The organism is Halorussus litoreus, assembly GCF_003382685.1.
Lineage (GTDB): Archaea > Halobacteriota > Halobacteria > Halobacteriales > Haladaptataceae > Halorussus > Halorussus litoreus.
Window position 1 is genome coordinate 1 of the sequence record NZ_QLVG01000041.1, and the last position, 57,230, is coordinate 57,230.

General features: G+C 64.1%; 45 protein-coding genes, 2 tRNA genes and 3 rRNA genes (1 of these 50 running past the window's edge). 23 read left to right on the forward strand and 27 right to left on the reverse strand.

Annotation, left to right across the window (positions count from 1 at the left end):
• Positions 1–114 precede the first annotated feature (114 nt).
• Together DPQ64_RS12995 and hsp14 are read right to left on the reverse strand one after the other, a co-directional pair.
• Complete coding sequence (locus tag DPQ64_RS12995; protein WP_115864756.1) at positions 115–567, reverse strand: peroxiredoxin; 453 nt, start codon at positions 565–567, stop codon at positions 115–117.
• 106 nt (positions 568–673) lie between these two features.
• Positions 674–1,120 (reverse strand): archaeal heat shock protein Hsp14, encoded by a 447-nt coding sequence (hsp14, locus tag DPQ64_RS13000; protein WP_115864757.1) that lies wholly within the window; start codon positions 1,118–1,120, stop codon positions 674–676.
• A gap of 166 nt (positions 1,121–1,286) precedes the next feature.
• On the opposite strand from hsp14, the gene DPQ64_RS13005 reads away from it, so the two are divergent.
• Entirely contained in the window at positions 1,287–1,784 is a 498-nt protein-coding gene (locus DPQ64_RS13005) for a hypothetical protein (RefSeq protein ID WP_115864758.1), read from the forward strand.
• 21 nt (positions 1,785–1,805) lie between these two features.
• On the opposite strand, the gene pheA is transcribed toward DPQ64_RS13005, so the two are convergent.
• Entirely contained in the window at positions 1,806–2,615 is an 810-nt protein-coding gene (gene pheA / locus DPQ64_RS13010) for a prephenate dehydratase (protein ID WP_115864759.1), read from the reverse strand.
• 137 nt (positions 2,616–2,752) lie between these two features.
• On the opposite strand from pheA, the gene DPQ64_RS18855 reads away from it, so the two are divergent.
• Entirely contained in the window at positions 2,753–3,655 is a 903-nt protein-coding gene (locus DPQ64_RS18855) for a hypothetical protein (RefSeq protein ID WP_232820574.1), read from the forward strand.
• 514 nt (positions 3,656–4,169) lie between these two features.
• The gene (locus DPQ64_RS19935; protein ID WP_115864760.1) at positions 4,170–4,460 is read left to right on the forward strand and encodes a helix-turn-helix domain-containing protein; all 291 of its coding nucleotides are present in this window, start codon (positions 4,170–4,172) and stop codon (positions 4,458–4,460) included.
• Positions 4,461–4,529: 69 nt separating this feature from the next.
• Here DPQ64_RS19935 and lpdA read toward each other — a convergent pair whose 3' ends face one another.
• Complete coding sequence (lpdA, locus tag DPQ64_RS13020; protein ID WP_115864761.1) at positions 4,530–5,954, reverse strand: dihydrolipoyl dehydrogenase; 1,425 nt, start codon at positions 5,952–5,954, stop codon at positions 4,530–4,532.
• Positions 5,955–6,105: 151 nt separating this feature from the next.
• Between lpdA and DPQ64_RS18860 the strand changes: the two genes are divergently transcribed.
• Entirely contained in the window at positions 6,106–6,840 is a 735-nt protein-coding gene (locus DPQ64_RS18860; RefSeq protein WP_157971702.1) for a hypothetical protein, read from the forward strand.
• Between the two features lie 15 nt (positions 6,841–6,855).
• On the opposite strand, the gene DPQ64_RS13025 is transcribed toward DPQ64_RS18860, so the two are convergent.
• The 4 genes from DPQ64_RS13025 to DPQ64_RS13040 form a co-directional block, all read right to left on the reverse strand.
• Positions 6,856–8,964, reverse strand: coding sequence for an outer membrane protein assembly factor BamB family protein (locus DPQ64_RS13025; protein WP_115864762.1), 2,109 nt, complete (start codon positions 8,962–8,964; stop codon positions 6,856–6,858).
• A gap of 254 nt (positions 8,965–9,218) precedes the next feature.
• On the reverse strand, positions 9,219–9,875 hold the full coding sequence (locus DPQ64_RS13030; RefSeq protein WP_115864802.1) for a lactate utilization protein: 657 nt from the start codon (positions 9,873–9,875) through the stop codon (positions 9,219–9,221).
• 177 nt (positions 9,876–10,052) lie between these two features.
• Positions 10,053–11,270: a threonine ammonia-lyase gene (ilvA, locus tag DPQ64_RS13035; RefSeq protein ID WP_115864763.1), complete on the reverse strand. Its 1,218-nt coding sequence runs from the start codon at positions 11,268–11,270 to the stop codon at positions 10,053–10,055.
• A 52-nt stretch (positions 11,271–11,322) separates the two neighbouring features.
• Positions 11,323–11,805: an Lrp/AsnC family transcriptional regulator gene (locus DPQ64_RS13040; RefSeq protein ID WP_115864764.1), complete on the reverse strand. Its 483-nt coding sequence runs from the start codon at positions 11,803–11,805 to the stop codon at positions 11,323–11,325.
• 156 nt (positions 11,806–11,961) lie between these two features.
• Here DPQ64_RS13040 and DPQ64_RS13045 point away from each other — a divergent pair, with 156 nt between their 5' ends.
• A complete protein-coding gene (locus DPQ64_RS13045) occupies positions 11,962–12,912 on the forward strand; it encodes a DMT family transporter (protein ID WP_115864765.1) in 951 nt (316 codons plus the stop codon).
• A 73-nt stretch (positions 12,913–12,985) separates the two neighbouring features.
• Here the strand turns inward: DPQ64_RS13045 and DPQ64_RS13050 are convergent, their stop codons facing one another.
• From DPQ64_RS13050 to lipA, 4 genes are all read right to left on the reverse strand, one after another.
• Positions 12,986–14,611: a dihydrolipoamide acetyltransferase family protein gene (locus tag DPQ64_RS13050; protein WP_115864766.1), complete on the reverse strand. Its 1,626-nt coding sequence runs from the start codon at positions 14,609–14,611 to the stop codon at positions 12,986–12,988.
• A 1-nt stretch (position 14,612) separates the two neighbouring features.
• On the reverse strand, positions 14,613–15,617 hold the full coding sequence (locus DPQ64_RS13055) for an alpha-ketoacid dehydrogenase subunit beta (protein ID WP_115864767.1): 1,005 nt from the start codon (positions 15,615–15,617) through the stop codon (positions 14,613–14,615).
• A gap of 3 nt (positions 15,618–15,620) precedes the next feature.
• Positions 15,621–16,730 carry a pyruvate dehydrogenase (acetyl-transferring) E1 component subunit alpha gene (gene pdhA, locus DPQ64_RS13060; RefSeq protein ID WP_115864803.1) on the reverse strand — a complete coding sequence of 370 codons (1,110 nt, stop codon included), beginning with the start codon at positions 16,728–16,730 and terminating at the stop codon, positions 15,621–15,623.
• Positions 16,731–17,134: 404 nt separating this feature from the next.
• Positions 17,135–18,082 carry a lipoyl synthase gene (gene lipA / locus DPQ64_RS13065; protein WP_115864768.1) on the reverse strand — a complete coding sequence of 316 codons (948 nt, stop codon included), beginning with the start codon at positions 18,080–18,082 and terminating at the stop codon, positions 17,135–17,137.
• A 483-nt stretch (positions 18,083–18,565) separates the two neighbouring features.
• Between lipA and DPQ64_RS13070 the strand changes: the two genes are divergently transcribed.
• Positions 18,566–18,898, forward strand: a complete 333-nt coding sequence (locus tag DPQ64_RS13070) for a DUF378 domain-containing protein (RefSeq protein WP_157971703.1) — start codon at positions 18,566–18,568, stop codon at positions 18,896–18,898.
• Positions 18,899–19,262: 364 nt separating this feature from the next.
• Here DPQ64_RS13070 and DPQ64_RS13075 read toward each other — a convergent pair whose 3' ends face one another.
• Complete coding sequence (locus DPQ64_RS13075; protein WP_115864770.1) at positions 19,263–19,898, reverse strand: class II aldolase/adducin family protein; 636 nt, start codon at positions 19,896–19,898, stop codon at positions 19,263–19,265.
• Positions 19,899–20,059: 161 nt separating this feature from the next.
• Between DPQ64_RS13075 and DPQ64_RS13080 the strand changes: the two genes are divergently transcribed.
• Positions 20,060–21,460: an MATE family efflux transporter gene (locus DPQ64_RS13080; protein ID WP_115864771.1), complete on the forward strand. Its 1,401-nt coding sequence runs from the start codon at positions 20,060–20,062 to the stop codon at positions 21,458–21,460.
• A 37-nt stretch (positions 21,461–21,497) separates the two neighbouring features.
• On the opposite strand, the gene DPQ64_RS13085 is transcribed toward DPQ64_RS13080, so the two are convergent.
• Entirely contained in the window at positions 21,498–23,858 is a 2,361-nt protein-coding gene (locus tag DPQ64_RS13085) for a DEAD/DEAH box helicase (protein WP_115864772.1), read from the reverse strand.
• A 444-nt stretch (positions 23,859–24,302) separates the two neighbouring features.
• Between DPQ64_RS13085 and DPQ64_RS13090 the strand changes: the two genes are divergently transcribed.
• Positions 24,303–25,211 carry a GIY-YIG nuclease family protein gene (locus DPQ64_RS13090; RefSeq protein ID WP_115864773.1) on the forward strand — a complete coding sequence of 303 codons (909 nt, stop codon included), beginning with the start codon at positions 24,303–24,305 and terminating at the stop codon, positions 25,209–25,211.
• A gap of 35 nt (positions 25,212–25,246) precedes the next feature.
• On the opposite strand, the gene DPQ64_RS13095 is transcribed toward DPQ64_RS13090, so the two are convergent.
• On the reverse strand, positions 25,247–25,888 hold the full coding sequence (locus DPQ64_RS13095; protein WP_232820576.1) for an HAD family hydrolase: 642 nt from the start codon (positions 25,886–25,888) through the stop codon (positions 25,247–25,249).
• Positions 25,889–26,006: 118 nt separating this feature from the next.
• On the opposite strand from DPQ64_RS13095, the gene DPQ64_RS13100 reads away from it, so the two are divergent.
• From DPQ64_RS13100 to DPQ64_RS13115, 4 genes are all read left to right on the forward strand, one after another.
• The gene (locus tag DPQ64_RS13100) at positions 26,007–26,813 is read left to right on the forward strand and encodes a topoisomerase DNA-binding C4 zinc finger domain-containing protein (RefSeq protein ID WP_115864774.1); all 807 of its coding nucleotides are present in this window, start codon (positions 26,007–26,009) and stop codon (positions 26,811–26,813) included.
• A 23-nt stretch (positions 26,814–26,836) separates the two neighbouring features.
• Positions 26,837–27,955 carry a tRNA-intron lyase gene (endA, locus tag DPQ64_RS13105; protein ID WP_115864775.1) on the forward strand — a complete coding sequence of 373 codons (1,119 nt, stop codon included), beginning with the start codon at positions 26,837–26,839 and terminating at the stop codon, positions 27,953–27,955.
• Positions 27,956–28,041: 86 nt separating this feature from the next.
• The gene (locus tag DPQ64_RS13110) at positions 28,042–29,697 is read left to right on the forward strand and encodes a tryptophan--tRNA ligase (RefSeq protein ID WP_115864776.1); all 1,656 of its coding nucleotides are present in this window, start codon (positions 28,042–28,044) and stop codon (positions 29,695–29,697) included.
• Between the two features lie 81 nt (positions 29,698–29,778).
• On the forward strand, positions 29,779–29,979 hold the full coding sequence (locus DPQ64_RS13115; protein WP_115864777.1) for a hypothetical protein: 201 nt from the start codon (positions 29,779–29,781) through the stop codon (positions 29,977–29,979).
• Between the two features lie 91 nt (positions 29,980–30,070).
• Here the strand turns inward: DPQ64_RS13115 and DPQ64_RS13120 are convergent, their stop codons facing one another.
• Positions 30,071–30,880: a hypothetical protein gene (locus DPQ64_RS13120; protein ID WP_115864778.1), complete on the reverse strand. Its 810-nt coding sequence runs from the start codon at positions 30,878–30,880 to the stop codon at positions 30,071–30,073.
• Between the two features lie 146 nt (positions 30,881–31,026).
• Here DPQ64_RS13120 and DPQ64_RS13125 point away from each other — a divergent pair, with 146 nt between their 5' ends.
• Together DPQ64_RS13125 and DPQ64_RS13130 are read left to right on the forward strand one after the other, a co-directional pair.
• Positions 31,027–32,049 carry a Gfo/Idh/MocA family protein gene (locus DPQ64_RS13125; protein WP_115864779.1) on the forward strand — a complete coding sequence of 341 codons (1,023 nt, stop codon included), beginning with the start codon at positions 31,027–31,029 and terminating at the stop codon, positions 32,047–32,049.
• A gap of 18 nt (positions 32,050–32,067) precedes the next feature.
• Entirely contained in the window at positions 32,068–32,820 is a 753-nt protein-coding gene (locus tag DPQ64_RS13130; protein WP_115864805.1) for a 5-formyltetrahydrofolate cyclo-ligase, read from the forward strand.
• Positions 32,821–32,932: 112 nt separating this feature from the next.
• Here DPQ64_RS13130 and DPQ64_RS13135 read toward each other — a convergent pair.
• The 6 genes from DPQ64_RS13135 to DPQ64_RS13160 all read right to left on the reverse strand — a co-directional run bounded on the left by DPQ64_RS13135 (position 32,933) and on the right by DPQ64_RS13160 (position 39,577).
• Positions 32,933–33,008 (reverse strand) — tRNA-Cys (locus DPQ64_RS13135).
• Between the two features lie 132 nt (positions 33,009–33,140).
• Positions 33,141–33,262 (reverse strand): 5S ribosomal RNA (gene rrf / locus DPQ64_RS13140).
• A 131-nt stretch (positions 33,263–33,393) separates the two neighbouring features.
• A 23S ribosomal RNA gene (locus DPQ64_RS13145) occupies positions 33,394–36,311 on the reverse strand.
• 210 nt (positions 36,312–36,521) lie between these two features.
• Positions 36,522–36,593, reverse strand: a tRNA-Ala gene (locus tag DPQ64_RS13150).
• A gap of 150 nt (positions 36,594–36,743) precedes the next feature.
• Positions 36,744–38,215: ribosomal RNA gene (locus tag DPQ64_RS13155) — 16S ribosomal RNA — on the reverse strand.
• The 16S, 23S and 5S rRNA genes sit together here with 2 tRNA genes alongside, the layout of an rRNA operon.
• A gap of 1,053 nt (positions 38,216–39,268) precedes the next feature.
• Complete coding sequence (locus tag DPQ64_RS13160) at positions 39,269–39,577, reverse strand: non-histone chromosomal MC1 family protein (protein ID WP_115864806.1); 309 nt, start codon at positions 39,575–39,577, stop codon at positions 39,269–39,271.
• 235 nt (positions 39,578–39,812) lie between these two features.
• On the opposite strand from DPQ64_RS13160, the gene DPQ64_RS13165 reads away from it, so the two are divergent.
• Positions 39,813–40,010, forward strand: a complete 198-nt coding sequence (locus DPQ64_RS13165) for a hypothetical protein (RefSeq protein ID WP_115798291.1) — start codon at positions 39,813–39,815, stop codon at positions 40,008–40,010.
• A 34-nt stretch (positions 40,011–40,044) separates the two neighbouring features.
• Positions 40,045–41,133, forward strand: coding sequence for a quinone-dependent dihydroorotate dehydrogenase (locus DPQ64_RS13170; protein ID WP_115864780.1), 1,089 nt, complete (start codon positions 40,045–40,047; stop codon positions 41,131–41,133).
• Between the two features lie 294 nt (positions 41,134–41,427).
• Here DPQ64_RS13170 and pheT read toward each other — a convergent pair whose 3' ends face one another.
• The gene (gene pheT, locus DPQ64_RS13175; RefSeq protein WP_115864781.1) at positions 41,428–43,155 is read right to left on the reverse strand and encodes a phenylalanine--tRNA ligase subunit beta; all 1,728 of its coding nucleotides are present in this window, start codon (positions 43,153–43,155) and stop codon (positions 41,428–41,430) included.
• The gene (gene pheS, locus DPQ64_RS13180) at positions 43,155–44,762 is read right to left on the reverse strand and encodes a phenylalanine--tRNA ligase subunit alpha (RefSeq protein ID WP_115864782.1); all 1,608 of its coding nucleotides are present in this window, start codon (positions 44,760–44,762) and stop codon (positions 43,155–43,157) included. Before pheS ends, pheT begins: the two co-directional genes overlap by 1 nt.
• A 394-nt stretch (positions 44,763–45,156) precedes the next feature.
• Here pheS and DPQ64_RS13185 point away from each other — a divergent pair, with 394 nt between their 5' ends.
• Complete coding sequence (locus DPQ64_RS13185) at positions 45,157–45,528, forward strand: STAS/SEC14 domain-containing protein (protein WP_115864783.1); 372 nt, start codon at positions 45,157–45,159, stop codon at positions 45,526–45,528.
• Between the two features lie 262 nt (positions 45,529–45,790).
• Here the strand turns inward: DPQ64_RS13185 and DPQ64_RS13190 are convergent, their stop codons facing one another.
• Positions 45,791–46,969: an aspartate kinase gene (locus tag DPQ64_RS13190; RefSeq protein ID WP_115864784.1), complete on the reverse strand. Its 1,179-nt coding sequence runs from the start codon at positions 46,967–46,969 to the stop codon at positions 45,791–45,793.
• Between the two features lie 259 nt (positions 46,970–47,228).
• Here DPQ64_RS13190 and DPQ64_RS13195 point away from each other — a divergent pair, with 259 nt between their 5' ends.
• Positions 47,229–47,639 (forward strand): GNAT family N-acetyltransferase, encoded by a 411-nt coding sequence (locus DPQ64_RS13195; RefSeq protein ID WP_115864785.1) that lies wholly within the window; start codon positions 47,229–47,231, stop codon positions 47,637–47,639.
• A gap of 101 nt (positions 47,640–47,740) precedes the next feature.
• Here DPQ64_RS13195 and DPQ64_RS13200 read toward each other — a convergent pair whose 3' ends face one another.
• Positions 47,741–49,411, reverse strand: a complete 1,671-nt coding sequence (locus DPQ64_RS13200) for a DNA-directed DNA polymerase II small subunit (protein WP_115864786.1) — start codon at positions 49,409–49,411, stop codon at positions 47,741–47,743.
• A gap of 125 nt (positions 49,412–49,536) precedes the next feature.
• Between DPQ64_RS13200 and DPQ64_RS13205 the strand changes: the two genes are divergently transcribed.
• Positions 49,537–50,424 carry a S24/S26 family peptidase gene (locus DPQ64_RS13205; protein ID WP_115864787.1) on the forward strand — a complete coding sequence of 296 codons (888 nt, stop codon included), beginning with the start codon at positions 49,537–49,539 and terminating at the stop codon, positions 50,422–50,424.
• Positions 50,425–50,693: 269 nt separating this feature from the next.
• Here the strand turns inward: DPQ64_RS13205 and DPQ64_RS13210 are convergent, their stop codons facing one another.
• Positions 50,694–52,235 (reverse strand): Cdc6/Cdc18 family protein, encoded by a 1,542-nt coding sequence (locus DPQ64_RS13210; RefSeq protein WP_115864788.1) that lies wholly within the window; start codon positions 52,233–52,235, stop codon positions 50,694–50,696.
• A gap of 1,741 nt (positions 52,236–53,976) precedes the next feature.
• On the opposite strand from DPQ64_RS13210, the gene DPQ64_RS13215 reads away from it, so the two are divergent.
• From DPQ64_RS13215 to DPQ64_RS13230, 4 genes are all read left to right on the forward strand, one after another.
• Positions 53,977–54,618 (forward strand): Era-like GTP-binding protein, encoded by a 642-nt coding sequence (locus DPQ64_RS13215; RefSeq protein ID WP_115864789.1) that lies wholly within the window; start codon positions 53,977–53,979, stop codon positions 54,616–54,618.
• Positions 54,619–54,622: 4 nt separating this feature from the next.
• The gene (locus tag DPQ64_RS13220; RefSeq protein WP_115864790.1) at positions 54,623–55,048 is read left to right on the forward strand and encodes a DUF2073 domain-containing protein; all 426 of its coding nucleotides are present in this window, start codon (positions 54,623–54,625) and stop codon (positions 55,046–55,048) included.
• A gap of 34 nt (positions 55,049–55,082) precedes the next feature.
• The gene (locus DPQ64_RS13225; RefSeq protein WP_115864791.1) at positions 55,083–55,931 is read left to right on the forward strand and encodes an OapC/ArvC family zinc-ribbon domain-containing protein; all 849 of its coding nucleotides are present in this window, start codon (positions 55,083–55,085) and stop codon (positions 55,929–55,931) included.
• Between the two features lie 185 nt (positions 55,932–56,116).
• Positions 56,117–57,230, forward strand: partial view of an MATE family efflux transporter gene (locus DPQ64_RS13230; RefSeq protein ID WP_115864792.1) — the 5' portion only. Its footprint extends 365 nt past the window's final position; only the first 1,114 of its 1,479 coding nucleotides appear in the window; the start codon lies at positions 56,117–56,119; the stop codon falls past the right edge of the window.

A 57,230-nucleotide genomic window follows, 5' to 3' on the forward strand; every position in this document is an offset into this window, starting at 1 on the left:
GCACCGCATCGCGTCGACGCGATGCGGTGCGGGCGCGCCGGTAGCGTCCCGTTTCAGAAGGATCGGAGTCGCGTTTCGGGGGAACGTCGTCCCGTTTCAGACGGCCGTCCCGCGTCAGTCGAGCGCCACGAGCCCGTCGTCGAGCATGTCACCGAGCACGTCCCGAGCGTGGCCGTCGGGGTCGACGCCCTCGTAGGCGGCCGTCACCTCGCCGTCCGCGAGGACGAACGTCGTGCGCGCGGCCGCGCCTCGGGAGGTGTCGACACCGAAGGCGTCGGCGATCTCGCCCTCGGGGTCGGCGAGCAGGTCGAAGTCGAGGTCGTACTCGTCGGCGAACGCCTCGTGGCTCTCGACGTCGTCGGTCGAGACGCCGTACACCGCGACGCCCGCGTCGCGGTAGCTCTCCAACTCCCGGTCGAACTGCTCGGCCTCGGTGGTGCAGCCGGGCGTGTCGTCACGCGGGTAGAAGTACAGCACCGTCGGCTCCGAGAAGTCGGGCGTCACTACCTCGGCGCGCTGGTTCTTGGCCTCGACCGCGGGCACGGGGTCGCCGGGTTCGAGCGTCATGGCCGAGGATTGCGGACCGAACGGGAAGGCGTTTGCGCTTGCCCGAGGTGGCTCGCGTGCTAACTGAGGCCGCTCGCGTGCTACCGGCGGTCGAGATAGTGACGATTTAGCTGATGTCGATCCGATGGGAGTCGTCGTCCTCGTCGCGTCGCTTCGGAAGCGTGACGGTCAGCACGCCGTTCTGGAACTCCGCGGTGACCCCGTCCTCGTCAACCTCCTCGGGGAGGACCACCGACCGGCTCACCGACTGGTGGCGCCGCTCCTTCCGAAGGTAGTGGCCGTCCTCGTCGTCGCTCTCCTCGGACTCCTCTTCCCGCTCGGCGCTGATCCGGAGTTCGTCGCCCCGGAGCGTCAGGTCGATCTGCTCGCGTTGGAAGCCGGGCAGGTCGGCGGTGACCACCAGTTCGCCGTCGTGGTCGGCCACGTCGACGGCCGCGCTTCCCCCGCCGGTCAGTTCGCCGAGTTGCGAGCCGCCCATCGACTCCTCGAACTGGCGGCTCATGCGGTTCATCATCTCCTCGATCTCCCGGAACGGATTTCTGCGTCCTGTCATTGTGTCCCCCGGGCGGTCGGTCGCCCGTTCGAGGTTCGACCCGCGCGTGCTTAAGAATTAGCGCTGGCCCGTCCTCCGAGTGGCGTCGGCGACGGGACGGACGGTGCGACCTCGCCAGCGAGACGACACAAAACCTATCGTCGTTCGACCGACAGCTGTAGGCACGATGTCGGCCCTGACCCGCCGCAGAGCCCTCCAACTCTGTAGCGTCGCGCTGGCAGGTGGTACTGCCGGATGCGCAACGAGCAGTCGGAATTCGTCGGTCGACCCGACGCTGAGCGAACTCGACGCGAACAACTACGACTTCCGTTCGTACACCGTCTCGGTCCTCGTCCTCGACGGCGACGAACCCGTGTACTCGGCGGAGAAGGAGATCGGGCCTGCTGAACCGGAGGAGTCCGATTCCTCAGAGGTCGCGCGGACCGGTGGGGCAAGGTTCGAGGGGTTTCCGACCGACGTCGGCGACTACGTGCTGTACGCGTGGCGGGACGACCAGCCGACCTCGGAGTGGGCGGCGTTCGACTTCCGCGAGTGGGACACCCCCTGTCTCGGACTCAATATCCAGATCGGCGACGTGACCGGCTCGCAGACCGGCGAGGTGTCCATCTGGTACACGAAAGATCCCGATCGGTGTCCGGCCGAGACCACGACGGCGTCCGAGTGACTACGTCGAGAAGCCGACCGGCTACACCACGTGCTCGGTGTCGTACGACCCAAGCCGCCGGACCCAGCCGTTCGACGCGAGCTCCTCGACTTCGGCGATGGCCGCCTGCGTGCGCTCCTCGTACAGTCCGGCCGCGAAGTCGACGTGGAACACGTAGTCGCCGAGTCGCTCGCCGCTCGGCCGGGACTCCACGCGAGTCAGGTTGATGTCGCGCTCGGCGAACGGTTCGAGCAGTTCGAGCAGGAGACCGGGGTAGTTGGCGTTCGGGTAGACGACCAGTGAGGACTTCCCACCAGCGTCCGAGCGCGCCTCGGGCGGCGCGACGACGAAGAAGCGCGTCGCGTTCGAGGTCCGGTCCTGGATGTCCCCGGCCACGACCTGCAGTGCCGGGTCGCCGTCGGCGTTCGCGGGGTGGCCGATGCCCGCCACGTCCGCGTTCTCGCGGGCGTACTCCACGCCACGAGCCGTGCTGGCGACCGCTTCGAGGTCGGCGTCGGGATAGTTGGATTCGAGGTAGCTCCGACACTGTGCGAGCGCCTGCGAGTGGCTCGCGACCACCGAGAACTCCTCGCCCTGTGCGAGCAGCGCGTGGCGAATCGGGGTGACGATCTCCCGGACAGCGGCGACCTCGTGGTCGGTCAGCGCGTCGAGCGTCTCGGTGACGCTGCCCTCGATGCTGTTCTCGATGGGGACCACGCCGCGCTCGTACTCCCCGTCGGCGACCGCCTCCACGATGGCGGTGACCGATTCGCGGAACGCCACCTCGTCGGCGACGGAACTGGCGGCCCGATGGGAGTAGGTCCCCTCCGGACCGAGCGTGACTGCTTCCATGTGGGGTCATTCTCGGTCGGGGACAAAAGGGCGTCGGGTGTAACAGAGCAACCTATTGTGAGGCAAATAAGAGTTATTCGCCGGGAAATAGAATACATGCAATTAAATGGGTGCATCAACCATGTGATAAACGTTCGATGTCGTCGTCGCTCCGCCCTGTACTGATTAAGGATGAGACCGGAAATTCAACTCGTGCGAACCATGTAGTTGGGGTAGATGAATCTGGGAATGACGCGTCTACAGGAGGTGTCTGCGTTACAGTAGCGGTTCGAACTCATCGCCGAAACGACTCGGTGCTTGTTCGAGCACTCATCGAGTCTGGACTAAAGCCGTTCAAATTCAAGTCTTCAACACTTGTGCGATACGGAGAAGTCAATATACAAGAACGGGAGAGGAACGTTGCCTCGTTTATTAACTCCCTTCAGGAAACTCCGATTACATGGACTGCAATTGTCTGTAAGGGTTCGTTCACACAACACGAACAGGCTACAGCCACAAGCATGGCCGCAAAGAAGGCGATTACTAGTGCTATTGGGCAAGCCGTCAACCCGGACAAAAATGAACCAGCCACGCTACTTCACGATGGGGCAATTGATAACTACAGGGAATACGAAAAACGACTAAGAGAGCAAGTAGCTGAGGACTTTGGGTCAAGCTTTCGACATGGTGTGTGTCCAGTCCATTTGACATTCCTACAAAACGCAGACAGAACATACCCACAGTCGAATGCAGCAGACTATATTGCAGGATATATTCGCTCAAAGCTTGAATCAACAGAGACGATCGGAACAATCGGACATAATAATATCAAAGAACTTGATCCTTCATGGGTACGTAACTCAGGAGAAACTTCAACAGTATACAAGCTCGCTGAATTAAAACCAATTCGGGAGATGGACACGCGTTCACGGGCGCTCAGTTGGCTAATGGGAAAGGGAATTCCTGTCAATCCAACACCGACCACACAAGACCCGTTCCGTGACCTTGTCTCTGAAATACCTGACAAAACTGTACGTGACTACCTACTTACAGAGATATGAAATCAGACCGGATGTCATTAGGCTGTGAGCTATTACCTCACTGCCCTCACCGATGCGGCGGCGCGTTACGCTAACCGCCAACATCGCATCCTCAACTATACCTAAGAACTTCACTTCACATAAACGCTTCCCTTAGGGGTTTGCCTTAACGTTATTTTGTTATGCGTAAGTGGAATAGTATTGTGGACATATGGGATTTTCATTTTCAAGGATGTCAATACTTGAAACACCTCAAAGTATATTTACGCCTGCCCTCCAGCCAAATTAACACCTATGGAAATAGTAATACCATAGGCCATAATCGTGATGACGTGCTGGAATCTTACATTTCATATATGGAAAAGAGGAGAACGACCCCGATAATGTTATAATACCCGAATGAAAATAAACAACTGTGTCAGAAAGCGAACGGCTCCGGATCGGTAGCGATACCCAGCTACAAGTATCTCCAGCGAACTTTTCGTCAGAGGACATTGATCGTTTGGAGAATATAGGGATTGTGCAGGATATAAGTATGCGAGGACAACGCGGCCCAGCAGGACGTCGAGTAGAAAGAGTAGAATTTGATCTCCAAGCAGTACGAGAGTTGGCATACGAGTACCAACTCCTATCACAAGTGGCAAGCCGAGTTGAAACGCAGATTCTTGAATGCTTCCGTTCATCTACGGAAACAACATTAACTACTTCGGAGATTGCAGAACAAATTGAGCGTCCTAAAACGAGTGTCAGCCGATCACTAGGTAGATTAGTTGAGAAGGAACAGTTGTCAAAAGTCCAGAGTGGGGTATATAGAAGAAAAGATTAGTGTTTCACATTCGCCATATATCGGTTTTATATCCGCCCCCTACATGTTTTACACTATAGGTTAGGAGTATTACCGATTCAGCGTGTGAATCGCGTGGCCCAGCGCATTCTCGGCGGCCTCCATCACGGCCTCGCCGAGCGTCGGGTGGGTGTGGACCGTCGAGGCCACGTCCTCCAGCGTCGCGCCCATCTCGATGGCGACCCCGAGTTCCGCGATCAACTCGGAGGCCTCCGGGCCGACGATCTGCGCGCCGAGCAGGAACCCGCTCGGCTCGTCCGCGACCACGCGGACGAAGCCGTCGGCGTGGTTCGTCGTGAGTGCGCGACCGCTGGCGCGGAAGGGGAACTGGCCGACCGCGGGCTCGAACCCCTCGTCCTCGGCCTCGGCTTCGGTCATCCCCACGGTGGCGATCTCGGGGTCGGTGAACACCGCGGCCGGGATGGCCTGGTGGTCCAGCGCCGAGGGCTCGCCCGCGATGACCTCCGCGGCGACCTGCCCCTCCGAGCTGGCCTTGTGCGCGAGCATGGGTTCGCCCGCCACGTCGCCGATGGCGAAGATGTGCTCGACCGCCGTGCGGGCGCGGTCGTCCGTCTCGATAAAGCCGTCCTCGTTCGGCTCGATGCCGGCGTTCTCCAGCCCGAGCGTGTCGGTGACCGGCTGTCGGCCGACCGCGACGAGGACCTTCTCCGCGCCGAACTCCGAGATCTCGCCGTCCTCGTCCTCGGTGCGGACCGTGATGCCGTCGCCCGACTCCTCCCACTCGCTGGCGGCCTCGCCGAAATGGAAGTCGATGCCGAGGTCCTCGGCGCGCTGCTTGACCGGGCGCGCGAGGTCGTCCTCGTAGCCCGGCAGGATGGAGTCGAGCATCTCCACGACGGTCACGTCGGTGCCGAGCTTCGCGAACACGCCCGCCAGTTCCATGCCGATGTAGCCCGCGCCCACGATGACGAGGCTCTCGGGCACCTCCTCCATGGCGAGCGCCTGCCGGGAGTCGAGTACGGGGTCGTCGTCGAACTCGAAGCCCGGCACCTCGATGGGTCGGCTTCCAGTCGAAACGATGGCGTGCTCGAACTCGACGGTCTCCGAACCCTGGCCCTCGCCGCCGTGGACGACCCGGGCCTTCTTCTCGCCGGCGAACTCCGCGCGGCCCTCCATCAGCTCGACGCCGTTGGCCTTGCAGAGCTTCTCGACCCCGCCCGTGAGCTGGTCGACCACGCCGTCCTTCCAGTCGACCATCTCGGGCATCTCGATCTCGGGGTCGGCGTAGATGCCCATCTCCTCGGCGTCGCCCGCCTCGTGGGCGAGGTCCGAGGCCGTAATCATCGCCTTCGACGGGATGCAGCCGTAGTTGAGGCAGGTCCCGCCGTAGGCGTCCTTCTCGACCAGCGTTACGTCGAGGTCGAGCTGGCCCGCGCGGATGGCGGCGACGTAGCCGCCCGGTCCTGCGCCGATTACTAACACGTCCGTCCCAGTCGAGATGTCTCCGACGACCATATGTTCGGGAAGTCGGCGGACAGGGTGAAAAATCAGGTGGATTCCGGAACGCGGACAGTACGTCGTGAAGCGCGTGTCGGAAGATGGGGACATTATCAGATATTAGAATAACAAAATTTATATTTATATAAACGTGTTTATTATTATTATTATGGAAGCCACGGACGAAGACACTTTAGTCGACGACGAGCGCGTGAACACGACCCGAAAGAGCCTGCTCGCGGAACTCGGACAAAAGTCCGACCGACGCGGGTTTCTAAAGCGCGCCTTCGGCGGCCTCGGAGTTACACTCGCATCGACGTTCGGAATTTCCGGAACTGCAGTCGGCCACGGTGTCGAGAAGAGAGACGAGCGGATGGCAGCCGCGAGTTCGTATCACGATACTGAGCGAGTTCGTCAGGCCCTCGAAACGAGCGCATTCGACACGCTTACACAGTTGTCGAACCGAGACTATCTTGACTCGGCGTCCGTCTCCGAGCTGCCCGTCGATGAGTTATACGAATCGGTCGAAGAGTTCGGGAGTGCATCCGAGGGCACGATGGTGTTTGGAGTACTCCGAGACGGAGATTCAACCGTCCGAATCGAGGTTAAAAGACGGGTCTCGCCGGGAGAATTAAAGGTGGTCGTTCTTCCCGAGCGAAACCGTAGTTTCGCGGTCGTTTCGGAAGAAGAGGTCGAATCGCCGTTTGACTCTATGAAGCGCAAAGAGACAATATCTACGTCGTCGGACTGCCTGTGTGGTGCCTGTTATCCGAATGACTACTGTGGAATCTCCTGTAGTCCAACCTCGTGTGGGTGCCTCGTGCATCACGTCCCGAGCGAATGTTGTAACGACTGCTGTTATACTGGTGACCCTTGCAACGGGTGTGCCGAGAGTTACTGCTAACACGAGGCAATGTAGCTACCCGTCGTGAACGAAGAATACCCATCGAAGCTCGTCTCGGTACGCTAACGGCGTTTCGTGGCGTTTGCTCGGGTTACTCGCCAGAGCTTTGGCGAGAACGTCGTCCACACGCTCCGGGAGGTCCGGGGAACGATCACTCGGTGGTACGAATGAGTGCTCGGTCGCACACTCACTGTCACCTTCGAAAGGGGGTTCGCCGGTAACGAGTCGGTAGGTGATTGCACCGAGCCGATACACGTCAGTTGACGCGCAAAGGGCGTCCGTTTCCGACGTGCGTTGTTCGGGGGCAACGTACGGGGACGTATCGTCGCCACAGAGTTGCCGGAATGGAACCACATCTACGAATGCATTTTCGGGGTTCGTGTCGGGAAGCAGAATATGATCGGGCGTAATACGTGTATGGACGATCCCATTCTGGTGTGCATGGTGAAGTGCCTCGCTCGCGGTCGAAAGTATCTCGATTCCCGTTTCGATACCAATCGCGTCGACTCTGTCGGCGAGACTTTCTCGGGTACTGTGGTTTAACACGATCCACGGCTCGGGAGCGGTTCCCCAACAACGGACGGATGCGATAGTATCGTGGTCGACGTTCGCCCATCTTTGGACGGTCTGCTCGAACTGCTCATCGAAATGAGGCGGTGGCGTCGTTCGCAAGCGCTTCAGCGTGACGGAGGTCTGTCCGTCCCCGGATCGTGGATACGCTTCGAACGTTTCGTGATGTTCTTCGGAGCGTATCCGCTCACCCAACTCGAAGTCGTCGGCACGTCTTTTCGGGGACGACTCTTCATCGTTCCCGGAGCTCTGTAACTGTCGATACGCGACCGTAGCACCCCCAGAACCGAGTAACAAGCCGCCCAGAACCAGTGTACCGGTACCAATATCCGTACTGATAATGTCGTTCGGAGGCGACACAAGAAACACAGTTCCGCGTGTCGTTCCGAAACAGACCGCAGTGTCGTCGATCAACCGGGGCGGCCACGCCACCGTCCCGTCGAAATCATACGTCCAGCGTCGACTCCCGTCCGAAGTCGAGAGGACGTGTACTCTCTCCTCGCCCCCAACTGCGATTCTGCCGCCAATACCCGTTCCGAGACGGGGAAACGACCCGGTTTCGGTTCGCCACTGCATCGTACCGTCGGCCGCAGAAACGGCATAAACGGTCCCGGTCGTCGTCGCCAGATAGATGTCCCCGTTAGCTCGCCGAACCGAACTCGTCAGCGCATCGTCCGCCACAAATTGCCACCGTTCCGTCCCGTCGGCCGGGGAGAGGCCGTAAACTCGTTTCCCGTCGTTGACCGCGACTAAATGCGGTGTAACTAACCCGGGGAACTGATTGCGCGTTCGAGACGTATGAAAGTGCCATCTCTCTGTACCATCGTCAGCCGAGAGCGCGAAGATACCGCTTTCGTCCCCACTGGTCGCCCACACGTAGAGCGTTCGGGATCGGTCCGACGACGGGACGACGTCAACGAGGTTCATCTTCGTGAACGAAGATTCGAATCCCGTTGGACTGCGGAACCGCCAACGCTCGGTACCGTCCGCCGGTGAAACCGCACGAACGGTACCCCGGTCGGTCGCGACGAACAACGTGTCCGAATCGGACAGTACATCCGAGTGGGACTGCGCGTCAAATGTGGATTGCCACTCTCCGGTCCCGGTCGTCGAGTGTGCCAAAAGAGTACCGCGATCTGCATCAGCGACGTACGTGGCCTCGTCAGATACCGCCAGAGCGTCTCCCCCGTTGAACGTCCAGCGGCGGGTTCCAGTGCGGAGATCGACCGCAGAGACGTTCTGCGTGGAATCGACGTAGAGCGTGTTTTCCCCGAGATTCTTCGCCCCGACGAACGGGTTTTCAGCGCTAATCCTCCACTGTTCGCTTCCGTCCTGAATCGAAAGGGCGGAGAGGCTCCGCTCGGTCGAGACGTAGACGTGTTCGTCGGTGACGACTAGCGGAGCCGCAAAGGAATCGTGCGCTGCCGTAACGCTCCACCGGACTTCCGGCGACGTGAACAACGCAGGGTCGAAACCCGTCGTTAGCCCAGACGGGAGGAGACTGCCGACAAAAGCTCTCCGGGAGAGTGTAGGAACAGAATCACTTCTACCCATGCGTAATCCCTCTTAGTATAACACGTAGTATCTTTTGGTTCACCACATGGGTCAATCGGGGGGTCGCCACCTCACGTCGCGTCTCGAAAGCAACGACAGGTGAACGAGTGTCGGAGAAACGTCGGCGAAGTGTGAACCAGGGTGAATCGAAAACGGAGTCAGTCCTCCGAGCCACCGTCAGAAAACGTCCGATTCGCGGCCAGCGTTCGATTCCGCAACCAGCTTCGCGAGAGGGACGGTCCGCGCGGTCCCGCTCAGAAACCGAGCCTCTCGCGGACGAGGACGACCGTCGTGCGACCCTCGTCGTTCTCGTACCGGTAGATGAGCTGTTTCGCAATCACGCTTCCCGCACCGTAGACCTCCTGAGCGCGGGCGTCTTCGAGCGGGTACGCCACGTTCTCGACGCGGTCGAGCGCGGCGTCGAGGTCGTCCACTATCTTGTTCGTCCCGCTGACGAGTAGCAGGTTCTCGGCCGCGAAGGGGTACGCGCCGACCCGACTCCCGGAGGCGTCGGCGGCGACGAGTTCGCCCGACTGCGCGATGGCGTTGATCCCGCCGAGGAAGTAGTCGGCGGTCTGGGCCTCACGTCTGGCGGTCGCGCGCGCTGCGTCGTCGTCGATAGCGAACACCTCGGCGTGGAGGTTCTCCCAGTCGTGGTCGCCCTCCGAGAGGTACTCGGCGAAGCCGATCTCCTCGAGCGTGGTCGAGTGGCCGTTCATCACCGACGAGCCCGCCGGAATCCGGGACTGCAGCGCTTCAAGCGCCTCGTCGGCCGAGTCGACGACCACGACCTCGAAGCCGCGGTCTTCGAGGTTCTCGACTGTCTCGTCGAGTTGGTCGTCGGTGAGGGATTCGTCCAGCGATTCGTCGTACGATACCTCGTCAGCGAAGGCTGCCTTGTCGTGTGTCATGAATATCACGAGCGACGAGTCGGCGGCGTCCGTTCGTGGGACCACCGACGCGCGCCGCTCTCGTCCGATAGAAATCGCCAGAGGGGCATAAGTACTCGCGGACACTCGCGTCACCCGATGACGCCGACGTTTGCAGGTGACGCGAGTGTGACCGGGGCGGCTGACAGGACCGGCGGGTCATACCACCCGTTCGACCTCGTACCCCGCGTCCCTGACCTTCCCGATGATGTTCTCGGCGTGGGCGGTCCCGCTCGTGACCACCTGAAACACGAGGTACGCCTCGCCGACGCGCAGGTCGTCCACGGCGCGGTCGTGGCGCACCGTCCGGATGTTCGCGCCCGTGTCGGCGATGATGCCCGAGAGCGTCGTCATCTCGCCGGGTTCGTCCTCGATGCGGACCCGGAGCCGGAGGAGCTGGCTGCGCTCGGTCAGCGCCTGCGTGAGCACGGTCTGGAGCATCGAGATGTCGATGTTTCCACCCGAAAGCACGGGCACCACGGTCTCGCCCGATACGTCGAGGTCCGCCGAAAGTAGCGCCGCGATAGCGGACGCGCCCGCCGCCTCCACGAGCTGCTTGGCGCGTTCGAGCAGGAGGAGCTCCGCGCGGGCGATCTCGTCGTCCGAGACGGTCACGACCTCGTCGACGTGGGCCTCGATGAGGTCGAGGGTCAGCTCCGAGATGCCGCCCGTGGCGATGCCATCCGCGATGGTCTTCGGCGAGTCGATGGAGGCCGGGATACCCTTGTCGAGGCTCTCGGGCACGGTCGCGGCCTGCTCGGCCTGCACGCCGACCACGCGAACGTCGGGCGCGAGTTCCGCCAGCGCGGCGCTGACGCCGCCGATCAGCCCGCCGCCGCCGATGGGGACGACCACGGTGTCGGCGTCGGGGACCTGCTCGTGAATCTCCACGCCGATGGTGCCCTGTCCCGCGACGATGGCCGGGTCGTCGTAGGCGTGGACGAACGCAGTCGCCTCGTCCTCGGTCAGCGACTGGGCGTACGCCATCGCGGACTGGAAGTCCTCGCCACGAAGCTCCACGTCCGCGCCGTACTCGCGGGTGGCCTCGACCTTGGCCTGCGGCGCGTTCTCGGGCATCACGATGGTCGAGTCGATGCCGGTCTTGGTCGCGGCGAGCGCGACCCCCTGCGCGTGGTTGCCCGCGCTCGCGGCCACGACGCGCTCGATGCCGCCGCGCTCGGCGACCTGCTGGAGCTTGTTGTACGCGCCGCGGGTCTTGAACGAGCCCGTGCGCTGGAGATGCTCCATCTTGAGGTGGACGTCCGCGTCGGTCATCTCGCTCAGCGACCGACTCCGGTCGACGCCCGTCTGCTGGACGACCGTCTCGTCGAATCGTTCGCGCGCCGCCTCGACGTCGTCGAGGGTGACTTCGGCCATGGTTGACAGTGTGTGAGGGAGTTTATATGAGTTTATCAGTGGGGTGGATCGGCTACTCGGCGAACGTCTCGACGAGCGACTCCTCGGAGTAGTTCTGGAGCGGGTGGTGACTGTCGAGTTCGCGTTCGATGATGAACGTGGAGTCGGTCCGAGCGACCGCGTCGAGTTCCTCGAAGTCGGAAACGAGCCGTTCGACGCTATCGCTGTCGGGAAGGCGTGCGAGCGCGATGAAGTCCGTTTCACCCATGGTGAAAAAGACCTTCGTCACGCCCTCGATCTCCGTGATAGCCCGACCGCTCTCGGTGTGGTACCGGTCGTCCTTCGTGAATATCTCTACCAGAATCGTCACCCCGAGTCCGAACTCGTCGAGATCGATGTCGAGGCGCTCGTTGTCGATGACGCCGGCCTCTCGAAGGCTGTTGACGCGATAGTGAACCGTCGAGAGAGGGATACCGGTCGCCTCGCTGACCGACTCCGTACTGGTCGTTTCGAGGTCTGCCAGCGACTTCAGGATCCGAATATCTTTCTCGTCCATGACGCGTGATACGCCAGTGACCTCGTAACTACTTCGAAATAGCTGGAGAATCCCGTTCTGATTCGGAACTATTTCATAGATATCGAAATCGAATCGAGTGATTGCCGAGAGAGTTCGATTATTCTCCATCCGGCGAGTAGCTGTGCGTGACACGAGATGTTCGAGGCGATCCGTACCAGACTCTACGTCCCCGCCAGTCTCGCTATCGTCGCTCTCGGCTTCCTCTGGGGAGCGGGATTCCCGGCGATAGACGTCATCGTCGCGCAGTTTCCGCCGCTCGGTGCCGCGGGCATTCGCTACGGCGTCTCGGGCTGTATCGTCCTCGCGTACGCAACGTTCGAGACGGACCGCCTGCTGCCGCAAACCCGGCGCGAACTCCTCAGCATCCTCGTCGTCGGCGGGTTCATGTTTGGCGGATATCAGGCTGGACTGTATCTGGGAATACAGTACGTCTCCGGCGCGGTCGCCTCCGTCGTGATAACGATGTCACCGGTCGTGGCCGCGTTGGTCGCCGTCCCGATACTCGGCGAGTCCCGCGGTTCCCTCGACGTTGCCGGGTTCTGTCTCGGGCTTATCGGGGTCCTCGTCCTCTCCAAACCCACGCCGGGTACGACCGCACTCTCGGCCACGGCGGCCGGGGTCGGACTCGTGTTCCTCGGAACGACGCTGTTCGCTGTCGGGTCGGTCGCAGTCCAGGTATTCGACGGCGGCCTGCCGACGGAGTCACTACAGGGATGGGCGATGCTCGTGGGAGCGGCGACGTTGTTCTCCGGAGGCGCACTCCGCGGGGAGTCGCTGCCACCACTGGGGAGCATATCGCCGGTCGTGCTCGGGTCGCTGCTGTACGTCACCCTGATCGGCGGGGCGGCCGGGTACCTCCTGTACTTTCGCCTCGTGCATCGCGTCGGCGCCACCGAGACGACGCTCGTGGCGTATCTCGAACCGGTCGCCGCGGCGGTGGTGTCGGTGCTGTTGCTCGGACGCGGCGTAGAGATCACCACGGTCGTCGGCTTCGTGGCGGTGGCTAGCGGGTTTACGCTCGTCAGTCGGCGGACCCTGCGACGGTCGGTCTCGAAGTTCCGGACCGCGGACGGTCGAGGACCCTGACGGTCGCCCGGTCGAAAACCGACCGGTCGAACGGCCCGGGCGAGCGAGAACGAGTCGGAAAGAGGGAGCCGGGCTACTCCAGCAGGAGCAGTTCCGGATTCTCCACGTACTCCATGAACGTGTTGGCGAACGCCGCGGCGTCGGCGCCGTCCACGATGCGGTGGTCGATGGTCAGCGAGATGGGCAGGGTGTGCTTCGCGACGACCTCGCCGTCCTCCACGACCGGCCGCTGTTTCAGCTCGCCGATACCAAGAATCCCGACTTCGGGGTAGTTGAGGATCGGCGTGGCGTACTCGCCGCCGATAGCGCCGAAGTTCGTGACCGTGAACGTCGAGCCCTGCAACTCGTCGCGGGTGATCGAGCGGTCACGGGCCTTCTGGACGACCTCGTTGACCTCGCTGGAGATCTGGAGCAGGCCCTTCTCGTCGACGCCGTCGACGACCGGCACCATGAGTCCGGCGTCGGTCGCAGTCGCCACGCCGACGTTGTAGTAGTTCTTGCGCAGGATCTCGCCGGCCTCCTCGTCGAGTTCGGCGTTTAGCTTCGGATGCTGCTTGAGCGCCGCGACGACCGCCTTCATGACGAACGGCATGTAGGTCAGCCGGATACCCTGGTCCTCGGACTTCGGCTTCAGGCGCTCGCGGGTCGCCACGAGGTCGTCGACTACCGCGGTGTCGTGGTGGGTGACGTGCGGTGCCGTGAACTTCGACTCGGACATCGCGTCGCCGATGGTCTTGCGGACGCCCTTGTACTGGATGCGCTCGACCGCGCTCGCCCCGGACGCGTCGGTCGCGGCCGCCTGCTCGGCCTGCGCGCGCTGGGCCTGCTGCTGGGCCTCGGCGTACTGCTGGACCGCCTCCTCGGTGACGAACGCCTCGCCGTCGCGCTCCTCCACTGCGGGTACGGCGTCGATGTCCACGCCCTGCTCGTCGGCGACACGGCGGGTCGCGGGCGCGGCCAGCGTGCGCTCGCGGTCGGCCGCCTCCATCGACGGACCGCCAGAGCCACCCGCCGCCGTCGTGGGCGACGGACCGCTCGTGCCACCAGCGCCGGAGCCGCCGGACGGCTCGGCAGCCGCCGACTCCGAGTCGGGGCCACCAGAATCGCCCGACCCCGAACCGAGGTCCGCGTCGTCGGCCGACTCGCCGTCGGTCGAGTCGTCGCCCTCCGCGGCGGCGCGCACGTCCCGCTCGGTCACGCGACCGCTCGGTCCCGAACCCTCGACCGCCGCGATCTCGATGCCCAACTCGCGGGCGAGGCGGCGCGCGCTCGGCGCGGCGAAGACGCGGCCTTCGCCGGTCGAGACCTCATCGGCACTGGCCTCGGAGACCGTCTCCTCGGTCGCCTCGCCCTGCGTCGTCGCCTGCTCGGATTCGGCCGCTGCTCCGGATTCGGCGCCGCTTTCGCCGGACTCGGCGGCCCGCTGGGCTTCGCCCTCCGTCTGTTCTTCGACCGGTTCGCCCTCCACGTCGAAGGTGATGATGACCGAGCCGACCTTCACCATCTCGCCCTCGTCGGGGATTATCTCGCGGACCGTCCCGTCGACGGGCGCGGGCACCTCCACGATGGCCTTGTCGGTCTCGACTTCCGCGACCGGCTGGTCCTCGGTGACTGCGTCACCCTCCTCGACCAGCCAGGTGACAATCTCGCCCTCGTTGATGCCCTCGCCGACGTCGGGCAGCTTGAACTCTCGGACCATGTTAGAAGTCCACCGCGTCCCGGATGCCCTCCTTGATGCGGGCGGGTTCGGGCAGGTAGTAGTCCTCGAGCGCGTACAGCGGGAACGGGGTGTCGAACCCGGTGATGCGCTCGACCGGTGCCTCCTGATACAGCAGCGCCTCCTCCTGGATGGTGGCGGCGATCTCGCCGGCGAGACCGCCCGACTTCGGGGCCTCGTGGACCACGGCGGCCCGACCCGTCTTCTCGAACGACTCGACGATGGTCTCCTCGTCGAGCGGCGAGACGGTCCGAAGGTCGACGACCTCCACGTCGATCTCGCCCTCCAGCTGCTCGGCGGCTTCGAGCGTCGGGCGGGTCATCGCGCCCCACGTGAACACCGAGATGTCCGACCCTTCCGTCCGGACCGCCGCCTCGCCGAGCGGCACCTCGTAGGAGTCGGTCGGCACGTCGCCGCGGAACGCCCGGTAGATGAGCTTGGGTTCGAGGAACATCACCGGGTCGGGGTCACGGATGGCCGAGATGAGCAGCCCCTTCGTGTCGTAGGGCGTGCTGGGGATGACGACCTTCAGGCCCGGCTGGTGGGCGAAGAACGCCTCCGTGGACTCGGAGTGGTGCTCGGGCGCGCGGATACCGCCGCCGTACGGCGCGCGAATGACCATCGGGCAGGTGAACCGGCCGCGACTCCGCGTTCGCAGGCGTGCGGCGTGGCTCACGATCTGATCGAACGCCGGATAGATGAACCCGAGGAACTGGATCTCGGGCACCGGCTTCAGGCCGTAGGCCGCCATCCCGATGGCGGTGCCGACGATACCGGACTCGGCAAGCGGCGTGTCGATGACCCGGTCCTCGCCGAACTCCTCGTAGAGGCCATCGGTCGCGCGGAACACGCCGCCGTTCTTGCCGACGTCCTCGCCCATCACGAGCACGTCGTCGTCCTGCTGCATCTCGGTGGCCAGTCCGTCACGCACCGCTTGAACCAGCGTGAGGTTCTCGGTCTCTTGGTCTTGGGTTGCCTGTTGACTCATAGATTAGTCCTCCAGAAGTGCGTCGTCACCGTGCTCGTCTCGGATGCGCTCGAACCGGTCGTACTGCTCGCGGAGCCGGCGCGGCATGTCTGCGTACACGTGCGCGAATATCTCCTCGGGATCGGGGCGCTCGACCTCCTCCGCGGCGTCGATGGCGTCCGCGACCGACGCCTCGATCTCGTCTTCGATCTCCGCGACAGTCTCCTCGTCGAGGACGCCGCGGTCGCGCAGGAACGCCTCCAGCCGCGGGATGGGGTCTTTCTGCTTCCACTTCTCGACCTCGTCGTCTGTCCGGTAGACCGACGGGTCGTCGGCCGTGGTGTGGGCCCCGAAGCGGTACTGGACCGCCTCGACGAGCGTCGGCCGGAGTTCGTCCTCGCCGGGATTCTTGGCCTTCTCGACGGCGTCCTTCGTCACCTTGTACACCGCGAGGGGGTCCATCCCGTCGACCTGCACGCCCTCGAAGCCGTACGCCTGGGCCTTCTGGGCGATCGTCTCACTGGCGGTCTGGCGCTCGCGCGGGACCGAGATGGCCCACTGGTTGTTGTTACAGAAGAACACCGCGGGGGCGTCGAACACGCCCGCGAAGTTCATCCCCTCGTGGAAGTCGCCCTCGCTGGTCGCGCCGTCGCCGAAGTAACAGAGGAACGCTTTCTCTTCGCCCTGCAGCCGCGACGCCCACGCCGCGCCGGTCGCGTGAGGAATCTGGGTCGCGATCGGCACTGCGACGGTGAAGATGTTGGACTCGCCGGGGACGGCGTTGCCGTCCTCGTGACCCATCCAGTACTGGAGGGTCTGCTCGAGCGAGAGTCCGCGGATCATCGCCGCGCCGTGTTCGCGGTAGCTGGGGAACAGCCAGTCGTCGTTACCGAGCGCGTGCGCGCTCGCGACCTGCGCGGCCTCCTGCCCCGACAGCGGCGGGTAGGTTCCCATCCGGCCCTGCCGGTTGAGCGAGACGGCTCGCTCGTCGAAGTGGCGGACCAGCTTCATCTCGCGGTACATGTCCAGCATCTCCTCGTCGGAGATATCGGGGACGTCCGCGCCCTCTACTACGTTCCCGTCCTCGTCCAGGATCTGTACCTTATCCTGGGGGTCTCGGTGTACGATGCTCACGGTCGAACCCATCCTGACATGTTCAATAGGTCACCCGGAGGCGTAATAGGGTTTTCGTAACCAACTTTCCATAGGTACGATTCTTGGGGTGCGTTCCCACCCGAACATCCACTTTCCGCGCCCAAATCCTGTATTCCTAAACTTTTTCGAGATAGAACCGTCGTCCACCGAACGGTACTGGACTTTCGACGGGGTAGGTTGAACGAACAGCAATTATTTCGGGAACCGAAAGTGAAGTGTTAACAGTGGTCAGGCAACCGCAGAATCGGCGATATGCAGGACGAAACGGGGGACCGTCCGAGGCTGCTGCGCCGCCTCGCGCCTCGCGGCTTACGGCTCCGCCGTTCGCCGACACGGAGGCCCTGCGGGCCTCGCGGGTCGTCGCTTTGCTCCTCCCCGCTCGGTCAGTCCGAGGCGGGTACGCCGCCTCGCGCCTCCCGACGCGCCTGCTCGACCGACTTGCCGTCCCGCACCACGGCGTCGACGAACAGTTCGCCGGCCTTGTACGACGACCGAACCATCGGTCCGCTGGCGCAGTAGAGGAAGCCGAGTTCGTCCTCGGCGACCCGCCGCCACGTGTCGAACTTAGCGGGGTGGACGTACGTCGACACGTCGAGGTGCTCGCGCGACGGCTGGAGGTACTGGCCGAGCGTCACCACGTCCACGTCCGCCTCGCGGAGGTCGCTCAGGGTCTGGTACACCTCGTGGTCGTACTCGCCGACGCCGAGCATCAGGCTGGTCTTGGTGTACACGTCGGACTCGCGCTCGACCTGTTCGAGGACCGCGAGGCTCTGCTCGTAGCCGGCGCGCGGATCCCGGACCGGCTGCTGGAGGCGCTCGACGGTCTCGACGTTGTGCGCGATCACGTCCGGCTCGGCGTCGATGATCTTCTGAATCAGCGCCTCTTCGCCCTGGAAGTCCGGGATCAGGACCTCGACGAGGATCGAGGGATCGCGCTCCTTGATCTCCCGGATCGTTTCGGCGAAGTGGGCCGCGCCCTGCCCCTCCAGATCGTCGCGGTCGACCGACGTGAGCACGACGTAGTCGAGGCCGATCTCCGCGACCGCGCTGGCGACGTTCGCAGGCTCGTCGGGGTCGAGGGGCTGTCCGCCGCCGGTGTCCACGTCACAGAAGCCGCAGTTGCGGGTGCACTGGTCGCCCATCAGCATGAACGTCGCGGTGCCGCCGGAGTCGGAGTTCTTGCCGCTCCAGCACTCGCCCAGATTCGGGCAGTTGGCCTCCTCGCAGACCGTGTTGAGGTCGTGGTCCCTGAGCGTCTGCTTGATGCCCGTGAACTCCTGGCCCGACGGCGGCCGCATCTTCAGCCAGTCGGGTTTCCGGCGACGGCTCATTGACCGGGTGTTGGATTCGGGTGGTGAAAAGGATAGGGTATTCGGGCAATCGCGTCGACGCTCATCGTCTGACCTCTATTATTTCGACTGTCCACTATTATTAGTCGATTCGGCGCGCACGAGCAGTAGCGCGGCGCGAAGCGCCGCGAAAGCGAGCGGTGCAACCGCGAGCAACGCGCGCGAGGGACGAGTAACGCAACGGAGCGAAGCGGAGTGAGTAACGCAGGAGGCTGGGGAGGACGAGGCGCGGTGTTGTTGCCGTGCGGTCGTGCCGAGGCGCAAGCAGAAGCTAGCTGACTCGATTACGCCATAATTGCAGTCACAGTTGCTGTGCAGTCGCAGTGCTCAGTGACACAAGTAGAACCACTCACGCAACCGAAATCGCCACCCGAAATCCCGTGCAACGAACCGGAACGTGGTACGATGGCCTTCCGCGTTCCTAAGGAGCGAATAACAAAGCCCGTCGAACGCCAACCACCGAGCATGAACACCAACTTCCTCGACTGGCTCGCCATCGTCCTCGTCGTCGTCGGCGCGGTGACGTGGGGCATCCTCGGCGTGACCGGGCTGACCGGCGACCCCGTGAACGTCGTGAACGTGGTTCTCGACCCCATCTTCCAGCCCGGCCCCGCCGAGACCGTCGAGTACCTCATCTACGTGCTCGTGGGCGCGTCCGGCATCTACCTGCTGTACACCGCCTCCAAGATGGCGCGAGCGAGTCGGCGAGCCACCCGCGAGCGACGCCGGCGCGACGCCACGCGAACCGACTCCCGGACCGACCAGAGCGACGCCGGGACCGACAACACCGAGTCCTGACGACGGAGCGGGGTTTGAGGTTCGTGCGGTCGAATTTTACGCAGCCGAGTTTTACGTGGCCGGGGTCGAGTGAGTAGGACGGCTGGATAATCGAACGGAGCTAGCTTCAGCTTGAGCCTAGGCGCGACCGCACCGCAACCGCAACCGCGGGCCTCTCGGACCTCCCCAGCCTCGGCGGTCGCATAAAAGCGACCGCCTCCCTCGCGCACTAGGGCGCCAAGGAGAAAGATACACCGAGCGCGGTCCTGCTGACCGGATCACCGAGCGCGTCCCTGACGGTTAGGACACCGAGCGCACGCTACCGATAGAGTCACCGGGCGCGACTTGCTGAAAGAGCGGCCATCAGAAATCGACGACGGACGCGCTACTCGTCGTCCTGCCCATAGCTCTCGAACTTCTCGGCCACCTCGCCCATCTCCTCGGCGCTCAACTCGACCGGGGTCCCGAGCGCGCGGGCCTGACAGTAGATTCGGGCCGTGTACTCCACGTTGACGGCCGTTTCGAGCGCGGCGTCGGCGTCCTCGCCCGTGACGAGCAGGCCGTGATTGGCGAGCAGGCACGCCTCGGCGTCGGCCTCGCGCATCGCTTCGACCGCGTTCTCGGCGAGCGCTTCCGTGCCGTAGGTCGCGTAGTCGGCGACCGGGACGGTCGTGCCGGCCAGCGCGAGCATGTAGTGGACCGGCGGGATCGGCTCGTGGAGGATGGCGAGCGTCGAGGCCCACGGCGAGTGGGTGTGGACGATGGCTCCCGGCTCGAACTCTCGGTAGATGGCGGTGTGCATCGGCGTCTCGCTCGACGGCGCGGCCGCCCCTGCGACCTGCTCGCCCGCGAGCGAGACGACCGGCACATCGGGGGCCTCGATGCGGTCGTAGGCGACCCCGGTCGGCGTGACGGCGAACCGGTCGTCCCGGCGGACGCTCAGGTTGCCCGTCCGGCCGGGCGTGAGTGAGATCAGGTCCGACGCGCGCGTGGCGACGGCGCGGCGTTCCGCTCCGAGCATGGATACGTTCGGCCAATGGCGGGGTACCTATATATTCTCCCCGGCCCGATGCGTGACAGGATGTCGTGGCTTTTCGTGACTCGTCGCGCTTCGAACCTAATACGTATCGAAGAAATTATAAGTGATTACATAATTCTATCACCAATATAGACGGGTAAACAATGGTCGACGCCTCGCGCGAGGAGATTACCGAGGGTTCGCTCGTTCGGTCACTGCTTGTTCTCGCAGCGCCGCTCGTGGTCCAGAACCTCGTGCAGGTCGTCCAGAACGTGGTCGACACCTTCTGGGTCGGACGCCTCGGCGAGAACGCGGTCGCCGCCGTGGGGCTCAACTTCCCGATCATCGCGCTCGTCGGGAGCGCCGGGATCGTCATGCTCACCGGGACGCAAGTGCTCGTCTCTCAGCGCATCGGCGCGGCCGACCAGCACGCCGCCCGCCGGGCGGCCTTCCACGGAGTCACACTCTCCCTCGGCGTCGGGGTCATCGTCACCGCCCTCGTCGCGCTCAACGCGGGCACCATCGTCGAGGTCGTCGTGTCCGGCGACGAGGTCGTCCCGCTCGCCACCGAGTACCTCGCGACGTACATGCTCGGCTACACCGTCATGGCGATGAGCGACGCTCTCGAAGGCGGGTTCGTCGGGTGGGGCGACTCGCGGGCCGCGATGTACTCGAACGTCGCCGCGGTCGTCGTCAACCTCGGGCTCGACCCGTTCCTCATCCTCGGCTGGGGGCCGTTCCCCGAGCTGGGGGTCGAGGGCGCTGCGCTGGCGACCGTGGCCGGCTACACCGTCGGATTCGCCATTGCGCTGGCGCTGTATCTCCGCGGTCGCGACGGCTACCGGTTCACCCGCCGGGCGGCCGGCTTCGACCTCGCGGAGTACCGTGAGATCCTCGACATCGGGCTCCCGCGCGGGGGACAGATGGTCGCCAGCCAGTCGGTCCGGATCCTCATCATCGCGGTCGTCTCGGCGGTGAGCGGCCCGGCCGGGCTCGCGGCCTACACCATCGGCGCGCGGGTCGCCGCGGTCGCGTTCATCCCCGCGCAGGGTCTGTCCGGCGCAGCCCAGAGCATCGTCGGACAGAACCTCGGGGCCGACAACCCCGGCCGCGCCCGCCGGACGACGTGGATCGGGGCGGCCGTCGCGGCGGGCGCGCTCGGCTTCGCGGGACTCCTCCAGTGGTTCGGGCCGGGGCTCATCGTCAACGTCTTCGTCGAGGACATGACGCCCCAGGGCTTCGCGCTGAGCGTCGACTACCTGAAGATCCTCGCGCTCGGCTACTGGGCCATCGGCGCGATGTACATGTTCAACGCCGGGTTCAACGGCGCGCGCCGGACGAAGGTGAGCATGGTCGCCGACCTGCTGAAGTACTGGGCGGTTCGACTCCCCATCGCCGCCGCGGGCGCACTGCTGCTCGATTACGGCGTCCACGCGGTGTTCTGGGCGGTCACCATCTCGAACGTCGTCGGCGCGGTGGGTGCAGCCCTGTACTACTACTACACGACGAACAACGGCATGCTCGAGCGGGCCGCCGAGCAGGCCAGCGGTGCCAGCGCGGACTGACGTCTTCTACTGCCGACACCGTCGAGAAGTCGAAGACCTACGCCACCTGGACCGTCCGCCAGTCGGTGGTCGGGAGCAGCGGGAGTTCCGGAAACGCGACCTCGACTTCGTAGGCCATCTCGTCGTCGCTCCCACCGAAGACGCCGACCGGGACGGTCGTCTCGCCGTCGAGGTACGTCGACGTCGCGGTCATCTCGACGCCGTTGACCGTCACCCGGACCGCGGCCTGCCCGCCCGCACCGTCGTTGCGGACCGTCACCTCGCGCATGTCGTTCTCGCCGCGGGGGACCGAATCCGGGAACGCGCCCCACTCGATCTCGATCCGGGGCAGTTCGCGAGCGCTTTCGAGCACCGCCTCGGCGACCCCCGCCGACAGGCCCGCGTCCACGAGACCGTCTTCCCCGGCGGCGCGAACGTCCGCGGGCGTAGCGATGCCTTCTTTCGCCAGCTTGCTCGCGCGGCCCGACCCCACGCCGTCGATGGCCGTGAGGCCGACCGCCTCCGCGCTCACGCCGTGTTCGATGCGGGCCTCGACCCGGCGGGCGAGGTTGGCGGCTCGCGGCCTGTCGAACCGGTCGAGGAACGCCCGGAGGGCAGCGAGCAGTCGGAGCGCGTTCTGCTTGATAACCCACGAGTCCGAGCGGAGTTCGGCGGGCGTCGAGCCCGACATCGTGGCGTCGAGGATGGCGAACACCTTCCGTGGACCGGGGTCGAGGTCGTCGGCGTCCCGGCCCGCCAGTACGGAGCCGACCGCCTCGCGCTCGGACTGGCGGGCGCTCACGCTGTCGAACTCCGCGGCGTCCGCGACGGTTCGGAGCACGTCGACGGTCCCGACGACTTCGCGGTCGGCGAGGTCGGAGAACTCCTCGGCGGTGTCGAGCCGGAGGTAGAACTTCGAGGCGAGTCGGCCGCGCGGGGTGGCCGAGACGCCCAGATCGTCGCCGATTGCCACGAAACCCCGCCGGTCGAGCCGGTCGAGCGCCGACCGGACGTGGTCGCGGAGGTCGGCCCGAACGTCGTCGAGACCGTACGCTTCGGGCTCCGAACGGGCCCGGACGTAGTAGTAGGTGGTTTCGAGCCAGTCCATCACGTCGCCCAGGTCCCGGATGGTGCCCATCGCGATCTCGGCGTTGAGGTGGGCGTCGAGGTCGTCGGCCAGTCTGGACTCGATCTCTTTGCCCTCCCGGAGGAGTCGGCGGTACTTGTCGGCCTCCGCGCGGTCGGTGACGACCCAACCGTAGCCCACGTCGTCGTACTCCGGGCGTCCGGCCCGGCCGAGCATCTGGAGCACGTCGAGCGGGCTCATGTCGACCTCGCCTTCGAGCGGGTCGTGGATCTTCGTGTCCCGGAGCACCACGCACCGGGCGGGCAGGTTGACGCCCCACGCCAGCGTCGAGGTCGAGAAGAGGAGGTCTATCTTGCCCTGCTTGAACCACTCCTCGACGCGGTCCTTGTCGGCCTTCGAGAGGCCCGCGTGGTGGAACGCCACGCCGTCGAGCACGGACTTGCGGAGCGTGTCGTTCTGGAGGTCGCTCGCGTCGTTGTGGAGGTCGTAGTCGCCGCGGGCCCCCATCGGGATGTCGCGCTCGGCCACCTCATCGCGGGCCTTCTTGGCGGCCTGCACGGTGTCCTGGCGGGAGGAGACGAACACGAGCGCCTGCCCGTCGTCGCGGATGTGTGGCTCGGCGAGGTCGAGCGCACGGTAGAGTCGGCGGTACTTGTCCGCGAACGAGTTGTCGCCGTGGGTGTACGTCTCGACGCCCGAGTGGAGGTCGACCGGTCGGTAGTCGTCGCCGAACTGGAACGTGGTCTCCCGTGGCGCGTCGAGCCAATCGGCCACGTCCGAGACGTTCGGCATCGTGGCCGAGAGCGCGACGACTCGCGGGTCGCAGAGCCGCCGGAGTCGCGAGACGGTGACTTCGAGGACGCTTCCGCGCTTGTCCGAGTCGAGCAGGTGGACCTCGTCGATGACGCAACAGTCGACCTCGCGGATGAACGCGTACCGGCGCGAGTCGTGCTTCCGAGTGGCCGAATCGGCCTTCTCGGGCGTCATCACGAGGATGTCTGCGCGCTCGGCCCGTCGCGGGTTGAGGTCGCGCTCGCCCGTGACGACGTACACCGAGTAGCCCAGATCCTCGAAGCGCTCCCACTCGCTCTCCTTCTCGTTGGTCAGCGCGCGCATCGGCGCGACGAAGAGGGCGGTGCCGCCGGCCTGCAGCGTCCGACAGATGGCGAGTTCCGCCAGCGCGGTCTTCCCGCTGGCGGTCGGCGCGCTCGCCACCACGTTCTCGCCGGTCTCGACCAGCGCCTCGACGACCTCCCGCTGCATCGAGTTGAACTCCTCGAACGGGAACACGTCGACGAACTCCGGGTCGGGGACGGCCTCGGCGACTTCCATCGTTCGTCTCACGGCGTCGAGACGGGAAAGGCGTTTCTCTATGGTCGCGGACAGGTTGTGACCCACGGTAGCGGTTCGGCTCGTTTGGTGACCGCTACCCTCCCATCTCGGCGCATGCTGGCGTCTTCGCGAGGGCGCCGATCGCAGGCTCGTGGGAGCGTCGCTCCCACGGCGTCTCAAGGAGTGAAACGAGTCGAGGCTCGTCAGCGCGTGCGCTGACGGCGCGGCCTCCGTGCCGCGCCATCATCCGTGCGAGGGACGAGGACCGCAGGAGGCTAGGGAGGACAAGGTACTGTCTCTCATAGGCATCGGAGGTAGATAGCTCAATGCAGCCCCAGCGGAAAGTTGATAGGAAACACACAAGTACAGGAATTCTAGAGGAGGAAATAATTCTTCTTCTCCGGAAGGTTCAATACAGTAGAATGTGCAGAAATTCCCAATTCAATGGCTGACTTTCGGGATCAGATCGGTAGACTGCATACAAACAACAGGAAAGACGAACTCATCGACATACTGTCAGATAAACTGGGTGAGAAGACAACCAGTGTGAATCCGTTGACCGAGGCCATGTTTGAAAGGATAGCTCCTAACTACTCTCCAAGAGACTACGCTCAAGAGAGCGAAAACTACGCTGAGGACTGGAAACCAGTGAAGAAGAACGCTACCGCTCTTAAATTCCTGCTTCACAAACAAGTCGGGCGTCCACTCTACGAACGGGTCCTAACGCTCAAGAAGCGGGATTTCGCGGAATGCATTACTGCTATAGATGCTTACGAAAGTGGACAGAAACGAGGTACCGGCGAACACATTCCAACATCACTTCCAGATGAGGCAGATGACTTTGTTAGTGACCCTCCAAGACGGAAGCGATCTACGAGCTCCTCCTTCGATACAATTGTAGAACTTACGGGGGACTACCAAAAGGAAGTCGCTCAATGGTTAGATCAAAACTCCAACGGTGGGAGTTCACCGTACTTTGTTTATGTCCTTGACTGTACGCCGGATACTGGTGAAAACGAAAGTGAGAAAGTACGAAATCTTCGGTGCGCTGTAGAAACGAAAATTACATCTGGAATATCACGTTTGGACGTGAAAGAACGGGCGGCTAAAGCACTCAATGATGACCAGCATATCTACTACGTTGGTTCTACGAACAACATTACGGACCGTCTTCGCCAACACGATATCGGAACGGCGGCAAGTGGAGTTGACTTCACTACGAATTTTAGCCCAAAACAGCTTGTAGAGATTCAGACGTGTAGTTCAAGGTCTACAGCCGAAAGTCTAGAGGGAGAACGAGCACGAGAGCTTGATGACCGCGAAGGACTGTTTGCATATTCGGACGAGATGTAGTCTGGTTAAAAATAGTAAAGTGGTTTAGAAGGAGATTACTCCACCAGTGTTTCCTGTAACTCCCCGGGCGACTCGACCACCGCATCCGCCGCCGACAACTCCAGTTCCGCATCCGACTGATTACGGTATCCGACCATCCGCATCCCGGCGGCTTTCGCCGACTCGACCCCGTTCTCCGAATCCTCGACGGCGATGCACTCGTCGGGGTTCACGCCCAACTGCTCGGCGGCGTACTCGTACACGCCGGGGTCGGGCTTGCTCGCGCCGTCGATCTCCTCGGCGCTGACGACTGCGTCGAAGTCGTCGCGGAGGTCGAACCGGTCGAGCATCCGGTCGATCCAGTCGTGGGGCGACGAGGAGACCAGCGCGACCGCTCGGCCGTCCTCGCGGAGGTCGGCCGCGAGTTCGCGGAAGCCGTCCATGAGCACGACGCGCTCGCCGTAGATGTCGCGGGCCGCTTCCTCGTAGCGCGCGACGAATTCGTCCTTGCTCGCGGTCGTCTCGTACTCGTCGTCGAGGTAGTCGTAGATCTCCCGGAAGTTCATCCCGGTCGTCTCCTCGGTCGAGACCGACTCCGCGACGACTTCGGGGTAGAGTTCCGCCTCCAGTTCGACCCAGTAGCGCTCGGAGTCCACCACGACGCCGTCCATGTCGAACAGCACGGCCTTCGATTGCACGGCTGGACGCACGGCGCGGGAGGGGAAAGGCGTTGTCTCCGAAGCGCGACCGACTTCGGAGCTTCGATTCACCCATTCGTGCTAGAGTTTAAATCCGAGGGCGGGACCAAACCGGCCCGTGACCGAATCCATCCACGTCTACGCCGGGGAGTGTACCACCACGTTTCGAGCCGACGACGAACCACAGCGCCAGCGCGGCCGCGTCGTAGTCGTCCACAAGCCCGACGGCACCGTTCTCGTCCACGACGCTCGGGGCTACCAGCCGGTCGCGTGGCTCACCCGCGCGAACGCGGTCCATCGCGAGCGTGGCCCCGACGGCGGATTCGCACTCGTCGCGGTGAAAGACGGCGAGCGCCTCCGGGTCGAGAGCCACGGCGAGGGCGACCACGCGCGCCACGAAGGAACTTCGGCGGGCGTCCACGTCGGCTTCTGTCCGGACTGCACGGGCTGTCTGGTCCGCGCTCGTGGGGCGATAACCTGCCTCGACTGCCCGGCCGAGTACGGCCTGCCACGGGACGCCGCGATGCTGGAGACGACCTGTGACTGCGGCCTGCCTCGGATGGCAGTCGAGCGCGGCGCGCGATTCGAGCTTTGCGTCGACCGCAACTGCGAGGAGCTCGACGCCGCGGTGCGCGAGCGGTTCGACCGCGAGTGGTCGTGCCCGGACTGCGGTAGCGACCTCCGGGTGCTCCGCGAGCGCACCCTGTTCCTCGGCTGCGACGACTACCCCGACTGCGAGGCCAGCTTCGCGCTCCCCGACCGGGCGGTGGTCGGGACCTGCGATTGTGGCCTCCCGCTGGTCGCACCGGACGCCGAAGCCTCGGCGTCCGGTGCGACCAGCTCGGGGTCCGAGATGGAACCTCCCGAGCACAGCGACGGCTGCTGTCTCGACGCCGACTGCGCGAGGACACCGGAAACCGTTTGACTCGCGGCCCCGGAAACGCGACCATGGACGGACGGCTGCGGGACGGTGAGGTAGTCATCGGCGGCGACGCCCGCCAGCGCTACTACGACTCCAGCGGCTACGGCCGCCCGCTCGGAGGCCAGGAAATAGCGCTGTCGCGCGTCGAGGCCGCCTACCTGCTGTTCAAGGGCGACCTCGACCGCGTCGTGGGAACCACGACGGAGAGCCGGACGCAGTCCGGCGACGCGGGCATGGACTTCCGGGAATTCCTCGCCGCGGAGGGCGACGAGATTGCGACTCGCTTCCTCGTCTACGCCGACCTGCGCGACCGAGGGTTCTATCTCTCGCCCGCCCGCGAAGACTGGGTCGAGGCCCCGCGGTCGAACACCGACTTCGTGGTGTACCCCCGCGGCAAGGGGCCGTGGGACGACGCGGTGCTGTACCGAATTCGGGTCGCGGACGAGCGCGCGGACGTCCCTGCGAGCGAGTTGGGCGACGCGGTGCTGGCCGTCGTCGACGAAGAGAGCGAGATCACCTACCTCGAAACCGACCGCGCAGATCTCCGGGGCTCGTCGGGGATCGACCTCCCCCGGAACGTTCCGGCCGACCTGCTCGACGACCGCGTGCTGGTGTGGGACCCGCCCGAACGGCTCCACCAGCGCGGGTTCTACGGCCAGCCGCTCTGGGACCGCGAGCCGAATCGGAACCTCCCAAACGCGCTCCAGCTCTCGCTGGTCGAGGCCGCGTACCTCGCCGGCGAGGGTGCGCTCGCGGTCGACGGGGGCGACCGCGACGCACGAACGAGCGACCGCGCGGCGACCGAGGGCGGCGCGGCCGCGCTCGCGGAGCGCGGCCGCGCGGTCGAGGGCGAGCGGTTCGACCGCCGACTCCGGGTGTACCGAGCGCTCCGCGATCGCGGCGTCGTCCCCAAGACGGGGTTCAAGTTCGGCGCGGACTTCCGGACCTACGCCGACGTGGCGTCGGTCGAGGACCTCGGCCACTCGGAGTGTCTGGTGCGGGTGCTCCCGGCCGACCACGTCTTCTCGCCGCGGGACCTCGCGCTCGACGTGCGACTGGCCCACGGCGTGCGCAAGCGGATGGTGTTCGCGCTGGTCGACGGCGACAGCCTGTCGTGGCTGTCGGTCGCGCGGTTGACGCCCTGACGTGGCCGGGGACTCCGAAGCGACCCCTTTTTGTGCAGACGAACACCTACGGTGAAGTAGATTGGCTCGCCGCCAGTCGACACGCTATGACCGGTGACGAACTCCCGCACGAGATCGAGGTATCGTCCGACGACCACAGCCACGCGTCGGGCGAGCAGTGGCGGGGGTCCGGCGAATCGGCGAGTCGTAGGGCACTCCCAGACGGCGGCACCGACGCAGCCGAACCCGAGGAAGGCGCGACGCTCGACCCGTGGGGGTCGGACACCATCGCGGACTACCGGAAGCTGTTCGAGGAGTTCGGCATCGAGGAGTTCGACGAACTGCTCGGCGAGGTCCCCAACCCTCACTACCTGATGCGCCGCGGGGTCATCTTCGGCCATCGGGACTACCGGCGGGTGGCCGACGCGATGCAAAACGACGAGCCGTTCGCGGCCCTTTCGGGATTCATGCCGACCGGCGACCCCCACATCGGCCACAAGCTGGTGTTCGACGAGATCATCTGGCACCAGCAGCAGGGCGGCGACGCCTACGCGCTCATCGCGGACCTCGAAGCCAACAGCGCCCGCGGGATGTCGTGGGACGAGATCGACGAGCACGCACGCGATTACCTCCTCTCCCTGCTCGCGCTCGGGTTCGACCCCGAGGAGGGCACCATCTACCGCCAGTCGGGCGACCGCGAGGTGCAGGACTTGGCGTTCGAGCTGGGCGCGCACGCCAACTTCTCGGAGCTGGAGAACATCTACGGCTTCTCCGGGGAGACAAACGTCTCGCACATGCAGAGCGTGGTGACCCAGATGGCCGACATCCTCTACCCGCAACTGGACGAACCCAAGCCCACGGTCATCCCGGTCGGTCCCGACCAGGACCCCCACGTCAGGCTGGCTCGGGACCTCGCGGCTCGGACCCAGTTCTTCGGCGTGACGAAGGCGTACGCGAGCTTCGAGGCCGACGCCGAGGAGCGCGAACTCCTCGCGGCCGCCCACGCTGCGCTCTCGGACGAACTCGAGGAGAGTGGAGACGAGACGGACGAGACAGTTCGGTGCGAGGACGCCGCGGAGTGGTTGATCGAGGAGATAGCCCCTGACGACGTTCGCGAGCGTATCGTCGGCAAGCTCCGCGAGGCCGGCAAGGAACCGCTGCGGCCCCGCGTGCGATTCCTCGACCGGAACGCGACCGACGAGGCGTTCGAGGCGCTGATCGACGCAGTCGAGGGCGACAAGCGCGTCTTCGACGAACACGTCGACTCGTTCGACCTCTCGCGAGAAGCGGCCGAAGACCTCGCCCGCGAGGTCGAACTCGACCACGGCGGCTACGGCTTCGTCGCGCCCTCGTCGATCTACCACCGGTTCATGACCGGGCTCACCGGCGGGAAGATGTCCTCGTCGGTGCCGGCCAGCCACATCAGCCTGCTCGACGACCCCGAGGACGGCTACGACAAGGTGAAGGCCGCAACTACGGGCGGACGCGAGACCGCCGAGAAGCAGCGCGAACTCGGCGGGAGGGCGGACGAGTGCCCCGTCTACGAGCTGTACGCCTACCTGCTCGCGGGCGACGACGACGAGTTCGCCAAGCAGGTGTACGACGAGTGCGTCGGCGGCGAACGCCTCTGTGGCGACTGCAAGGAGCAGGCCGCCCAGCTGATGGAGGAGTTCCTCGCCGAGCATCAGGAGAAGCGCGAGGAGGTCGAAGACCTGCTGGAGGAAGCCGACATCGAGTTGGACAGCGACCGCAAGCGGAACTGATTGCGACTTCTCGGCTCTTACCACCACCGCTCCGCTCTTTGTTCCGTTCGATTTAACAGTTCGCGCCCGGAGGCTCTACCCATGGCTACAGCGACTGCGGACAGACTCGAACCGCTCGGCGTCGGCATCGGCGCGCTGCTCGGCCTCGTCGGTCTCGCGACCATCGTCGGAACGCCGGGAGCGCTCAAGTCCGGCGGCGTCCTGCTCGCGCTCGGAAAGGGGCTCGGCGCGGTGGCCGCCATCGCCGTCGGCGCGGGGCTGGCGTGGCTCACGCGACAGTAGATCGGCGAACGGCGCCGACGCTACGAGAGAATCGAATCGTAACGGAACGGCAGAAACGAGCGGCGGAAAATCGTGCGGGGTTCCGCGACGATTACTTGTTCGGTAGGAACGCCATCCCGAACAGCAGCGCGAGCGTGATGGCGCTCAGGATGACGATGCCCCACAGCCCGGCGATGCGCTCGTTGAAGTGGTCGATCTCCTCGGCCTGATTGTCGTAGGCGTCGACGTCCGTCGTGAGCTGAAGCGTGCTGTCGTCGGGGAAGTGTGCGACGTACGTCTGGTTGTTCCCGTCCGGCCCGAGGTCGACGTCGTTGCCCTCCACGAGCGGTGTTTCGAGGGCTCGCGGTGCGGTGTACTGGAGCTGGGCCGCGTCGACCGTGACGTTGGTGACCGTGGTCTCGTTGCCGCGATAGTCGAAGGTGTCGCTCTCCGCGAACTCCCGCGTCTCGGGCTCGCCGAACTGCTGGCGCTCGTACTGATCGCGGGGGACCAGCGTCCGGTTGCCGTCAGTGCCGTTCTGGACGACGTACTGAACACCGTCCTGGGTCGTCGTCGTGACGTTCTCGCTCAGGTTGAACTCCTCGCGGAGCGTGAACGTGTTCGGGTCGGACGTGTTCGGGATGAGCACCCGATAGGTAGTGTTGGCTAGCTGCGTCGTAGAGTTGTTCTCCAGCGACTGGGTGTACACCGACGACTCGTTGACCCGGGCTAGCGTCCCTTCGCCGTCACCGATCGACGAGACGTTGTACTCGTAGCCGTTGACGGTCACGTTCTGCCCCTCGGTGTACGTCTCCCCCTCCAGGTCGATCCCGGGTTGCTCCGCCACGCCGATGAGCGAGTAGGCTCCTGCGGCGATGACGAGGAAGAGGACGGCGTACACCGTCGCGGCTCGTCCTTGCATATCCGAAGCGTCGGACGCGCGCCGTTTAACGATTACTTTTCGACTGCGAAGAGGAAGTCGTTGGTTTCTGGTAGGTTCGATGCGAGGCAGTGCGTTATCGGGCCAGCGAGGTGTGATTTTTGAGGCGGGACCGCGTTGGCCAGCACGTGAACTTCGGCATCCTGAGTACGGCGAACATCGGACGCGCGGCGGTCGTCCCGGCCATCGAAGCGACCGAACACGAGGTCAGCGCGGTCGCCTCGCGCGAGCGCGGCCGCGCCGAGCAGTTCGCCGAGGAGTTCGAGATCCCTCGCGCCTACGGCTCCTACGAGGAACTGCTCGCGGACGACGCTCTCGACGCGGTGTACAACCCGCTGCCGAACGCGCTCCACGCCGAGTGGACGAAGCGGGCCGCAGACGCTGGCCTCCACGTCCTCTGCGAGAAGCCGCTCGCGGTCGACGCCCAGCAGGCCCGCGCGGTCGGCGACTACTGCGCGGAGCGAGACGTAACTCTGATGGAGGCGTTCATGTACCGCTACCATCCGAGAACCGAGCGCGCAGCCACCATCGCCCGCGAAGAGTTAGGGGGAATCCGGTCGGTGAAGGCGTCGTTCCAGTTCCCGATGGCCGACCCGGAGAACGTCCGCCTCGACCCCGACCTCGCCGGCGGGAGCCTGATGGACGTCGGCTGCTACGCGGTCAGCGCGGCTCGGCTGTTCCTCGGCGAGCCCGACCGCGCGTACGCGACGAGCCACGACGCGGGCGACTACGGCGTGGACACGACGCTCGCAGGCGTGCTGGAGTACGAGGGGAGCGGACGCGCCCCCGCGGGGGCGACCGCGGAGATCTCCTGCGGGTTCGAGACCGCGGACGCGCAGTACTACCGCGTGGAGGCCGAGGACGGCTGGCTCGAAGCTCGCGAGGCGTTCGTTCCGCGTGGCGACGACGGTGCCGAACTGGAGTACGAGGTAGACGGTCGCCGCGCCGTCGAGGAGTTCGAGCCGACCGACCAGTACCGGCTGGAGGTCGACCACTTCGCGGAATGCGTCGCGTCGGAAGCGGCGGACGGTCCCGACCGCCCACGAACCAGCGCGGACGAGGCCGTCAGGAACATGGCCGTCGTCGACGCGCTATCCGAGAGCGCACGGCGAGGCGAACCCGTTGCAGTGGAGGAGAGAGAGGAGGAGTGATCGATGGACGAAGCGTCGATGAACAAGGAAGCGTTGCGCGAGCGCGTCTGGGACGAACTGGACGAAAGCGGTGAGGCCCGGTTCCCCTTCCCGCCCCACGGCCGCATTCCGAACTTCGCGGGAGCCGACGCGGCCGCAGAGCGCCTCGCCGAGACCCAGGCGTGGACGAGCGCCGACACGGTCAAGGCCAATCCCGACGCACCCCAACTGCCAGTTCGACGGCGCGCGCTCCGCGAGGGCAAGACCGTCTACATGGCGGTGCCGCGGCTGCGGGACGAGAAACCGTTCTACGAACTCGACCCGGTCGAGATTCCGCCCGACGAGTACGACAGCGCGCCGACCGTCTCCCACGTCGAAGAGTACGCCCGGCAGGTCGGTCCGGACGAGATGGACCCGGTCGATCTGATCGTGTCAGGAAGCGTCGCGGTGACCGCCGCAGGAGCACGGATTGGGAAAGGCGAAGGGTACAGCGACCTCGAATTCACAGTCCTGCGAGAGTTCGGATTGGTCGATGACGGGACGGTCACCGCCACCACAGTCCACGAGCGACAGGTCGTCGAGGAGTCCGTCCCGGTCGTAGCTCACGACGTGCCCATGGATCTGGTCGTCACGCCCGACCGGATCGTTGAGACGAATGCCCCGGAACCTCGGGACAGCTCGGGTGCTGAGAGAGATGAGCAGTCGAAACCGGTGCGGATTGCGTGGGACGAGCTCGACGCTGAGCAGTTCGCGGAGATCCCGATCCTACGACAACTCGACGGCGAGGACTAATCGGCAACCCGGCGAACAGAACGATTCAATTTTCGAGAAGCGGTGGCCGAGTGTCCGAACGACGTGAGGACACGAGGCCAGCCGACGAAAACGTGGTACGGAAACCGATGGAAGCCAAGGGCCGGATTTGAACCGGCGGTAGGCGGCTCTGCAGGCCGCTGCGTTCGGCCGGACTCTGCCACCTTGGCGCACATAGTCCTAATCGCTCGCCGAGGTTAAATATAGCGGTCCTCGGCGACAACCGCCGGAAAGAGTCGCCGTAAATGCAAACAACCCCCGAACAGCGCAACGGCTGTTCGAGGGTTGAATGAAGTATGAATGGCAGGCGGCGAACCGGTTTTCCCAGAGGCTCGCGCACTCCAGTACTCGTCGGAACGCAGGCGGGCTTATCTTCCGTGTTCGGGATGGGTACGGGAGTGGCCCCGCCGCTATGGCCGCCTTAACGCCGACTCGCGGAATCGAACCGCGAACGCACACCAGTTGTCGGTGATTCGATGTAACGACCGTATGTAAGTGCAATCCAGATAGCGCCTGGATCCGAATTACCGGATTCAGCGCGGATCCCATGCGATATGAGTGTTGGCTCGACCAGTTAGTACTCGCGGGCTAAACGCCTCGTTGCCTCGGCGCGTACACCCCGAGCCTATCGACCTCGTCTTGTACGAGTGGTCTCGGTGGTATCTCTTTTCCAGGTGGGTTTCGAGCTTAGATGCGTTCAGCTCTTACCCCGTGTCACGTAGCTGCCCGGCACGTGCCCTCTCGGACAACCGGTAAACCAGTGGTGACCAGTCGTAGTTCCTCTCGTACTATACGACCGTTCCCGTCAGATACCGTAACACCCCCAATAGATAGCAGCCGACCTGTCTCACGACGGTCTAAACCCAGCTCACGACCTCCTTTAATAGGCGAACAACCTCACCCTTGCCCGCTTCTGCACGGGCAGGATGGAGGGAACCGACATCGAGGTAGCAAGCCACCCGGTCGATATGTGCTCTTGCGGGTGACGACTCTGTTATCCCTAAGGTAGCTTTTCTGTCATCTATCGCCCGCATCAAGCAGGCTGATAGGTTCGCTAGACCACGCTTTCGCGTCAGCGTCCCTTGTTGTGCAGGACACTGTCAGACTTCCTTTTGCTCTTGCGCTCTCTTCCGGGTTCCCGACCCGGATGAGGAAATCTTGGGGCACGCTCGATATCTTTTCGAGCGTGTACCGCCCCAGTCAAACTGCCCGGCTACCGGTGTCCTCCTCCCGGAGTGAGGGTCACAGTCACTGACGGGTAGTATTTCAATGATGTCTCGGTGGCCCGCTAGCGCGGGTACCTGTGTAACGACTCCTACCTATGCTGCACATCAGCGACCGTGTCCCAGCGACAGCCTGCAGTAAAGCTCTATAGGGTCTTCGCTTCCCCTTGGGGGTCTCCAGACTCCGCACTGGAACGTACAGTTCACCGGGCCCAACGTTGGGACAGTGACGCTCTCGTTGATCCATTCATGCAAGCCGCTACTGAAGCGGCAAGGTACTACGCTACCTTAAGAGGGTCATAGTTACCCCCGCCGTTAACGGGTCCTTCGCCTCGTTGTACCGAGTGTTCAGATACCCGCACTGGGCAGGATTCAGTGACCGTACGAGTCCTTGCGGATTTGCGGTCACCTATGTTGTTACTAGACAGTCGGAGCGTCCGAGTCACTGCGACCTGCCCCTATCCGGGGCAGGCATCCCTTATCGCGAACTTACGGGACTAACTTGCCGAATTCCCTAACGTCGGTTGCTCCCGACAGGCCTTGGCTTTCTCCGCCTGAGCACCTGTGTCGGATCTCGGTACGGACACCGTACTCGTCTTTTCACGGGCCCCAGGTTGGGTCAACTTGCGCTGTTCCGCCGTTCGTCCGCTTCGTGCCATTACGGCTTCCACGGAATTGGACGGTTCGACCGGGCGATAGCCCGGCTTGACTTACCCCGAGGCGTCGACTTTTATTGTACGGTGGCACGGGAATATTAACCCGTTTCCCTTTTGTCTCGCTCGAACTGCGACGAGACTTAGGACCGGCTAACCCTCGGCTGATCAGCATTGCCGAGGAACCCTTGCTCATTAGGCCGTCGGGGTTCTAACCCGACTAACGCTGCTACTATGGCCAGGATTTTCGTCACCATTCGGTCCACTCGAGTTCTCACCCGAGCTTCCACCCGAACGGAGTGCCAACCTACTCGATCACCCTGTCACGGGTGCGGCCAGGTCTCGGTGGCGGACTTGAGCCCCGATCATTTTGGGCGCCCCGAACCTCGGCCGGTAAGCTGTTACGCTTTTCTTAGAGGGTAGCTGCTTCTAAGCTCACCTCCCGGCTGTCTAGGGCTCGGGACCACCTTCAATCGCACTTAGTCCGCACTTTGGGACCTTAACCCAGCTCTGGGTTGTCTCCCTCACGGTGCACAGGCTTACCCCGCACACCGGATTCCCTGCGTCAACGGCGTCCGTAGGTTTGGAGTTCGACAGGGGGGCCGACTCCTCTCGGAGTCTGCACCCCCAATCGGTAGCTCTACCCCACGGACTACCTCAGCAGAGGTCATGCTTCGACATGTTTCGGTTGGAACCAGCTGTTGCCGGATTCGATGGGCCTTTCACCCCTACACGTAGGTCACGGGAGGGTATTGTAGGACACCATCCCTAACAGGCTTCCACGTGCCTTTCGGTACGCTTCACCTTGCCCACGCGTAGATCATCCGGTTTCGGGTCGTGTCGGTTTGACTCCCCGCGCTTGAACACGGCGGCCCTCGTCGTAAGACTGCGGCCATGTCGGTTTCCCTATGCCTTCCCGGATACACCGGTTAGACTCGCCAAACCAACACACTCCCTGGCTCGTTTTTCAAAACGCACGACGGAACACCGGCTTCCTGTAGTTCCTACTGGAGGCTCGCGCCTCTGTCGTTTTCTACAGGACCTTTTGTGCCCCGTCGCTCCATCGCCAACTGATTTCAGGCCCTATTGCACCCCCCTTCTTGGGGTGCTTTTCAGCGTTCGCTCACGCTACTTTTTCGCTATCGGTCTCGAGACGTGTTTAGTCTTGGTCATCGATGCTGACCATATTCACGAGGAATTTCCAATCCCCGATACTCTGGAGCTGACGCACGCCTTACTTGCTTCCGTTACGGGGCTTTCACCCTGTATCGCGCTCTGTTCCAAGAGACTTCACGAAAACGTTCAGGCGATGAGAGTCAGTCCGAACACCACATTGCCCGTGAAGGCTTCGGTTTGGACTGGGTCGCTTTCACTCGCAGTTACTGACGACATCCCATTCGGTTTCTTTTCCTGTCGATACTAAGATGTTTCAATTCTCGACGTTCCCCATTGCGCAAGGCAATTGCGAGGGGATTCCCATTAGGAGATCCTGAGTTCTTCGCCTCCGTGCGGCTCCCTCAGGCTTATCGCAGCTTGGCACGTCCTTCTTCGGCGCTCGAGCCGAGCCATCCACCAGCTGGCACAGTAGCCACGCTGTTGGAATCGCACTGTGACCCGGTAAATCGGATCCAGTGGACGCCTGGATTGCACTTACATACGGTCGTCATCGCCACGTCCCGGTGGTCGTCGGGAGCGTGCATCGAACCCTTCCCACCCGCGCTTTCACGGAGTGGTGCATCGGTCTTCCGGACCAGAACGTTTCGTCGCGACCCACTTAAGGGGCGCGGTTTCGTTCCGATCCGGGATATGGACCCACTGGGATTTGAACCCAGGGCATCCTCCTTGCAAAGGAGGCACTCTACCACTGAGCTATGGGCCCCCTCCCCGGACGGGGAGGTGTGAATCGTTAGCCCTGGCAGTTCGAAGGTGCCCGACCACCGAAGTGGTCGAGGTCGTCGAGGAACCCTCGTCGTCCGCCGCGAAGCGACGGACAGGTGTGGGTCAGGCCGTCGGCCTGATCCCGTTCGTTAGGAGGTGATCCAGCCGCAGATTCCCCTACGGCTACCTTGTTACGACTTAAGCCCCCTTGCGAAGCCCAGATTCGACCACCGTGCGGTGGCCTCATCCGGACCTCACTCGGGTGCTTTGACGGGCGGTGTGTGCAAGGAGCAGGGACGTATTCACCGCGCTCTTCTGAAGCGCGATTACTACCGAATCCAGCTTCATGAGGGCGAATTTCAGCCCTCAATCCGAACTACGACCGAGTTTAGGAGATTAGCGCCTCCTCTCGGAGTGGCTTCCCACTGTCTCGGCCATTGTAGCCCGCGTGTAGCCCAGCTCATTCGGGGCATACTGACCTACCGTTGCCCGTTCCTTCCTCCGCTTTGGCAGCGGCAGTCTCCCTAATGTACCCAGCTACCACAAGGGTACTGCTGGCAATTAGGGATGCGGGTCTCGCTCGTTGCCTGACTTAACAGGACGCCTCACGGTACGAGCTGACGGCGGCCATGCACCTCCTCTCAGTAGCTCAGGTAAGATCATCAACCTGACCGTCACTGCTACTGTCGGAGCTGGTGAGATGTCCGGCGTTGAGTCCAATTAAACCGCAGGCTCCTCCGGTTGTAGTGCTCCCCCGCCAATTCCTTTAAGTTTCATCCTTGCGGACGTACTTCCCAGGCGGCTCGCTTCTCGGCTTCCCTACGGCACAGCGCTGGCTCGTAGCCAGCGCCACACCTAGCGAGCATCGTTTACAGCTAGGACTACCCGGGTATCTAATCCGGTTCGTGACCCTAGCTTTCGTCCCTCACCGTCGGGTCCGTCCTTCTGAGGCGCTTTCGCCACCGGCGGTCCGTCCAGGATTACAGGATTTCACTCCTACCCCGGACGTACCCCTCAGATCTTCCGGCCCCAAGCCAGCTGGTTTCCGCCGGACGCCCATCCGTTAAGCGGATGGATTTCCCGACGGACCTGTCTGGCCAGCTACGGACGCTTTAGGCCCAATAATAGCGGCCATCACTCGGGCTGCCGGTATTACCGCGGCGGCTGGCACCGGTCTTGCCCAGCCCTTATTCGTACACCACCTTACGGTGTACAAAAGCGAGGACTATATGCCCTCGCACTCGGAGTCCCCTTATCGCACTGTCGTGCAGTGTAAAGTTTTCGCGCCTGCTGCGCCCCGTAGGGCCCGGATTCTTGTCTCAGAATCCGTCTCCGGGCTCTTGCTCTCACAACCCGTACCGATTATCGGCACGGTGGGCCGTTACCCCACCGTCTACCTAATCGGCCGCAGCCACATCCTATGGCGCCGGAGCGTTTCCAGCTCCCTTCATTCAAGAGAGGGAGCCTTATTCGCGATTAGCCTCAGTTTCCCGAGGTTATCACGATCCATAGGGCAGTTTGGCCACGTGTTACTGAGCTATCTGCCACGGGTCTAAACCCGTGCGACTAGCATGGCTAAAGCGGACTCCGATAGCAATGGCCTCCGGCAGGATCAACCGGAATGGTTGCCGAGCACAAGGCTCGGTGGGTTTCTGGCGGAGACACATGTATCGTGTCTATCTTCTAGGTCCGTCAGTTCGACGACCCCGAACCGCGTCGTTGGTCGGGTGTCACCGAACTGCCAGGGCTAACATCAGATCCCATCGTTTACGGCGGACCGCAGGGGTGGAATCCTCATTTCCTTCGGACCTGAACGTAGTCTTCGATGGGACTTAAACCCATCGAAGCCAGTTCGTGGCCCGAGATCGCGGGACGAGTTGAACGTCCCGCGAATCGCGTCGTGTCTTTCTTCGCTTTTGGTTCAACGCACCCGTATTACTTAAGGGCGTCGAACCGCGCTCGTCCTTCGGTGGGAAGACCCCCGAAGGCTCGTCACATCCAATCCGAGTACCCTTGTACACTTAAGGGCGTCGGATTGGGCGTGTGGCGAACGTCCGAAATCGCAGGACGCCGCCGCCACCCAATCCGAACACCCCTACAGACTTAAGGGCATTGGATTGGTCGCGTCGTGAGCGCCCCACCGTTGGGGCGCCGTTCGCATTACCAACCGAATGCCCGTTCACACTTAAGGGCGTCGAATCGGAGGCGTGTTTGGCGTCCGAAACCGCAGGACGCCGTCGACATCCAATTCGAGTACCCCCATACGCTTAAGGGCGTCGGATCGATGCTCACTCGGGCGGTGGCAGAGACGTCCGAAGCGGACGCCGATTCTCGCCACCGCCAAGAGGCCCGAACCGCCGGACCTCCGTTGCACTCATTCGAAGTAGCGGGGTTATATTTAAACGCGTCGGACCGAACCGTCTTCGGGGTGCGATGACGTGCCATTCACGTCCGGCGATTCCAGCCCTACGAGTGGAAGCTTACGAACAGTGGATGTCGCTCGAAGTCTCGAATGTCGCACGGGAGGAGAACGAGCCGGTCATCCTGCGCGTCGTGCGCGTGGTCGCGGCGCGTGTTGCCCGCGCACGTAGTTCATCGCGACGCAACTCAATAATCGCTTCCGTTCGGAGTCACCGCGAGGACGACGAAAACGTGTGAGAGGTGGTCTCCGCCCGCCTACTCATCGAGGTGTTCGATGCCCTGCTTGGAGACGTTGGCCTCCGTTATCTCGTCGGGCATCCAGTCGGGCTTGTCGTCGGGCGCTTGCTCGTGCCACGCCCAGCCCTCGTAGATGTGGACCTTGTCGGTGCCTTTCTCGCGGAGCTTGATCTCCGTCGGATCGGCAGCGTCCTCGGACGACGCCGGATCGAGTCGTCGGGCCGCTTTGAGTGCAGCCTGTCGGGGAGTGTTGCCTGAGAAGACACTACTCTCGTCACCGCTCGATTCTCGAAGCGCGAAGTTCCGCTTACCGTCCTCACGTACCATGATTTTCTCCTCCATGCCAACCCAGCACAGGCCCCATTATAAATATATCGCCGAGATGAGCCGTTTTGGCCGGAAACCTTATGTATAGGACTCGTCGTCGGCCGGTTTTCTCGCCGAAACACGCAGTTTCTCGCCCGATTTCCCGGTGTTCGCGGATGGCGCGCGGATCGCGCCGACCGACCGGTAGAAAACACTTAAGTACAATCTGGGGCGAACGTACGCGCACGATACCGCGATGGTACGGAAAAAGAAGCTCAGCCCCAGTGGCGCGAAAGGCGAGGACGGTGAGTACCACAACGTCCACATCAACCTGCACGAAGACGAACTCGCCGTCGCTGGCATGGACATTGGCGACGAGGTGTTCGTGCGCGTCAGGGAGGACAAGATCATCATCCAGAAGGCCGACAAGGACGAGGTCGAACACGAGTTCTAGAGAGGAGCTTCCTACCGAACGCGGTCGCCCACCGATGAACGCATACGAGTTAGTCAGACCGCTGTTGTTCTCACTCCCGGCAGAGACAGCACACGGCACGATCCACGCCGGAATGAAAGCTGCACAGGGCACTCCCATCGAAGACGCGCTGCGCGCGAGATACGAGGTCGACGACGACCGACTCGCAGTCGAGGCGTTCGGCCAGCGGTTCGCCAACCCCGTTGGCGTCGCCGCCGGCTTCGACAAGAACGCGGAGGTGCCCTCGCTGCTGGGGAGCCTCGGCTTCGGCCACGTGGAAGTCGGCGGCGTCACGGCCGATCCCCAGTCCGGGAACGCTCGCCCGCGGATGTTCCGCCTGCGCGAGGACGAGGGCATCGTCAACCGCATGGGCTTGAACAACCACGGCGCGGACGCGGTCGGCGAGCGCCTCGCCGCGACGAACGCCGCCACAAACGACGCACCCGGCAACGCGACCGTCGACGTTCCCGTCGGGGTCAACCTCGCCAAGACCGAGCACGTCGGGGTCGAGGACGCGCCCGCGGACTACCGCGACACCTACGAGCAGGTGGCCGACGGCGGTGACTTCTTCGTGGTCAACGTCTCCTGCCCCAACTCCGAGGGGTTCCGCGACCTCCAGAACCGCGAGTCGATGGAGGCCATCCTCGGCGAACTGGTCGACGCGGGCGCGAGTCCCCTCCTCGTGAAGCTCTCGCCCGACCTCCCCGATCCCGCGGTCGAGGACGCGCTCGACATCGTGACCGAACTCGACCTCGACGGCGTCATCGCCACGAACACGACGACAGATCGGCCCGACTCGCTCCGGAGCTACAACCGCGCGGAGGAGGGCGGCCTCTCGGGCAAGCCAATCGAACCGCGCGCGACCGAGATGGTCCGATTCGTCGCCGAGCGCGTGGACGTGCCCGTGGTCGGCGTCGGCGGAGTGTTCACCGCCGAGGACGCCTACCGGAAACTACGCGCGGGCGCACGCGTTGTGCAACTATACACCGGGCTCGTCTACCGCGGCCCGGCCATCGCGCGCGACATCAACGAGGGGCTGTTGGAGCTTTTGGACCGGGACGGCTTCGACTCGGTAGAGGACGCGGTCGGCGCGGACCTGGAGTGATGATGAACGACGTGAGCGAGGAGGCGTTGGGGAGGTCTGCGGCCCGCGGTCGCGGTGCCGTGCGGAGCGGCGCTGTGCGATTGCGGTTACGCCGAGGCGCAAGCAGTAGCTAGCTTCGTGGTTCTGTCCGCTTTTCTGAAAGTATCTGGCCTACCTACTGCCGAGACAGAGGAACACCACAACCGAACCGTACCACACCGCAATCGCACCGTACCACACCGCATTCACACAGCAATGCAACTGCCCAGCGAAGATTCGAGAGAAAACAGCCAAAATCAGCAGAGTCCTAACTCGTCACTCCAGCGCGTCCAGTCGGAACTCGAACGCCGCCACGGGGAGTTCCAGATCGTGCTCGACCAGCACCTCGGGATGCACCTCGCCGATAACACCAGCCCTCTCACCGTCCAGTACCACCTCAGCCGCGCGCCCGTCGATGAACGTCGGGTGGTCGGTCGCCGGGGTTTCGAGATCTTTGTCGAAGTTGCGCGCGACCGCCTGTAGCCGACCCTTCGCGTCCTCGTAGGAGGCGTCGTGGCGCGCGAGCACGCCCGCGACCGTCCGGCGCTCGGCGACGCCGGTGTCCTCGCTCCCGTCGACCCGCGCGGCGAGGCCGATCTCCGCGAGGTCCTGCGGGTACGCCCGGTGGGTGTTGTTCTCCAGCACCATCAGCAGCGACGGGAGCGCCCACGTCCGAAGCATCGTGTAGTCCTCGCTGTACGGTTCGAGGATGGTCGCGGGCTCGTCGGCACCGAGCACGTCACCCTCCGGCGTAATTCGAAGCCTGTCGAAGTTCTCTTCCTCGCTGATCATGTGGAAGTTGAGCAGGTCCTCGAAGCCCAGCCCGACCAGCACGTTCCGCGTCGCGTCCTCTAACTTCGACCGGTCGTGACGACCGCCGACCGTCCCCACGTCGGGGTAGCGCGGTTCGAGTTCGTTGAAGCCGTACGCCCGGCCCACGTCGTCGACCACGTCGAGCGGGTGGAGCACGTCCACGCGGTAGGGCGGAATCTCGACCTCGTAGGCCAGTTCGTCGTCACCCACTTCCGTCGTCTCGGCGTCGACACCCGACCGCTCCAGCAGGTCGAGCACGCGCTCGGCGCTCAGGTCGACCCCGAGCATGCTCTCGACGCGCTCGTGGGTCACCGTCTTCTCCGTGACCTCGAAGTCGGGTCGCCGAAGCGTCCGGTCCGGATACTCGACCTCGATGCGCTCGACCTGCGCGCCGCGGGCGTCGAGCGCGTAACAGACCACGTTGCACATCCGGTCGATGGTCCACTGGTCGGTGCCCGTCATCTCGACGAACAGGTCCCGCGAGTCGGTCGAGACCTCGGTTCGGCGGCCGTTGATGACCGGCGGGAACGAGAACAGCCCGATGTCGTCGTAGATGGCGGGGTAGCGCTCGTACTCCGCGACGAGGTCGGCGTACGTCTCGCCGGTCGGGTGCGCCCGCAGGACCTCCGTGGGCGTCATCTCGGCGTCCGAGTCCAGCGGGACGAACCGGTCGCCAGCGGGCTCGATGCCCCGGTAGGTGATGGTATTTCTGGGACCGGCCTGTCCCTCCGATGTGGCCGTGCGGCCCTTCAACATCGTCAGATCGTGGATGCCGATAGCACCCTTCGCGCGCTTGCGGCCCATCGTCGCGTGGAGCTTCTCCTGGAGCTGGATGAGCGAGTCGAGCGCGTCGTCGTCGAGGTCCACGTCCCGAATCACCGCGCCGGTGACGTACGGGCGCTCGTCGGGCACCGACTCGTCGACCTCGATGGTCCACTCGGGGTCGTTGGTCGAGGGGACGTAGATGCCGCGGTCGTCGCCGTACTGGTAGCGCAGCGAGCGCGCGACGCCCTCGACCGAGAGCCGGTCGAGCCGGTCGGGCGCGAACTCCAACTGGAGGTCGCCCTCCTCGGTCCGGCCCTCGAACTCGAGGCCGAGCGCGAACAGGTCGTCGATGAGTTCGTCGTCCGATTTCTCCTCGTGGCCGGTCAGGTCCCGGAGTTCGTCCGGGTTCACGTCGACGACTGGCATCAGTGTAGCACCTCCGTCTCCCGCAGCAGTTCGAGGTCGGCGAGCGTCCCGTGGACGTCGCGGATGTCTTCGAAGCCGTACATCAGCATGAGCAGGCGCTCCAGTGCGAGCCCCCACGCCATCACGTCGCAGTCGACCCCGAGGGGTTCGAGCACCTCCTCGCGGAACATGCCCGAGTTCCCGATCTCGACCATCTCGCCCGTGGTCGGGTGGGTGCCGAACAGCTCGAAGCTCGGCTCCGTGTACGGGTTGTAGTGGGGCTTGAACTCGATGTCGGTGATGCCGAACTGGGCGTAGAACTCCTCGAAGGTGCCCATCAGGTCACGGACCGACAGGTCCTCGGCCATCACCCAGCCCTCGATCTGGAAGAACTCCAGCAGGTGGGTCGGGTCGAGCGTGTCGTTGCGGTACACCTTCTCGACGCTGAAGAACCGCTGAGGCGGCTCTAGCTCGCCGACCTCGTGACCCGAGAGGTACCGCATCGACAGCGAGGTGGTGTGGCCCCGGAGGTCGATGCCCCGCGCGACCTCCTCGGTCCACGGCGAGTGGTAGCCGTCACCGTCCTCGCCGACGCCGTTCAGGTGGGCGTCCTTCACGCGCTCGACCAACTTCTCGGGGAAGTCGGCGGCCTCCTCTGCCATCGACCGGGGGTTCTCTAGCGCGAACTGGTCCCAGTGGGTCCGCGCGGGGTGGTCCTGCGGCATGAACAGGCAGTCGTTGATCCAGAACTCGGCGTCGGCGTGCGGGCCCTCCATCTCCTCGAAGCCCATGCCGACGAGGGTGTCCTTCACGCGGTTCGCGGTCTGTCGCAGGATGTGGGTCTTCCCGCCGTCGACGCGCTCTGCGTCGGCCTCGACGTTGTACTCGGCGAACTCCACCTCCTCCCACGCGCCGGTAGTCAGCATCTCTGGCGTGAGCTGACCCACGGTTGCGGCCGCCTCGACGCCCTCCATCAGCGCGGTCACGCCCTCGTCGGTGAGCGTCACCGAGCGGACGGTGGACTCGCTGCGCTCGACGAGGCCCCGGCTCTCCAGCTGGTCGAGGGTGTCCTCGTCCGCGACGGACGCTGTGTCGTCCGCGATGGATGCTGGCGAGTCGGCGGACGCCGCGGCGTCCGCCGACTCGTCAGCGGAATCGCCCGACTCGCCACCGTCCGCGGCCGAGAGGGAACCGAGCGCCGCAGCCTCGGCGTCGCTGTCGGGGTCGGCGTCCGGGGTGGCGGTGATCTCACCGCTCTCGATGGTGCCGTACCCTTTCCTCGCGTAGTTCGACAGCGCGATGTCGACCGCCGGCCCCTCCAGCCCGGACCGGCCGATGATCTGTCCCATCTGGGCCGGGGTCTCGTCTGCTCCGGCGTCGAGTGCGGCCCGATAGAGCCGGACCTCGGGCAGCTCCTCGCCGGCGTACTCCCGGCCTTCTTCCGTCAATTCGACCGTCTCCTCGGCCGACTCGGCAACGTCGAGGAGGCCCTTCGACTCCAACTCGAAGGCCGCGCCGGTCACCGTCTCGGGTTTCAGATCGGCCTCCTCGGCCAGTCGTTCGATGGTCTGTGCCTCGTTCGCGCTCGCGGCCTGCAGGACCGCGACCTGTGATTCGGGTAGTCTCATGTACGTCGGATGCTCGTTGTTCGTTACGTCCCCGTGCGCCCGTTTATCGTTTCTGAAGCGCGGCCGGCGGATCTGCCGAACTCGGCAGATCCGCCGTCGAATCGCTAATCGGCGACCGCGCGCGAGCGATTTCGTCCCGGTCGAAGCCGTCGCCCGGGAGTCCGCCGCCCGGTCAGGACGCGAAGAAGAAGCCGAACCCCGCCGCGGTCGAGTCGCGTGGCTGACGGGCGCTACCACCGGACCGAGGTTCGGATGGCATACTCATCAGTTGTGTGTCACCGATGAAAAACGTTTCGGGCCCACAACATTCAACCAAGCCTCGACTATTTTTATTGGTTATAATCCCATAACGAAAGATATATACGGAGTTCTGGGTGTAGTTAGAACCGATATCATGAAGCAAATCAGCGGAGCCGAATCCGAGAACTGGACGATGAAGGTCGAGAACAACTTCACGCTCATCGAGTACCACGGCGACATCACTCCCGAGGAGGGAAAGGCCATCGTCGAGAACTGGACGCCGCTCATCTCCGACAACGAGGTCGACACCCACGTCCTCCACCTCGACGCCGACGACCACTTCGACAACGACACGTTCGACACCGTCAGCGAGGCGGGCGCGCTCGGACTCGACCACGGCGTCGACCGGTGGGCCATCGTCGCGCGGAAGACCAAGTCGATGGCCATCAGCAGCAAGCTCCCCGACGACATCGAGACCTACGAGTCCGAGGACCTCGGCGAAGCGCTGGAGTGGGCGCGCAACTGAACCGGCCTCCCGAAAGTCCATTCTATTGACGAACTCATTCGTCTACTCCGCCACAGCAGCGCGCCGGAGATGCGCCCAAGAGTAGTTGTACCGCGAGCGAGGAGCGATAGCGACGAGCGAGCGGCCCAAGTCACCCTCTCAGACGCATCGACCGAGATAGCTGCGCCGCCTCGGTCGATGCGTCTGAGAGGGTGACGCCGTAGTTTTGGTCGAGCTTTTGTAAGGGAGCGCGTTCATGCGCGGACCGCAACAAAAGTTCGTGTCAGAACTCCTCTTGGATGATTTTCAGCGTCTCCTCGCGGTCGTCCCACGCGACGAACACCGCGACGCTGGTCGCGCTGGTGATCAGGTCGTGGATGTTGATGCCGGCGTCCGAGAGCGGGTCGACGAAGTTCCGGATGACGCCCGGCTGGTTTGGCAGTTTCCCGCCCATCACGCGGACGACAGCCACGTCGTCGTTCACCGTGACGCTCGACAGCGAGTCGACCGAGATGACCTCCTGGTGGAGGATGTTCTCGGCGCGCTCGGCCACGTCCTGGTCCACGTAGAAGGTGACCGAGTCCATCCCGCTGGCGACCGCGTCGACGTTGATGTCGCTGTCACCGAGCGCGGTCGAGAGCTCCTGCAGGATGCCCGGCCGGTTCCGGATGGCTCGGCCCGCGACCGTGAGGCACGCCAGCGGCTTCTCGCGCATGTCGATGAGGTTCTCGAACTCGCCCACGACATCGGTGCCACCGGCCAGCAGGTCGCCGTGCTGGTAGTGGACCACGCGCACGTCGAGGTCGCCGTCCTTGTACGAGAGCGCGCTGGGCGCGACCACCTCCGCACCGCGGAACGAGAGGTTCCGGAGTTCGTCGACCGAGATCTCGGCCACGTTTCGCGCGCCCTCCACCACGTGTGGGTCGCCGGTCATCACGCCCTCCACGTCGGTCACGATGACGACCTCGTCGGCGTCCATGTAGTTGCCGAGCATCACCGCGGTGGTGTCCGAGCCGCCGCGGCCCAGCGTGGTGACGCCGCCGTCGGGGCCCTCCGCGAGGAAACCGGTGATGACTGGCACCACGTCGTCGAGTTCCGCCGCGAGTTCGGCGGCCGCCTCGCGAGTGCGCTCGACGTCGACCTCGCCGCGCCCGTCGGTGAACACCGGCCAGCGCTCGCTGCCCGGTTCGAGGAAGACGGCTTCGACCCCGCGGGCCGCGAGCGCGGCCTTCAGCATCCGGACGCTGGTGCGCTCGCCCATGCTGACGATCTCGGCGCGGTCGGAGCCCTCGACGTCGAACTCGATCTCCTCGAGGAGTTCGTCGGTGGTGTTGCCCATCGCGCTGGCGACCACCGCGATCTCGTTGCCCTGCGCCACCGCGTCGGCGATGGAGTCGGCCGCGCGGTTGATCCGGTCGCCGCTGCCGAGGCTGGTGCCGCCGAACTTGGCCACTACGCGCATCGTACCACCTGCATCGCCGCGCTCTGCCGTACGTTCCGCGGATTCGGGGACCCCCACGTGCGAGACTCGTCCATGGGAGAGGGTAGCTGTGGGGCGGTGATAACTGCTTTCATGTCTGAGAAGCTTGCCGACCGCGGCCCGGCTTCCGCCGCTCGGTTTTCCGACCGCGATGGTCCACCACTGTCCCGACCGCGACCGTCCGAATGATCGGTGGTTGCCCCGCGGCCTTTAACTTCTCTCCCGCTCGAATACGTAACGAATGCGAGTCCGTGACGCAGTGGAGGCGGACGGCGAAGCACTCGGCGACCTCGCCAGCGCGCCCGCCGAGGTGATGCGAAACGTGGTCCACGACCGGACGGTCCGGGTTGCCGAGCGAGAGAGCGAGTCGGACGACGATTCGGAGGTCGTCGGCTTCGTCGGCTTCGACGCGATGCCGGGCACAGTCCGCGTCACCTACCTCCGTGGCTCGCGAGACGCGCGCGAGCGCCTGCTCGACGAACCGGTTCGGTTCGCACGGAAGGAGGGAATGAGCGTCGAGGTGCTGGTCCCCGAGTCCGAAACCGCGACGGCAGACATCGTCGAGAGCGCGGGGTTCGACCGGGTCGGTACCGGTCCGCGGTTCGACGGTGGTCGGACCGTCGAGTACCGACTCGGTCCGACTGAGGCCTGAACGTTCGATCCGACCGCACGGGAGTCCGAACCCTCCAACCCCCTCGTTTCAGGTGGAGATTCGGGCGCGCTGGAGTTCTCACCGACCGAACGGGGATCGGACTAGCTGAACTGCCGGACCGTCATGTCCAGCGTGTCGAGGTCGAGGATTGGCGCGAACCCCGCGTCCGGGTCGATGTTCACGGACTTCTGGAACGCGGTCTGTTCCTGCCAGCAGCCGGAGTTGACCGCCAGCACGTTGTGGTACTTGCCCCAGCCGAGCTTGTGGACGTGGCCGGTGTGGAACACGTCCGGCACGTCGTCCATCACGAGGTAGTCCTCCTCCTCGGGCGCGAGCCGGGTCTTGCCGCCGAACTGGGGCGCGACGTGGCGCTTCTTCAGGAGCTGGTACATCGCCTTGTGTGGCTCGTCGTAGCTGGCCTTGTCGTCCGGGAGCTCGGCGATGACCTCGTCGAGCGAGACCCCGTGGTACATCAGGATGTCCACGCCCTCGACGGTCACCGTCGAAGGGTTCCCGGAGATGCGGGCGTCGTGGACCGACATGATGTCCCGGAGCTCCTCGTCGAAGCCGGGTTGGGGTTCGGCGAGCCGTACCGCGTCGTGGTTGCCCGGAATCATGAGGATCTCCATGTCGCCGGGCACCTCCTTGAGATACTCCGAGAACGCCTCGTACTGCTCGTAGATGTCGACGATGTCGAGCTCCTCGTCCTGATTGGGGTAGACACCGACGCCCTCGACCATGTCGCCCGCGATGAGGAGGTACTCGACCGCGTCGGCCTCCGCCGTGTGGAGCCAGTCGGCGAACGTCGACCACGCGTCGGCCATGAACTCCTGACTCCCGACGTGAACGTCGCTGACGAGCGCGGCCTGCACGTGTCGGTCCGCGGTCGAGGGCTTGTACGTCCGGGGTACGTCCGGGAAGTGCATCGAGTCCACGAACAGGATGCCGTCCCCGTCGCCGTTGTCGTCCGAGAGGGTGCCCTCCACCGCGATCACCTCGTCGTGGAGCAGTTCCTCGACCAGCCCGGCGAACTCCCGGTCTTTCATGACGAGGCAGGGGTAGGTTCCACTGGTGTCCTCCAGTTCGATCAGCCAGTGCCCGCTGGCTGTCGAGCGGATGTCGCTTATCATCCCGACGATGGCGGTTTCGCCCCCGCCGGGCATCTCCGCGACCGCCGAAGTGGGCCGAGCGTTGACCCGGCCGCGCAACTGTCCGCTGAGGCGCTTGAACCGGTCGCGGAACACGCTCACGAAGTCCTCGTACTCCCCGGTCCCCGTGCTCTGGCCGGTCACGTCGCCGGCAACGTTGAGCGAGCGGGCGTCGAAGTTCGGGTCCCGAACCGACTCTTCGGGCCGCGTAACGTCAGTGACGCCGCCGTCCGGGTCTGCGTCCGAGTCCGAGTCTGGGCCCGGGCCCGAATCCGGGTCCGCGTTTGCGTCCTGCGTCGCTCGATTCCCGTGTTCGACCCCGTTCGCTTTCCCGACCCCCTTCGTTTCTGATGGAGACCCCCTCGTTTCACCCGACGTAGCTCCGTTTCCCTGTCCAGTAGAAACCGGGGTCGTCGCTTCCCCGGACCGCGCGATTTCGTCGAGGACACGTTCGACGTGGTCGGCCGAGAGCTTCAGCGCGTCCTCGGGCGCGCGCTCGACGGCCGCTTCGAGCGCGGCGTCGGGGTCGTCAGCCCCCGCGAGGAGCGTCACCGCCTCGCGGTCGGCGTTGTAACCCTTGCTCGTGAGTTCGCCGACGATGCGTGCGGGGGTCTCCAACGGCACGGTACACACATTTCCGGGGGCCGTCAAAAGCGTAGCGGAGCGTATCTCCGGGATGGCGAGTCGCCTACTCGTCGGTCGACCCGCACCCGGAAAATTGACAACCTCGGAACGGCAAGGGAAGTTCGATGAGTTCTCCCCGAGACGGGTCATCTTCTGACGACGCCGCGCCGGACGGCGACGAGGCGACCGACGGGTCTCTCTCCTCTTCGGACCGGCCCCCCGACGACAGCGAGCGCCCGACGCACGAGTTCGGGACCGACGATCCCGAGTCCGCTCCGAACCCGCAGTATCCTGACGGCGGCGAGCAGGCCGACGCGGGGATCGGCCCGCTCGCGCTCGTGCGCCGCTTCCGCAACAGCGAGCACGGCGCGGTCGTGTTCGTCCGCGAGATGCTGAGCAGCGCGGCCATCGTGCTCGTTATCGGGCTGGTGCTGTTCGCCATCAGCGGCGTCTGGCCCCCGATGGTCGCCATCGAAAGCGGGAGCATGGAGCCCCACATGCAGAAGGGCGATCTCGTGTTCATCATGGAGGAAGGTCGACTCGCGCCCGAGGCCGCCCAGGGTGATACCGGGATCGTCACCGCCCACGCGGGAGCGGACGCTGGGTACAACAAGTTCAACAATCCCGGTGACGTGATCGTGTACAAACCGGACGGGAAGTCCTACGAGACGCCGATAATCCATCGCGCGATATTCTGGGTCGAGGAGGGCGAGAACTGGTACGACGAGGCCGACCAGCAGTACATCGGCGCAGGCAACTGTCAAGAGCTATCCAACTGTCCGGCTCCTCACGCTGGGTTCATCACGAAGGGGGACAACAACGGCTTCTACGATCAGGCGTCGTCGCGCCTCGGGGACATCAGCAGCCCGGTCAAGCCGAGTTGGGTCCGCGGAACCGCCGAGGTCCGCGTGCCGTGGCTCGGCTGGGTCCGCCTGAAGTTCTCCGGCGCGGCGTCGCTCGCGCCCGGCCTCGGCCCTGCCGGCGTCGTGAACCCGTCTCCCGCCGCGGCGTAGGTCGTCTCTCTGCTCCGGTGTAACTCGGTTTTTCTGCTTCGTCGCTGGGCGTCTGAGCCGGAAGGTTCCTTCCGGCTCAGACGCCCTTCTCGACTCCGACGACGCCCTTCCCGACCTTGGCCCTTCCCGACTTTGGCGGCCCCCTCGTTTCAGATGGACTGCTGGTTCACTGCCGCGATTCGGCCCCCCGTTTCGGGTCGAACGACTCGCAGACCTCCTCGTTACGAGAATCAGGACCTCGATTCCACACCAGCAGGACTCCAGTACAGTCAGTTGTCGAACCGCGCCTGCACGAACGGCTGGACGCTCTCGATGTCGCCGAGTCGGGAGTCCGACATCAGCACGGCTTCGGTCTCGTCGATGGGAACCGAGAGCGAGATTTCCTTCGTGCGGCCGTACCGACCCTTCGAGACGACCACCGCGTTGACGATGCCGAGCATGTCGAGTTCGCTGATGAGGTCGGTCACCCGGCGCTGGGTCAGCACGTCGGCGTCGATCTCCTCGCAGAGGCGCTTGTAGATGTTGTACACCTCGCCCGTGTTGATGTTGTGGACGCCGTTCTTCTCCAGCGAGATGATCGAGAACAGGACGAGCTTCGATTGGGTGGGCAGCGTCCGGACCACCTCGACCACGCGGTCGAGTTCGATCTTCTCCTGAGCCTTCCGAACGTGGCCCTCGCTGACCCCCTCGGCCTGATCGCGCTCGGCGAGTTCGCCCGCGGTCCGCAGGAGGTCGAGCGCGCGCCGGGCGTCACCGTGCTCCTGGGCGGCGAACGCGGCGCAGAGCGGAATCACGTCGTCCGAGAGCGCGTCGGATTTGAACGCGACTTCCGCGCGGTGTTGCAGGATGTCCCGGAGCTGGTTGGCGTCGTACGGTGGGAAGACGATCTCCTCCTCGCCGAGCGAGGACTTCACGCGGGGGTCGAGGAAGTCGGTGAACTTCAGGTCGTTCGAGATGCCGATGATCGACACCCGGGAGTTCTCGAGTTCGGAGTTCATCCGCGAGAGGTTGTACAGGGTGTCGTCGCCCGACTTCTCGACCAGCTTGTCGATCTCGTCGAGCATGATGACGACCACGCGCTCCTCGTAGTCGACCGCCTCGAAGAACGTGTTGTACACCCGGTCGGTCGGCCAGCCGGTCATGGGCACCGACTCCATCTCGTCGCGGTCGTCTTCTAGTTCGTCTACGCGCGCGGCGATCTCCTCGGGCGCGTCGAACTCCGTGTCGGCGAGGCTCGTCGTGGCATCCGCAGAGTCAGTGGCGTCCGAGGAATCTGCGGCCTTCTCGCGGAGCGCTTCGAGTTCGTCGATGCGGTCGCCCACGCGCTCGCGGTTGCTCTCGATGAACTTGTTGGCGAGTTGTGCGAGCACGCGGTACTGGGTGTCGGTCACCTCGCAGTTGATGTACTCGACGTTGCAGGGGACGTCGTACTTCTGGGAGGTCGACTCGAGTTCTTTGCTCACGAACTTCGCGCTGGCCGTCTTGCCAGTGCCGGTCTTGCCGTAGATGAGGATGTTCGAGGGCGTCTCCCCGCGGAGCGCGGCGACCAGAATCGTCGCCATGTTGTTGATCTGGTCCTTCCGATGGGGAAGCTCGTGGGGCGTGTACGACGGGCGGAGGACCTCCTTGTTCTCGAATATCGGTTCGCCGGACAACAGGTCGTCGAACAGCCCCTGATCGTCGTCCTCCTCGTCGTCGAAGACCACGTCGTCCAGATCGACGTTGTCGAAGCTTTCGCCGGAGTTGTCGAAGCTATCGCCGGAGCTGGCGTCGAACCCGTCGTCCGTCCGTTGGGTGTTTTCGTCTGTCATGCGTTCGTTTCGACCCCTGCGTTTCAGGTGGAAGACGCGCGACGCGCGCAGCAATTCGCCCCAAAACCCGAATAGGGCGTCGGGGTGTCCCGTGAGAGAACTGGCGAGCGCGTCCAGTTGATGCAGGAGAACCAAAGGTCCAGCAGGGTATTAAACTCTTTCTTCTTTTACCTCTGACGGGGGTCGAGCCCGCGGAAAGCCGTCGAGAAGAGCGTGAGGGCGCTTCACGGTGTGTTTCGGCTCGATACAGCCCCCGCATAACTCCCGAGTGTGGACCAACTGGACGAACGAAGAGGGTGCTTTCGCGTCGACGAACTCGTCTACATCACGTTCTACCGACAGTTACTCACCACGTTTCGTTGAACGGTGATCCATCATCGCGCTGAACGGCGACCCATCACGGTAGACGAATCACACTACGATAGGAGACGGTTCACCAGCCGACGTCGATGTGCAAACTAGCGGAACCCCCACGTTTCAGGTGGATTGTCAAGGAAAGTTACCAGCAGTAGTTCGTTCGCGACTGTCGAGGCAATATCTCGGGCTGAAGCGAATCGACAGAATTCGCTGAAAAGTGCTGGATTTGACAAGAATCGGACTTTTTCGTGGCGGCCTCCGCGGTAGAAACGAAGAAGCAGCGGCCAATCTACCGACTGAAACCGCGATAGCACCGTAATCTGCGAGACGGGACGGGGTTTCTCGGTGGGAGATCGGGGATGGCGAGAACAGGCACCCCTCCCACCCCTTCGTTTCGGGTGGAACGGAGGAACGGCGGGGTGGGTGGGGTGACCCTCTAGGAACACGAAGCTTTATTACAACAGGCATAGAATGATATCCGTAAACCAACAAGGTCCGTTTTATGTTGGTGGGTGGAGTGTGAAATTACGTCTAAAACGGACGTGCCTCTACTCCCACTCCCACCGTCACCCGACTCCACCCGAAACAAAGGGGTGGGGGTCCCGGGGTTACCCCAATCACCGACTAACGACCGACCAACAACCGATCAGCGACCAACAGCCGACCGGCGGTTCCGTTCTCCAAATAACCGACCTACGTTGTTCGATATCCCGTGACTAGTTCTCGATACCCCTCCCGTTTCATCGTTTCGACGATTACAGCCACCTCGACTCCCCACTTTCCACGACTACCGTTGTAGATCTGATTTTGTCACGTCTCGACGGCCTGTCACACTCAGCCAAGAAACTACTCACTCGGCTTTCGAACTGCCACGCAACCACCGTCCCAACCGTCTCATACTCCCCCAAACGTCGCACGTCCACCCCTACTCGAGCTGCTACCTTCCGACCATCCCTACACCACACCACGACCGCCACCCCTCCATTTCAAGTGGAAATCCGCCGTACGCTGGACGGTTCGAGTCCAGACGACCGGAGTTCGAGTGCAGACATCCGAAGAGTCACAACCAATCGATCATCTGATTTTCATCACCGTTCGATCTACGTTTCCCGAATCGCTCGCGACCCCTGACCAGTGAGGCAATTCTCGACCCGTGGGGCAACCCTCGAACCGAAAGGCAACTCCTGGCTCGAAAGGCAACTACTGACGAAAGATGATTCGCAACTCGAACGCTCTCATTCCCGGGTAACGCCGCTCACCACCGCTTTCGGGAGGTTTCTATTGCGCAACGTCTGACGTAGGTTTAAGTAGATGGGGTATAACTGTTCGCGCAACAGCCCCAATACCGGCCCCAGTCGCCGATAGTGGGGTCTGGGAGGAAAGGATGGGATTGTTCACGAACCTGAAAGACAGCGTTTCCCGCGTGACGGACAAGCTCTTCTCCGCACAGGAGCCAAAGCGTATCGGCATCTACGGCCCGCCAAACGCCGGCAAGACGACCCTCGCCAACCGCATCGCTCGCGATTGGACCGGCGACGCCGTCGGGCCCGAGAGTCACATTCCACACGAAACCCGGCGGGCCCGCCGGAAAGAAGACGTCGAGATCGAGCGCAACGGCAAGACCGTGACCATCGACATCGTGGACACGCCGGGCGTGACGACGAAGGTCGACTACGAGGAGTTCCTCGACCACGACATGGAGAAAGACGACGCCGTGCGTCGGTCCCGCGAGGCCACCGAGGGCGTCGCGGAGGCGATGCACTGGCTCCGCGAGGACGTCGACGGGGTCATCTACGTACTCGACAGCACGACCGATCCGTTCACGCAGGTCAACACCATGCTCATCGGCATCATCGAGAGCCAGGACCTGCCGGTTCTCATCCTCGCCAACAAGACCGACCTCGAGGAGTCGAGCGTCCAGCGCATCCAGAACGCCTTCCCGCAACACGAGACCATCCCGCTGTCGGCGCTGGAGGGCGACAACATGGACGAAGTGTACGAGAAGATCGCGGAGTACTTCGGGTGATATCATGCCGGAAGTGAAAGGGAACGGTCCCAACGGCGACGGCCCGAACGGCGACGCCCCGGACGACGCGGGCGGCGTCCAGATCGACCTCATCGGTGCCGACCGGATGGCGAACATGGCCGCGATGGAGAAGATCCGGATGATCCTCGACGGGGTGCGGGACAACAACATCGTCATCCTCGAGACGGGCCTGTCGCCCGACGAGGAGAGCAAGCTCATCGAGGTGACGATGACCGAGATCAGCCCGGACGAGTTCAACGGCATCGAGATCGAGACGTACCCGCGCTCGGAGACGACCGACCAGAGCTTCCTCGACCGGCTGATGGGCAACGAGTCCACCCAGAAGCTCACCGTCATCGGCCCGGCGAACCAGATCGAGACGCTCCACAAGGACGAGAACCTCATCAGCGCGCTCGTCTCCCGGAAATAACACCTCATCGCAACTAATACCCCACCAGTAACCTATGCCCCACCAGTGTACCTCCTGCGGGCGGACGTTCGCGGACGGCTCGAAGGAGATGCTCTCGGGCTGCCCCGACTGCGGCGGCAACAAGTTCCAGTTCAAACCCGCGGAGGCGGTGGACCGCGAGGGTAGCGGTGCCGGCGGGCGGAGCGGGGGCTCTGGCGCATCGACGCAAAAGAAGCGCCCCGCCGACGCACCCGAAACGGAGGGCGACCGCGGTCGCGGAACTACCGGCGCGACTCGCGCGACCCCCGACGCAAACAAGAAATCCGCGGATCAGAGCGCGGTCGACCGGGCGGCCGCCACGGTCCGCGACTGGGTGGGATCAGGCGGTGAATCGGGGACGGCGACAGAGACGGCGAAATCTTCCACCGAAGCGCGTAGCCAGCCCGACGACGACTCTACTGTCGCTCCGGAGGACTCGGCACAGGCCAGCGCCCGCCGTGACGTGGTGAGTCGCGAGGAACTCCCCGAGGACCCGCCGGAGAACGCGGTCCAGGCGTCAACCGGGGAGCCGACAACGGCGCGCACTTCGACCGACGGCCAGACGCCCACTGAGGGCGAAAGCGCGCCCGACGCTCCGGGCGACGCCGCGACTCGCGACGAGTCCCGACAGCCGGCTCCCGCCGACGACAACGTCGTCGACGCTCCGGACGACGAGAATCCGGGACTGGAGGACCTCCGCGAGGAACTCAACAGCCAGTTCGAGAGCATCCGCATCGAGAGTCCGGGTCAGTACGAACTCAACCTGATGGAGCTGTACGAGCGCGAGGAGTACATCATCTCACTGCAAGAGGACGGCAAGTACGTCATCGAAGTGCCGGACGCGTGGGACGCGGCGGATAGGTAGGCGAATTCTCGGCGGGCGGATTTCAGTCGATGGTCACCGAACGGTAGACAGACGTTCCTTTCGCTCGGCGGCGGCGCGGCACTTCTTCGGGAAGAAGCGCCGCGCCGCTTTCCACATCGAGGACCGGCAATCCGCGGGGCCTTCGCAAAACTGTTTACCGCCGACCTCGGAAATTTTCGTGTCCCATGCTGGACGCCGCCAAGCGTCGGGCGCGGGAGCTGGCGTTCCTGTTCCCGGCGGCGCTGGCCCGCCTCGGCCTGCTCGACCGCGAGAAGGGCGAGGAGGCGTTCGACCTCGCGGTCCCGGTCATGGTCACGGGCGGGATGCGCACCTTGCTCCGGGTGGCCGACTTCTTCATGGTCGGGCGCGCGATGGGCGATCAGGCGGTCGCCGCGCTCGAACTCGGCTTCCAGTACTTCTTCATCCCGTTCGGCCTCTCGCTGGGGCTGACCAGCGGCACCATCAGCGTCGTCTCGCGGTTCGAGGGCGCGGACGAGCACGACAAGGCCAACTTCGCCATCAAGCAGTCGCTCTGGCTCGCGCTCCTCGTCGCCGTCCCCATCACCGCCGCGACGTGGATGTACGCCGAGCCGATGATCGCCTTCCTGACCGACGACCCGCGCACCATCGCCCTCGGCTCGGTGTACCTCCGGATCATCATGCTCTCGGTGACGTTCCGGTTCTGGAGCATGATCGCCGCGCGGGCGCTCGCGGGCGTAGGCGACACGCGGACCCCGATGTACATCCGGCTGCTCACGCTGCCGACGAACATCTTCCTCAACGCGGTGCTCATCTTCGGGTTCGGCCCGTTCCCCGAACTGGGCGTCGAGGGCGCGGCGTGGGGCACCGCCATCGCCAACACGCTCGCGGCAGTCCTTTTCACGGGCGTCCTGCTCTCCGGGAAGTTCTCGGTCAGGATTCCGGTCCGGGGCAAGCAGTGGGACTGGTCCATCGCGACCGAGATCGTCCGCGTGGGGCTGCCCCTCGCCGGGACCCGAATCTCGCGGACGATGGGCCGATTCCCGTTCCTGATGGTGCTGACGAGCCTCGGCACGCCGGTCGTCGCGGCGTACGCCATCGGCCGGCGGGTCATGCTGCTCGCGCTGATGCCCGCGTGGGGCTACTCGACGGCCTCCTCGACGCTGGTCGGCCAGTCCATCGGAGCCGGAAACGACGCCGAGGCCGACGAGTACGGCTGGCAGACGCTCCGCATCGCGCTGGTGACCCAGCTACTCATCGGCGCGGTGCTGTTCGCCGCGGCGCGCCCGATAGCCGTCGCGTTCGGCACGGAACACGTCG

What these genes read in the sequence shown, in the direction of transcription:
- DPQ64_RS13040 (WP_115864764.1), bottom strand. Translation starts at nt 11,805, where the DNA reads ATGGACGAGAAAGATATTCGGATCCTGAAGTCGCTGGCAGACCTCGAA.
- lipA (WP_115864768.1), bottom strand. Translation starts at nt 18,082, where the DNA reads ATGAGCCGTCGCCGGAAACCCGACTGGCTGAAGATGCGGCCGCCGTCG.
- DPQ64_RS13090 (WP_115864773.1), top strand. Translation starts at nt 24,303, where the DNA reads ATGGCTGACTTTCGGGATCAGATCGGTAGACTGCATACAAACAACAGG.
- endA (WP_115864775.1), top strand. Translation starts at nt 26,837, where the DNA reads ATGGACGGACGGCTGCGGGACGGTGAGGTAGTCATCGGCGGCGACGCC.
- DPQ64_RS13025 (WP_115864762.1), bottom strand. Translation starts at nt 8,964, where the DNA reads ATGGGTAGAAGTGATTCTGTTCCTACACTCTCCCGGAGAGCTTTTGTC.
- DPQ64_RS13115 (WP_115864777.1), top strand. Translation starts at nt 29,779, where the DNA reads ATGGCTACAGCGACTGCGGACAGACTCGAACCGCTCGGCGTCGGCATC.
- DPQ64_RS18860 (WP_157971702.1), top strand. Translation starts at nt 6,106, where the DNA reads ATGGAAGCCACGGACGAAGACACTTTAGTCGACGACGAGCGCGTGAAC.
- DPQ64_RS13220 (WP_115864790.1), top strand. Translation starts at nt 54,623, where the DNA reads ATGCCGGAAGTGAAAGGGAACGGTCCCAACGGCGACGGCCCGAACGGC.
- pheT (WP_115864781.1), bottom strand. Translation starts at nt 43,155, where the DNA reads ATGCCAGTCGTCGACGTGAACCCGGACGAACTCCGGGACCTGACCGGC.
- DPQ64_RS13080 (WP_115864771.1), top strand. Translation starts at nt 20,060, where the DNA reads ATGGTCGACGCCTCGCGCGAGGAGATTACCGAGGGTTCGCTCGTTCGG.
- DPQ64_RS13225 (WP_115864791.1), top strand. Translation starts at nt 55,083, where the DNA reads ATGCCCCACCAGTGTACCTCCTGCGGGCGGACGTTCGCGGACGGCTCG.
- DPQ64_RS19935 (WP_115864760.1), top strand. Translation starts at nt 4,170, where the DNA reads ATGCGAGGACAACGCGGCCCAGCAGGACGTCGAGTAGAAAGAGTAGAA.
- hsp14 (WP_115864757.1), bottom strand. Translation starts at nt 1,120, where the DNA reads ATGACAGGACGCAGAAATCCGTTCCGGGAGATCGAGGAGATGATGAAC.
- DPQ64_RS13185 (WP_115864783.1), top strand. Translation starts at nt 45,157, where the DNA reads ATGAAGCAAATCAGCGGAGCCGAATCCGAGAACTGGACGATGAAGGTC.
- DPQ64_RS13210 (WP_115864788.1), bottom strand. Translation starts at nt 52,235, where the DNA reads ATGACAGACGAAAACACCCAACGGACGGACGACGGGTTCGACGCCAGC.
- DPQ64_RS13190 (WP_115864784.1), bottom strand. Translation starts at nt 46,969, where the DNA reads ATGCGCGTAGTGGCCAAGTTCGGCGGCACCAGCCTCGGCAGCGGCGAC.
- lpdA (WP_115864761.1), bottom strand. Translation starts at nt 5,954, where the DNA reads ATGGTCGTCGGAGACATCTCGACTGGGACGGACGTGTTAGTAATCGGC.
- DPQ64_RS13085 (WP_115864772.1), bottom strand. Translation starts at nt 23,858, where the DNA reads ATGGAAGTCGCCGAGGCCGTCCCCGACCCGGAGTTCGTCGACGTGTTC.
- DPQ64_RS13120 (WP_115864778.1), bottom strand. Translation starts at nt 30,880, where the DNA reads ATGCAAGGACGAGCCGCGACGGTGTACGCCGTCCTCTTCCTCGTCATC.
- DPQ64_RS13110 (WP_115864776.1), top strand. Translation starts at nt 28,042, where the DNA reads ATGACCGGTGACGAACTCCCGCACGAGATCGAGGTATCGTCCGACGAC.
- DPQ64_RS13170 (WP_115864780.1), top strand. Translation starts at nt 40,045, where the DNA reads ATGAACGCATACGAGTTAGTCAGACCGCTGTTGTTCTCACTCCCGGCA.
- DPQ64_RS13050 (WP_115864766.1), bottom strand. Translation starts at nt 14,611, where the DNA reads ATGGTCCGAGAGTTCAAGCTGCCCGACGTCGGCGAGGGCATCAACGAG.
- DPQ64_RS13195 (WP_115864785.1), top strand. Translation starts at nt 47,229, where the DNA reads ATGCGAGTCCGTGACGCAGTGGAGGCGGACGGCGAAGCACTCGGCGAC.
- DPQ64_RS13160 (WP_115864806.1), bottom strand. Translation starts at nt 39,577, where the DNA reads ATGGTACGTGAGGACGGTAAGCGGAACTTCGCGCTTCGAGAATCGAGC.
- DPQ64_RS13055 (WP_115864767.1), bottom strand. Translation starts at nt 15,617, where the DNA reads ATGAGTCAACAGGCAACCCAAGACCAAGAGACCGAGAACCTCACGCTG.
- DPQ64_RS13165 (WP_115798291.1), top strand. Translation starts at nt 39,813, where the DNA reads ATGGTACGGAAAAAGAAGCTCAGCCCCAGTGGCGCGAAAGGCGAGGAC.
- DPQ64_RS18855 (WP_232820574.1), top strand. Translation starts at nt 2,753, where the DNA reads ATGTCGTCGTCGCTCCGCCCTGTACTGATTAAGGATGAGACCGGAAAT.
- DPQ64_RS13005 (WP_115864758.1), top strand. Translation starts at nt 1,287, where the DNA reads ATGTCGGCCCTGACCCGCCGCAGAGCCCTCCAACTCTGTAGCGTCGCG.
- DPQ64_RS13045 (WP_115864765.1), top strand. Translation starts at nt 11,962, where the DNA reads ATGTTCGAGGCGATCCGTACCAGACTCTACGTCCCCGCCAGTCTCGCT.
- DPQ64_RS13075 (WP_115864770.1), bottom strand. Translation starts at nt 19,898, where the DNA reads ATGCTCGGAGCGGAACGCCGCGCCGTCGCCACGCGCGCGTCGGACCTG.
- DPQ64_RS12995 (WP_115864756.1), bottom strand. Translation starts at nt 567, where the DNA reads ATGACGCTCGAACCCGGCGACCCCGTGCCCGCGGTCGAGGCCAAGAAC.
- DPQ64_RS13030 (WP_115864802.1), bottom strand. Translation starts at nt 9,875, where the DNA reads ATGACACACGACAAGGCAGCCTTCGCTGACGAGGTATCGTACGACGAA.
- ilvA (WP_115864763.1), bottom strand. Translation starts at nt 11,270, where the DNA reads ATGGCCGAAGTCACCCTCGACGACGTCGAGGCGGCGCGCGAACGATTC.
- DPQ64_RS13205 (WP_115864787.1), top strand. Translation starts at nt 49,537, where the DNA reads ATGAGTTCTCCCCGAGACGGGTCATCTTCTGACGACGCCGCGCCGGAC.
- pheA (WP_115864759.1), bottom strand. Translation starts at nt 2,615, where the DNA reads ATGGAAGCAGTCACGCTCGGTCCGGAGGGGACCTACTCCCATCGGGCC.
- pheS (WP_115864782.1), bottom strand. Translation starts at nt 44,762, where the DNA reads ATGAGACTACCCGAATCACAGGTCGCGGTCCTGCAGGCCGCGAGCGCG.
- DPQ64_RS13070 (WP_157971703.1), top strand. Translation starts at nt 18,566, where the DNA reads ATGAACACCAACTTCCTCGACTGGCTCGCCATCGTCCTCGTCGTCGTC.
- DPQ64_RS13215 (WP_115864789.1), top strand. Translation starts at nt 53,977, where the DNA reads ATGGGATTGTTCACGAACCTGAAAGACAGCGTTTCCCGCGTGACGGAC.
- DPQ64_RS13130 (WP_115864805.1), top strand. Translation starts at nt 32,068, where the DNA reads ATGAACAAGGAAGCGTTGCGCGAGCGCGTCTGGGACGAACTGGACGAA.